Annotated in this window: 52 protein-coding genes and 1 tRNA gene (2 of these 53 cut by a window edge); 31 read left to right on the top strand and 22 right to left on the bottom strand. The window is 64.9% G+C overall.

Translation table 11 applies throughout. From position 1 onward, the window contains the following. The 4 genes from F4U94_RS11970 to F4U94_RS11955 form a co-directional block, all read left to right on the top strand. Positions 1-42 carry the 3' end of an SURF1 family cytochrome oxidase biogenesis protein gene (locus tag F4U94_RS11970; RefSeq protein ID WP_120251553.1) on the top strand. The gene continues 612 nt to the left of window position 1, outside the view, so only the last 42 of its 654 coding nucleotides appear in the window; its start codon lies off the left edge, out of view; it ends in the stop codon at positions 40-42. 44 nt (positions 43-86) lie between these two features. Continuing rightward, entirely contained in the window at positions 87-1487 is a 1401-nt protein-coding gene (gene thrC, locus F4U94_RS11965) for a threonine synthase (protein WP_120251554.1), read from the top strand. A gap of 81 nt (positions 1488-1568) precedes the next feature. Then, positions 1569-2438 carry an RsmD family RNA methyltransferase gene (locus F4U94_RS11960; RefSeq protein WP_120251555.1) on the top strand — a complete coding sequence of 290 codons (870 nt, stop codon included), beginning with the start codon at positions 1569-1571 and terminating at the stop codon, positions 2436-2438. Positions 2439-2496: 58 nt separating this feature from the next. After that, positions 2497-4323, top strand: coding sequence for a diguanylate cyclase (locus F4U94_RS11955; protein ID WP_172598806.1), 1827 nt, complete (start codon positions 2497-2499; stop codon positions 4321-4323). Between the two features lie 126 nt (positions 4324-4449). Here F4U94_RS11955 and F4U94_RS11950 read toward each other — a convergent pair whose 3' ends face one another. The 3 genes from F4U94_RS11950 to rnd all read right to left on the bottom strand — a co-directional run bounded on the left by F4U94_RS11950 (position 4450) and on the right by rnd (position 6427). Further along, on the bottom strand, positions 4450-4833 hold the full coding sequence (locus F4U94_RS11950; protein WP_120251556.1) for a nuclear transport factor 2 family protein: 384 nt from the start codon (positions 4831-4833) through the stop codon (positions 4450-4452). A gap of 116 nt (positions 4834-4949) precedes the next feature. After that, positions 4950-5249 carry an I78 family peptidase inhibitor gene (locus F4U94_RS11945; protein ID WP_120251557.1) on the bottom strand — a complete coding sequence of 100 codons (300 nt, stop codon included), beginning with the start codon at positions 5247-5249 and terminating at the stop codon, positions 4950-4952. Between the two features lie 11 nt (positions 5250-5260). Further along, entirely contained in the window at positions 5261-6427 is a 1167-nt protein-coding gene (rnd, locus tag F4U94_RS11940; protein WP_120251558.1) for a ribonuclease D, read from the bottom strand. A 126-nt stretch (positions 6428-6553) separates the two neighbouring features. Here rnd and aspS point away from each other — a divergent pair, with 126 nt between their 5' ends. The 4 genes from aspS (at position 6554) to F4U94_RS11920 (ending at position 11037) form a co-directional block, all read left to right on the top strand. Then, positions 6554-8338: an aspartate--tRNA ligase gene (aspS, locus tag F4U94_RS11935; RefSeq protein ID WP_120251559.1), complete on the top strand. Its 1785-nt coding sequence runs from the start codon at positions 6554-6556 to the stop codon at positions 8336-8338. A 229-nt stretch (positions 8339-8567) separates the two neighbouring features. After that, positions 8568-9353 carry a polyphosphate kinase 2 family protein gene (locus F4U94_RS11930; RefSeq protein ID WP_120251560.1) on the top strand — a complete coding sequence of 262 codons (786 nt, stop codon included), beginning with the start codon at positions 8568-8570 and terminating at the stop codon, positions 9351-9353. A 77-nt stretch (positions 9354-9430) separates the two neighbouring features. Further along, positions 9431-10774, top strand: a complete 1344-nt coding sequence (locus F4U94_RS11925) for a methyl-accepting chemotaxis protein (RefSeq protein WP_427771716.1) — start codon at positions 9431-9433, stop codon at positions 10772-10774. Positions 10775-10851: 77 nt separating this feature from the next. Further along, positions 10852-11037 (top strand): hypothetical protein, encoded by a 186-nt coding sequence (locus tag F4U94_RS11920; RefSeq protein WP_120251562.1) that lies wholly within the window; start codon positions 10852-10854, stop codon positions 11035-11037. Positions 11038-11111: 74 nt separating this feature from the next. Here the strand turns inward: F4U94_RS11920 and greB are convergent, their stop codons facing one another. Both greB and F4U94_RS11910 read right to left on the bottom strand, forming a co-directional pair. Beyond that, positions 11112-11597 carry a transcription elongation factor GreB gene (gene greB / locus F4U94_RS11915; protein ID WP_120251563.1) on the bottom strand — a complete coding sequence of 162 codons (486 nt, stop codon included), beginning with the start codon at positions 11595-11597 and terminating at the stop codon, positions 11112-11114. A gap of 129 nt (positions 11598-11726) precedes the next feature. Beyond that, the gene (locus F4U94_RS11910; RefSeq protein ID WP_150411918.1) at positions 11727-13817 is read right to left on the bottom strand and encodes a lytic transglycosylase domain-containing protein; all 2091 of its coding nucleotides are present in this window, start codon (positions 13815-13817) and stop codon (positions 11727-11729) included. 99 nt (positions 13818-13916) lie between these two features. On the opposite strand from F4U94_RS11910, the gene dapA reads away from it, so the two are divergent. The 7 genes from dapA (at position 13917) to F4U94_RS11875 (ending at position 21282) form a co-directional block, all read left to right on the top strand. After that, positions 13917-14795, top strand: coding sequence for a 4-hydroxy-tetrahydrodipicolinate synthase (gene dapA / locus F4U94_RS11905; protein ID WP_120251565.1), 879 nt, complete (start codon positions 13917-13919; stop codon positions 14793-14795). A 61-nt stretch (positions 14796-14856) separates the two neighbouring features. Then, positions 14857-15339 (top strand): SsrA-binding protein SmpB, encoded by a 483-nt coding sequence (gene smpB, locus F4U94_RS11900; RefSeq protein WP_056686679.1) that lies wholly within the window; start codon positions 14857-14859, stop codon positions 15337-15339. A gap of 3 nt (positions 15340-15342) precedes the next feature. Continuing rightward, complete coding sequence (locus tag F4U94_RS11895) at positions 15343-15936, top strand: DUF2062 domain-containing protein (RefSeq protein WP_120251566.1); 594 nt, start codon at positions 15343-15345, stop codon at positions 15934-15936. 37 nt (positions 15937-15973) lie between these two features. Further along, the gene (locus F4U94_RS11890; protein ID WP_428842947.1) at positions 15974-18382 is read left to right on the top strand and encodes a hybrid sensor histidine kinase/response regulator; all 2409 of its coding nucleotides are present in this window, start codon (positions 15974-15976) and stop codon (positions 18380-18382) included. Between the two features lie 85 nt (positions 18383-18467). Next, positions 18468-18824: a response regulator gene (locus tag F4U94_RS11885; protein ID WP_120251567.1), complete on the top strand. Its 357-nt coding sequence runs from the start codon at positions 18468-18470 to the stop codon at positions 18822-18824. Positions 18825-18947: 123 nt separating this feature from the next. Then, positions 18948-20021: a recombinase RecA gene (recA, locus tag F4U94_RS11880; RefSeq protein WP_120251568.1), complete on the top strand. Its 1074-nt coding sequence runs from the start codon at positions 18948-18950 to the stop codon at positions 20019-20021. Positions 20022-20493: 472 nt separating this feature from the next. Further along, the gene (locus F4U94_RS11875) at positions 20494-21282 is read left to right on the top strand and encodes a transglutaminase-like domain-containing protein (protein WP_120251569.1); all 789 of its coding nucleotides are present in this window, start codon (positions 20494-20496) and stop codon (positions 21280-21282) included. Between the two features lie 142 nt (positions 21283-21424). Here the strand turns inward: F4U94_RS11875 and F4U94_RS11870 are convergent, their stop codons facing one another. Continuing rightward, positions 21425-25645 (bottom strand): translocation/assembly module TamB domain-containing protein, encoded by a 4221-nt coding sequence (locus F4U94_RS11870; RefSeq protein ID WP_120251570.1) that lies wholly within the window; start codon positions 25643-25645, stop codon positions 21425-21427. Then, positions 25645-27789 (bottom strand): autotransporter assembly complex protein TamA, encoded by a 2145-nt coding sequence (locus F4U94_RS11865; protein WP_120252274.1) that lies wholly within the window; start codon positions 27787-27789, stop codon positions 25645-25647. Before F4U94_RS11865 ends, F4U94_RS11870 begins: the two co-directional genes overlap by 1 nt. Positions 27790-27928: 139 nt before the next feature. Here F4U94_RS11865 and recJ point away from each other — a divergent pair, with 139 nt between their 5' ends. The 3 genes from recJ (at position 27929) to F4U94_RS11850 (ending at position 30633) form a co-directional block, all read left to right on the top strand. Then, the gene (gene recJ, locus F4U94_RS11860) at positions 27929-29695 is read left to right on the top strand and encodes a single-stranded-DNA-specific exonuclease RecJ (RefSeq protein ID WP_120251571.1); all 1767 of its coding nucleotides are present in this window, start codon (positions 27929-27931) and stop codon (positions 29693-29695) included. A 100-nt stretch (positions 29696-29795) separates the two neighbouring features. After that, positions 29796-29870, top strand: a tRNA-Glu gene (locus F4U94_RS11855). Positions 29871-29964: 94 nt separating this feature from the next. Further along, positions 29965-30633, top strand: coding sequence for a peptidylprolyl isomerase (locus tag F4U94_RS11850; RefSeq protein ID WP_120251572.1), 669 nt, complete (start codon positions 29965-29967; stop codon positions 30631-30633). Positions 30634-30637: 4 nt separating this feature from the next. Here the strand turns inward: F4U94_RS11850 and F4U94_RS11845 are convergent, their stop codons facing one another. Continuing rightward, positions 30638-31348 carry an AcvB/VirJ family lysyl-phosphatidylglycerol hydrolase gene (locus F4U94_RS11845; protein ID WP_120252275.1) on the bottom strand — a complete coding sequence of 237 codons (711 nt, stop codon included), beginning with the start codon at positions 31346-31348 and terminating at the stop codon, positions 30638-30640. 196 nt (positions 31349-31544) lie between these two features. Here F4U94_RS11845 and F4U94_RS11840 point away from each other — a divergent pair, with 196 nt between their 5' ends. Both F4U94_RS11840 and F4U94_RS24355 read left to right on the top strand, forming a co-directional pair. Then, positions 31545-32285, top strand: a complete 741-nt coding sequence (locus tag F4U94_RS11840) for a DUF72 domain-containing protein (protein ID WP_120251573.1) — start codon at positions 31545-31547, stop codon at positions 32283-32285. A gap of 65 nt (positions 32286-32350) precedes the next feature. Further along, entirely contained in the window at positions 32351-32500 is a 150-nt protein-coding gene (locus F4U94_RS24355; protein ID WP_170271930.1) for a hypothetical protein, read from the top strand. Positions 32501-32625: 125 nt separating this feature from the next. Here F4U94_RS24355 and F4U94_RS11835 read toward each other — a convergent pair whose 3' ends face one another. After that, positions 32626-32811, bottom strand: a complete 186-nt coding sequence (locus tag F4U94_RS11835) for a PspC domain-containing protein (protein ID WP_120251574.1) — start codon at positions 32809-32811, stop codon at positions 32626-32628. A gap of 328 nt (positions 32812-33139) precedes the next feature. Between F4U94_RS11835 and F4U94_RS11830 the strand changes: the two genes are divergently transcribed. Then, complete coding sequence (locus tag F4U94_RS11830; RefSeq protein WP_120251575.1) at positions 33140-33532, top strand: gamma-glutamylcyclotransferase family protein; 393 nt, start codon at positions 33140-33142, stop codon at positions 33530-33532. A 48-nt stretch (positions 33533-33580) separates the two neighbouring features. On the opposite strand, the gene F4U94_RS11825 is transcribed toward F4U94_RS11830, so the two are convergent. After that, a complete protein-coding gene (locus F4U94_RS11825) occupies positions 33581-36196 on the bottom strand; it encodes an EAL domain-containing protein (protein ID WP_170271932.1) in 2616 nt (871 codons plus the stop codon). 114 nt (positions 36197-36310) lie between these two features. Continuing rightward, positions 36311-37423, bottom strand: a complete 1113-nt coding sequence (gene dnaN, locus F4U94_RS11820; RefSeq protein ID WP_120251577.1) for a DNA polymerase III subunit beta — start codon at positions 37421-37423, stop codon at positions 36311-36313. Positions 37424-37593: 170 nt separating this feature from the next. Between dnaN and F4U94_RS11815 the strand changes: the two genes are divergently transcribed. Together F4U94_RS11815 and rlmN are read left to right on the top strand one after the other, a co-directional pair. Continuing rightward, positions 37594-38106 (top strand): hypothetical protein, encoded by a 513-nt coding sequence (locus tag F4U94_RS11815; RefSeq protein WP_120252276.1) that lies wholly within the window; start codon positions 37594-37596, stop codon positions 38104-38106. Between the two features lie 47 nt (positions 38107-38153). Continuing rightward, a complete protein-coding gene (rlmN, locus tag F4U94_RS11810) occupies positions 38154-39416 on the top strand; it encodes a dual-specificity RNA methyltransferase RlmN (protein ID WP_120252277.1) in 1263 nt (420 codons plus the stop codon). A 272-nt stretch (positions 39417-39688) separates the two neighbouring features. On the opposite strand, the gene F4U94_RS11805 is transcribed toward rlmN, so the two are convergent. Next, positions 39689-40201, bottom strand: coding sequence for a porin family protein (locus tag F4U94_RS11805; protein WP_120251578.1), 513 nt, complete (start codon positions 40199-40201; stop codon positions 39689-39691). Between the two features lie 476 nt (positions 40202-40677). Here F4U94_RS11805 and F4U94_RS11800 point away from each other — a divergent pair, with 476 nt between their 5' ends. From F4U94_RS11800 to F4U94_RS11780, 5 genes are all read left to right on the top strand, one after another. Next, positions 40678-41919 (top strand): SAM-dependent methyltransferase, encoded by a 1242-nt coding sequence (locus F4U94_RS11800; protein WP_120251579.1) that lies wholly within the window; start codon positions 40678-40680, stop codon positions 41917-41919. A gap of 148 nt (positions 41920-42067) precedes the next feature. Further along, positions 42068-42370, top strand: coding sequence for a hypothetical protein (locus F4U94_RS11795; protein WP_120251580.1), 303 nt, complete (start codon positions 42068-42070; stop codon positions 42368-42370). 66 nt (positions 42371-42436) lie between these two features. Continuing rightward, the gene (locus F4U94_RS11790) at positions 42437-42859 is read left to right on the top strand and encodes a DUF350 domain-containing protein (protein WP_120251581.1); all 423 of its coding nucleotides are present in this window, start codon (positions 42437-42439) and stop codon (positions 42857-42859) included. 4 nt (positions 42860-42863) lie between these two features. Continuing rightward, complete coding sequence (locus F4U94_RS11785) at positions 42864-43700, top strand: S1 family peptidase (RefSeq protein WP_120251582.1); 837 nt, start codon at positions 42864-42866, stop codon at positions 43698-43700. A gap of 53 nt (positions 43701-43753) precedes the next feature. Beyond that, complete coding sequence (locus F4U94_RS11780) at positions 43754-44029, top strand: DUF3297 family protein (protein ID WP_120251583.1); 276 nt, start codon at positions 43754-43756, stop codon at positions 44027-44029. Between the two features lie 39 nt (positions 44030-44068). Here the strand turns inward: F4U94_RS11780 and F4U94_RS11775 are convergent, their stop codons facing one another. From F4U94_RS11775 to F4U94_RS11760, 4 genes are all read right to left on the bottom strand, one after another. Continuing rightward, positions 44069-44854: a CHAP domain-containing protein gene (locus F4U94_RS11775; RefSeq protein ID WP_120251584.1), complete on the bottom strand. Its 786-nt coding sequence runs from the start codon at positions 44852-44854 to the stop codon at positions 44069-44071. A gap of 190 nt (positions 44855-45044) precedes the next feature. Continuing rightward, complete coding sequence (locus tag F4U94_RS11770) at positions 45045-45575, bottom strand: CHAP domain-containing protein (RefSeq protein WP_150411917.1); 531 nt, start codon at positions 45573-45575, stop codon at positions 45045-45047. Positions 45576-45683: 108 nt separating this feature from the next. Next, entirely contained in the window at positions 45684-46754 is a 1071-nt protein-coding gene (gene recF / locus F4U94_RS11765; protein WP_120251586.1) for a DNA replication/repair protein RecF, read from the bottom strand. 599 nt (positions 46755-47353) lie between these two features. Next, on the bottom strand, positions 47354-47830 hold the full coding sequence (locus F4U94_RS11760; RefSeq protein ID WP_249042044.1) for a hypothetical protein: 477 nt from the start codon (positions 47828-47830) through the stop codon (positions 47354-47356). Between the two features lie 138 nt (positions 47831-47968). Between F4U94_RS11760 and F4U94_RS11755 the strand changes: the two genes are divergently transcribed. Further along, a complete protein-coding gene (locus tag F4U94_RS11755; RefSeq protein ID WP_120251588.1) occupies positions 47969-48379 on the top strand; it encodes a VOC family protein in 411 nt (136 codons plus the stop codon). After that, positions 48376-48906, top strand: a complete 531-nt coding sequence (locus F4U94_RS11750) for a peroxiredoxin (RefSeq protein ID WP_120251589.1) — start codon at positions 48376-48378, stop codon at positions 48904-48906. The genes F4U94_RS11755 and F4U94_RS11750 overlap by 4 nt, the downstream gene beginning before the upstream one ends. 1 nt (position 48907) lies before the next feature. Here F4U94_RS11750 and F4U94_RS11745 read toward each other — a convergent pair whose 3' ends face one another. From F4U94_RS11745 to F4U94_RS11730, 4 genes are all read right to left on the bottom strand, one after another. After that, entirely contained in the window at positions 48908-49801 is an 894-nt protein-coding gene (locus F4U94_RS11745; RefSeq protein WP_120251590.1) for a dienelactone hydrolase family protein, read from the bottom strand. A 124-nt stretch (positions 49802-49925) separates the two neighbouring features. Next, positions 49926-50351: a response regulator gene (locus F4U94_RS11740; protein ID WP_232015773.1), complete on the bottom strand. Its 426-nt coding sequence runs from the start codon at positions 50349-50351 to the stop codon at positions 49926-49928. A gap of 72 nt (positions 50352-50423) precedes the next feature. Then, entirely contained in the window at positions 50424-53222 is a 2799-nt protein-coding gene (locus F4U94_RS11735; protein ID WP_427771772.1) for a TonB-dependent receptor, read from the bottom strand. Positions 53223-53386: 164 nt separating this feature from the next. Further along, positions 53387-54055 (bottom strand): 2OG-Fe(II) oxygenase, encoded by a 669-nt coding sequence (locus F4U94_RS11730; protein ID WP_120252279.1) that lies wholly within the window; start codon positions 54053-54055, stop codon positions 53387-53389. A 92-nt stretch (positions 54056-54147) separates the two neighbouring features. Between F4U94_RS11730 and pip the strand changes: the two genes are divergently transcribed. Then, positions 54148-55089, top strand: coding sequence for a prolyl aminopeptidase (gene pip / locus F4U94_RS11725; protein ID WP_120251592.1), 942 nt, complete (start codon positions 54148-54150; stop codon positions 55087-55089). On the opposite strand, the gene F4U94_RS11720 is transcribed toward pip, so the two are convergent. Beyond that, a complete protein-coding gene (locus F4U94_RS11720) occupies positions 55086-55628 on the bottom strand; it encodes a SixA phosphatase family protein (protein WP_120251593.1) in 543 nt (180 codons plus the stop codon). The two genes, pip and F4U94_RS11720, sit on opposite strands and share 4 nt — an antisense overlap. Then, positions 55625-56620, bottom strand: the final stretch of a protein-coding gene (locus tag F4U94_RS11715; protein ID WP_150411915.1) for an ATP-dependent DNA helicase. The gene runs 1758 nt beyond the window's last position; 996 of the gene's 2754 nt are visible here — the last part of the coding sequence; the start codon falls outside the window, past its right edge; its stop codon occupies positions 55625-55627. The genes F4U94_RS11720 and F4U94_RS11715 overlap by 4 nt, the downstream gene beginning before the upstream one ends.

Raw genomic sequence — 56620 nt, 5'->3', positions numbered from 1 at the left:
ATCTACATCCTCGCCCTGCGCCGCCGGAACAAAAGCGCCTAATCGCTTGCTCCCGCGCGCGCGGGTCGCTACCGCGCATTCCCATTATGCAATATCAGAGCACCAGGGGGAGCGCGCCCGCGCTCGGTTTTGAGGATGTGACGCTGGCGGGGCTGGCGTCCGATGGCGGCCTGTATCTGCCGACCAGCTGGCCGGCCTTTACCGCCGACCAGATCAGCGCCCTTGCCGGCCTCTCCTATGTCGAAACCGCCGTCCGGGTGATGGCGCCGTTCGTCGCGGGATCGCTCACCGAAGACGAGTTACGTGAGCTTTGCACCGCCGCTTATGGCCGCTTCAGCCATCAGGCCGTGACCCCGCTAGTGCAGCTCGATCATCAGCACTGGCTGCTCGAACTGTTCCACGGCCCGACGCTGGCGTTCAAGGATGTCGCGCTCCAGCTGCTCGGCCAGTTGTTCGAACGCTTCCTCTCGCGCCGCGACGATCATCTGACCATCGTCGGCGCGACCTCGGGCGATACCGGTTCGGCCGCGATCGATGCGGTGGCCGGCCGTGAGAAGATCGACATCTTCATGCTCCATCCCGAAGGCCGGGTGTCGGACGTGCAGCGTCGCCAGATGACCACGGTGCTGGCCCCCAACGTCTATAATATCGCGATCGACGGTAGCTTCGACGATGCGCAGGCGCTGGTGAAGGCGATGTTCAACGACGCCGACTTCAAGAGCCGCTTCAACCTTTCCGCCGTGAACTCCATCAACTGGGCGCGGTTGATGGCGCAGGTCGTCTATTATTTCTACGCCGCCGTGCGCCTCGGCGCGCCGGGCCGGCAAGTGGCCTTCTCCGTCCCCACCGGCAATTTCGGCGACGTGTTCGCCGGCTATGTCGCAGCGCAGATGGGCTTGCCGGTCGCCAAGCTGATCGTTGCCACCAACGTCAACGACATCCTGCACCGCGCTCTGTCCGAAGGCGACTATAGCCAGGGTCAGGTGGTCGCCACCGCCACGCCCAGCATGGACATTCAGGTCAGCTCGAACTTCGAACGCCTTCTGTTCGACGCCGGCGGCCGTGACGGGATTGCGCTCGCCGACCAGATGCGCGGCTTCGAAGCCAGCAAGGCGATGCGCCTCACCAACGCCCAGCGCGAAGGTGCAGCGCACCTCTTCTCCTCCGCGCGCGTGGATGCCGACGGCATGACCATGGCGATGCGCTGGGCCTATGACGGCGCCGGCCAGATCGTCGATCCGCACAGCGCCATCGGCCTAGCTGCCGCGCGGGAAGCGGGCATCGACGCCTCCATTCCGGTGGTTACGCTGGCGACCGCGCATCCGGCCAAGTTCCGCGACGCCGTCGAGCGCGCGACCGGCACCCGCCCGCCGCTTCCTGCCCGGGTTGGCGACCTGTTCTCGCGTGAGGAAAGCTATGCCAAGCTGCCCGGCACGTTCGAGGCCGTGACCGCCTACGTCGCAGAACGCGCGACCCCGCGGACATAACCAGCCTCCGTTCGGTTCGAGCTTGTCGAGAACCGGATGCGTGATGGTTCTCGACAGGCTCGAACCGAACGGGACATTGCTATGAAACTCAAGACCCTCATCGGCGAACCCTGGTCGGATTACGGCCTGCTCGACTCGGGCGATGGCCGGAAGCTGGAGCGCTATGGCCGTTTCCGCTTCATCCGCCCCGAGCCGCAGGCGATGTGGAAGCCGGCAACGACCGACTGGCGCGCCGACGGCGAATTCATCCCCGGTTCGGACGAGGATGGCGGCGGCCGCTGGTATTATGAAAAGCCGGTCCCGGCCGAAGGCTGGCCGCTGCATTGGCGCGAAGTCACTTTCCAGTCCAGTTGCACCCCCTTCCGGCACCTCGGCTTCTTTCCCGACATGGCGCCGATCTGGGACGATCTGCGTGCCACCTATGCCGACAAGCCCGATGCGGAGGTGATGAACCTGTTCGGCTATACCGGCGTCGGCACGCTGGCCCTGTCGGCCGGCGGTGCGCGGATGGTGCATGTCGACGCGTCGAAGAAATCGGTAGCGCAGGCCCGCGCCAACGCCGCTTTGTCGGGTATGGACGACAAGCCCGTCCGCTGGATCGTGGAGGACGCCGCCAAGTTCGTCGCCCGCGAAGTGCGCCGCAATCGCCGCTATGACGGCATCCTGCTCGACCCGCCCAAATATGGCCGTGGTCCCGATGGCGAAGTCTGGCGGCTGGAAGAGGATCTTCCCGGCCTGATCGCCAATTGCCGGGCGTTGCTCGACGCCGACAGCCGTTTCCTGTTCCTGACCGTCTATGCCGTGCGCATGTCCGCGCTGGCGATCGGCGAATTGCTGCGCCAGGCCTTTGCCGACCTGCCCGGCACGGTGGAAGCGGGCGAGCTGGCCGTAAGGGAAGAAGCGCGCGGCATCGCTCTGCCGACCGCCATCTGGGCACGCTGGAAACGCTGACCGTTAAAATTTGTTAACGGCTCCCTGCTAGAGTCGCGGCCCAATAATAAGGTCGCGCATGTTCAATTCTCTCTCCGCCCGGATCGCTGCCTTTGGTGCGCTGGTCTTCGTCGCGCTGCTGGCGCTCATCTGGATGCTGGTCGATGCGTCGATCCAGACCCGCGACAGCTTTCGTTGGGTCACCCATTCGGCCGAAGTGATCGAGACGATGGACGATGCCCTGTCCGCCCTGCGAGAGGCGGAATCGGGCCAGCGCGGCTTCGTATTGACCCGCAACGCCAGCTTTGCCGATCCGGCCGATGCGCGGCTTGCCGTTTCGCGACAGACGATGGGGCATCTGGTCGAGCTGACCGCCGACAATCCGATGCAGAATATGCGCGCGCGCGAATTGCGCAGCCTGATGGAGCGGCGCATCGAGATGTTGCGCAGCACGTTGGTGGACGCGCGCAGCGGCAATTTCGACAAGGCGCGCACCATCATCGCCAGCGGCACGGGCCGCGATCTGATGGCTATGGTATCACTACGCGTCGACAGCTTTTTGGCCGAAGAACGCGCGCTGCGCCTCACCCGCATCGATGCGGCCGATCGCCGGCTCACCTGGGTGCGGCAACTGGCGCTGGTCGGCGGCCCGATCATCGCGATCGCCATCCTGTCCGTCTCGCTGCTGCTGATCTGGGGCATTCGTCGCCCCGCCGGCGTCATCCGCCGGGCGATGACGGCGCTGGGCGATGGCGACCGTTCCATGCGCGTCACCACCGCCATGGGATCGCATGAATTCGCGCAACTGGCGTCCGGCTATAATGAAATGGCCGGCCAGTTGCAGGCGGCGATCGCCGATCAGGGCCGCAGCGAGCAGGAATTGAAGGTCGCCCATGGCGAATTGATGCGCAACAGCAGCATCCTGCGCGAACGCGGCGAGGTGATCGAATTGCTGGGCGGCATGGCCCACCGCATGCAGGCCGCCCGCACGGACGAGGAACTGGCGCAGGTCATCCGTGTCTTCGTGCCGCGCGTGCTGCCGGGTATCGCCGGCGCGCTCTACGCCCATAATAACAGCCGCAACCTGCTGGTGCCCATCACCGGCTGGGGTGGTTTCGTACCCAGTCAGGATGGCTTCGCGCCCGACCAGTGCTGGGCGCTGCGGCGCGGGCAGAGCCATTTCGTGGCCGAGCCCGGCGGCGACATCGTCTGCGGCCATGTCGCTGCGGACGCCATCTATCATTGCGAGCCGCTGCTGGCCGGCGGCGAGGTGATCGGCACCCTCTATCTGGAGGGCGTGATCGGGGAGGAAAGCGGCTTCCGCCTGACCGTGATGGCGGAAAATATCAGCTCCGCGTTGGTCAACCATCGCCTGCAACGGGGGCTGCGCGAACAGACGATCCGCGATCCGCTGACCGGCCTGTTCAACCGCCGCTATATGGAAGAGGCGCTGACGATCGAGATCGCCCGCGCCCGCCGCTCCGGCGTGCCTCTGAGCGCCGTCATGTGCGACGTCGATCATTTCAAGCGGTTCAACGACGAATTCGGCCATGATGCCGGCGACGTCGTGTTGCAGGCGGTCGCCAATGAAATGCGCGGCCGCTTCCGCGATGGCGACATCGTCTGCCGCTATGGCGGGGAGGAATTTGCCGTCATCGCGCCGGGCACGACCGCGCAGGCGCTCGCCGGCCGGGTTGAGGATGTGCGCAAGGGCATCACCGAAATCGTCCTGCGCCATGGTGGCCGGGCGCTGGGGTCCACCAGCATGTCCTTCGGCATCGCGACCTGGGACGACAGCATGGCGGGCGACGGGGCCGCGCTGCTGCAACTGGCCGACGCAGCCCTCTACCGGGCCAAGCGCGAAGGCCGCAACCGCACCGTCATCGACATGCAGCAGGCGGCCTGATGGCATCGAATAATAGGCGATGAGTGAAATTTCCCCGGCGCAGGCCGGGGTCCAGATCCACGGTCTGAACTGGGCCCCGGCCTGCGCCGGGGACCATGGGTGTCGGCTTCGTTCTTGGTGCTGGTATCAGGCGAGCGTCAGGTAGATTTCCGCCTCGATCAGCCAGTCGCCGCTGACGTTGCGCCATTTGGCACTATATTGGCCCGACGCGACGGTCGTGCCGCCGACCATGCCGGTCCAATGGCCATGTTCCATCGCGATCGGTTCGACCGGCGATGCGATGATGTTGTTCGGCGTGCGGGTGTAGACCATCCGCTCCTTCGCCGCGAATTCGCGCTTCCACGCCAGCAACTGCGCCTCGCGCCCGGCGATGATGCCGCTGTCGGTACCGGTCATCATCACGACATTCATCGTCAGCAACGGCCCGATGGCGCTCAGGTCCGCCTCCGCCAGCGCACGATTGAAGGCGGCGCGCGCCATGCGGATGGCGAGGTCAGCGGTGGCGGTCATGTCCAGCTATTATCCTGAAACCCGTTCGCTCTGAGCTTGTCGAAGGGCCGTTTTTCTTGAAGCAAAGGGCAAGGCTTCGACAGGCTCAGCCCGAACGGGAAACCATAATGGTAGGATCACCCGCAGCGCGCCGACGTGATCACCATCGCATCATCATAGCTGACGGTCAGCCGATCGGGCCGGAAATCCATCGTCATCGCCATGCCGGGGCCGCCCCAGCGCAGCGTCTTCGCGCCCGACGCTTTAAGCAGTGCCGCACCGACTTCAGCGCTGGCCTTCTGCCCGGTGAAGCCATCCAGCCCGTCATTCCTGCACGGCCCCTCGGCAGTCGCCGGCGGGGTCGCCGGCCCTTCGCTCCCCGCGCCGGCACATGCGGACAGGCCCAGCATCATCAGACCCACAATCGCCATCCGCATCACCGCTCTCCTTATTCCGTGCGCGTCATCTTCAGCCGGCCGTTGCGGACGGCAAAAGCCATGCGGCCTTCCACCAGGTCAACCGCGTCCCGGCCGAATTGTTCATAGCGCCAGCCTTCCAGGATCGAGAGGCCTTCGCGCACGCCCGCCGCCAGCGCGTCGATATCGTCGGTCCGCGCGATCAGCCGCGCCGCGACATTGATATCGCGCGACCGGATCTTGAGCAGCAGCTTGAGCAGATCGGCGACCAGCGCGCCATCCTTGCCTAGCCCCGGCCGGCGCGGCTCGCGATCGGGCATTTCGTCGCGCCCCAGCGGCTGATGCTTGGCCAGCGCGTTCATCAGCCGCGCGCCGATATCATTGGTGCGCCAAGTGGCGGACAGGCCGCGTACCTTGCCCAGTTCTTCCTGATTGCGCGGTGGATGGCTGGCGATGTCGGCCAGCGTCTCGTCCTTGACGATGCGGCCGCGCGGCAGATTCTTGTCCTGTGCCTCGATCTCGCGCCATGCGGCCAGCGCCTTCAAGCGGCCCAGCACGTCCGGCTTCTTGCTGGCGATGCGCACGCGCTGCCAGGCCTGCTGCGGGTCGTTTTCATAATGGGACGGATCGCTGATCCGCTCCATTTCCTGGTCCAGCCAGTCGCCACGCCCGGTCTTGCGCAATTCTTCCAGCATCTTGGGGAAAATCTGGATGAGGTAGGTGACGTCGCCGATCGCATAATCGATCTGGCGCTTGTCCAGCGGGCGCCGCGCCCAGTCGGTGAAGCGCGCGCCCTTGTCCAGCACCACGCCCATCCACGCATCGACCAGATTGCCGTAACCAATCTGTTCGCCAAGGCCGAGCGCCATCGCTGCAATCTGCGTATCGAACATCGGGTGCGGCGTCTTGCCGGTCAGATTGTGGACGATCTCGATATCCTGCCCACCGGCATGGAAGACCTTGAGCACATCCTCATTGTTGACCATCAGGTCGAGCAGAGGCGTCATGTCCAGCCCCGGCGCCTTGGGGTCGATCGCGGCCGCCTCATGCGGGTCGGCGACCTGCACCAGGCACAGTTCGGGCCAATAGCTGTTTTCCCGCATGAATTCGGTATCGACGGCGATGTACGGGGATTTTGCGATGCGGGCGCAGAAATCGGAAAGAGTCTTGCTGTCGGTAATCAGCGGATGAATTTGCATATGGTCTTCGATCTTATTATGGGCTGGCCCGCGTCCGCGGGCTGGTCAATGTTTGACAATGTCGGCCATAGCTGGACTGCAACAGTTTGTCATTTCCGTAAAACGAATCTGAAAGATGTAAACGCCATGCACGCCTATCGCACTCATACCTGCGGCGCCCTGACCACAGCGGAAGTCGGCAATGTGGTCCGCGTGTCCGGCTGGGTGCATCGCAAGCGCGATCATGGCGGCGTGCTGTTCGTCGATCTGCGCGACCATTATGGCATTACCCAGATCGTGGCGAAGGCCGACAGCGATCCGCTCCGCGCGCTGGAATCGCTCCGCCTCGAATCCGTCGTGACGATCGAGGGGAAAGTCGTCGCCCGCGCCGCCGAAGCCATCAACCCCAAGATGGCGACCGGTGAGATCGAAGTCGTGGCCGATAGCGTGACCATCCTGTCCGCCGCCGCCGAACTGCCGTTGCCGGTCGCGGGTGAGCAGGATTATCCCGAAGATATCCGCCTGCGCTATCGCTTCCTCGACCTGCGCCGCGAAACGCTGCACGCCAACATCGTGAAGCGCACCAAGGTCATTTCCGACATGCGCCGCCGTATGGAAGGCGTGGGTTTCACCGAATATTCGACGCCGATCCTGACGGCGTCTTCGCCCGAAGGCGCACGCGACTTTCTGGTGCCGTCGCGTATCCATCCCGGCAAATTCTACGCCCTGCCGCAGGCGCCCCAGCAATATAAGCAGCTGCTGATGGTCGCGGGTTTCGACCGCTATTTCCAGATCGCACCCTGCTTCCGCGACGAAGACCCGCGCGCCGACCGTCTGCCGGGCGAATTCTACCAGCTTGACCTCGAAATGAGCTTCGTCACGCAGGAAGACGTCTGGAACACGATGGAGCCGGTCATCGCTTCGGTGTTCGAGGAATTTGCCGAGGGCAAGCCAGTTACCCCCGCAGGCAGCTTCCCGCGCATCCCCCATGCCGAAGCGCTGCTCAAGTACGGCAGCGACAAGCCCGATCTGCGCAACCCGATCATCATTCAGGACGTGACCGACCATTTCGTGGGGTCAGGCTTCGGCATCTTCGCCAGCCTGGTCGATGGTGGCGCGCGCATCCGCGCCATCCCGGCGCCCGGCGCAGGCGCCGGCAGCCGCAAATTCTTCGACGACATGAATGTCTGGGCGCGGGGCGAAGGCTATTCGGGCCTTGGCTATATCAACATCAAGGATGGCGTGCCGGGTGGTCCCATCGCCAAGAATCATGGTGAAGAAGCCACCGCCAAGCTGATCGCGGCGCTCGGCCTCGGCCCGAACGACGGCGTGTTCTTTGCCGCTGGCAAGGAAACGCAGGCCGCCAAGCTCGCCGGCCTCGCCCGCATTCGCGTGGGCGAACAGCTGGACCTGATCGACAAGGATCGGTTCGACCTGTGCTGGATCGTGGACTTCCCCTTCTACGAATATGATGAGGATTCCAAGTCGATCGACTTCGCCCACAACCCCTTCTCCATGCCGCAGGGCGGGTTGGACGCGCTGAACAATCAGGATCCGCTGACCATCAACGCCTATCAATATGACATGGTCTGCAACGGCTTCGAAATCGCATCGGGGTCTATCCGTAACCAGTCGCCCGAACTGATGGTCAAGGCGTTCGAACTGGTCGGGCTGTCCCAGCAGGATGTGGAGGAGCGCTTCGGCGGCCTCTACCGGGCCTTCCAGTACGGCGCTCCGCCGCATGGTGGCATGGCCGCTGGCGTCGATCGCATCGTGATGCTGCTGTGCGGCGCGCAGAATCTGCGCGAAATCACGCTCTTCCCGATGAACCAGCGCGCCGAAGACCTGCTGATGGGCGCGCCCAGCGCGGCCGAGTTCAAGCAGCTGCGCGAACTGCACGTCCGCGTCGTGGAGCCGCAGGCGAAGGCATAACGCTTCACCCAGTGGCGGAAGACTTTTTCGCGCAGTGACGCAGAGATCGCAGAGCAAAACTCGGCGTCCTCTGCGCCACTGCGCGATTATTTTTCCGGTTCACGCGGAGACGCGGAGACATTGCGCAACGCCTCCGCGTGAATCATTCCTGTCTCCCGCCCGGCGCCCGATTTGACTTTTCCGTTTCTCCAGCGTTGCCTGCTATTCCAACAGCACAGGAGACGCGCTCATGACCATCGACCTTGCCGATTACGAACAGGGCGCGAAATATAAGGGCGACTATGAAGCCGACCTCGCTTCGCTCCAGCAACGGTTGGCGAAGATTCAGGTCGCCCATATCCTGCACGGCAAGCGCAGCGTCATCCTTCTGGAAGGGTGGGACGCAGCGGGCAAGGGCGGCATCATCAAGCGGATGAGCGCCGACTGGGATCCGCGCTATTATCAGGTCCATCCGATATCCGCGCCGACGCAGATCGAACAGGACCATCATTTCCTCTGGCGTTTCTGGACGCGCCTGCCCGCCAGCCACAATATCGGCATCTTCGACCGCAGCTGGTACGGCCGCGTGCTGGTCGAGCGGGTAGAGGGCTTTTGCAGCAAGGCCGACTGGAAGCGCGGCTATGACGAAATCAACGCCTTCGAAAAGCAGCTGGCGCAGGCCGGGACCAATTTCGTGAAGCTGTTCGTCCACATCACGCAGGAAACGCAGGACGAACAGCTGGCCCAGCGGCTCGACACGCCATGGAAGCGGTGGAAGACCGGTGCCGACGATTATCGCAACCGGGGCAAGCGGGCGGACTATCTCGACGCGATGCAGGCGATGTTCAAGAAAACCGACACCAAGCATGCGCCCTGGCAGGTGATCGACAACAACAACCGCAAGGCCGGGCGGATCGCCGCGCTGACCTATGTCGCCGATCGGCTGGAGGCACTGGTGCCGATGGACTTTCCGGACGCCGATCCGGCGATCGTGAAACTGGCGCGCGATGCCTTTGGATATAAAGTAAAAGCATAATAAAAACAGCACTTTGTCACAAATCTGTCATCAAAATCTAACGCCGCATTTACCATTTTGGGTCTAATCGGGCGATCATGTTGGTCGCCCCCATAATATCGGACGCTATGCCGTCCTTGCCAGATCCGCCCCGATCCGGTCTGCCGGCCTCTGGCCTGCCCCTGGCCGAGCGCAGCCCGGTCATTCGACTGGGCCGACCGCTCAGCGAAGCGGTGGACTGGTTCCAGCGCGATTCGGGGTTGCGCCTGCTGCCGGTGCTGGACATGGCCGATCGCCCGGTCGGCGCCATCTATGAGCGCGACATGCGCCGCATCCTGTTCAACCCTTTCGGCCATGCGCTGCTGCGCAATCCCAGTTTCGGCGGCCGTCTGGACGATCATGTCCGCCCTTGCGCCTGTGTCGATCGGGCCGAGAGTGTCGAGGGTCTGGTAGATTTGTTCGCGGCGCAGGGCACCGGCTGCGAAGGGCTGATCGTCACCGACGGCGGCCGTTATGCCGGTGTGCTGGGTGGCCAGCTATTGCTGCGGCTTGCGGCCGAGCGCGATGCGCGCGTGGCGCTGGAGCGGGCCGTGCGGGTCGAACAGATCACCCATGAAAGCGCGTCCTTCCGCCATGATATCGCGACGATGATCGCCGACATGGCGGCCATGGCGGAGCGCTTGTCGGCGCTGGCGGGGCAAGCCGCCGAGCGGGCGGCCGGCGACGGCGCGGATTCGGCCGCGATGGCGGTCGCGGCGGCGCAGACGGCCGAGCGGCTGGGCGAACTGGCGGCCGGCGGCATCGAACTGGGTCAGCTGTTCCGCGCGATGGAGGCCGAAGCGGAGGCCGCCGGCGCCGCCATTGCGGAGGCCGCGGCGCGCAGCCGATCCGGCGTCGAGCGCAGCGCCGCGCTGCGGACGGAGGCCGACGGCATCGGCGAAGTCATCGCCCTGATCGACAGCATCGCCAAAGCCACGACCATGCTGGCGCTCAATGCCGGGATAGAGGCGGCCCGCGCCGGGGAAGCGGGGCAGGGCTTTGCCGTGGTCGCGCGCGAAGTGAAGTCGCTCGCCCAACAGACGCGCGACGCTGCGGCGGGCATATCCGGGCGTATCGACCATATTCGCGCCGCGATCGGCGAAGTGGCGGCCAGCCACGCGCATATGGATGCCACCATGGCCCGTGCCGACCGACTGTCGGCGGCGGTGTTCGAAGCGGTCGCGCGTCAGAGCGCCTTCAGCCGCACCATGGGGCAAAGCGTGGCGGAAGCCGGTGCCTCCAGCGCCCATATCCGCACCGGCGCACGCCAGATCAGCGACAATGCGCAGGCTACGGCGCTGGCGGCGCGGGGCATGCGCGACGTGGCGGACACATTGGCGCGTGAGGCGCATCGGCTGGAGCAGCGCGCCGGCGGCTTCATCGCGGCGATTCGCGCGGCCTGAGCACCCTTGGCTAATATCGCGCTGGCATCGCCGCGAGAAAGCGTTAGGCTGTCCTTCCATAAAAAGGAGAGGACGCCATGCTCGTGATGTTCGTCGGCACCGATCGCACCCAGACCGCGATCAACCCCGCGCAGGTCACCTTCGTCACCCAGGTCAGCGACGGCACCCGCATCCGCTTCGGCGAGGGGCGCAGCGTGACCGTCACCGAACCGATCGACGCCGTGCTCGACAGCCTCAACCAGGCGCTACGCCCGCACGAATGAAGGATGGCCGTGTTCCTGTAGTCGCAGGAACACGCGCTTTCCCCGATTGTCATGGCTGGTCGATGGGGTGTGTTTCACGCCGGATAGGCGATCGTCATCACTTCATATTCCTTTTCCCCCGCCGGCAATCGCACCCGGCGCAGGTCGCCCACGGCCGCGCCGCGCAAGGCCCGCGCGATCGGCGATCCCCATCCGATCCGCCCGGCATCCACATCCGTCTCGTCATTGCCCACGATCGTCACGGTGCGGTGATTATCATCCTCATCGGCGATGGTGATGGTTGCGCCGAAATAGACCCGGTCCTTGTCCGGCTGCTGCCGCGCATCGACGACCTTGGCGTCCTTCATCTTCTTCGACAGGCGCTTCAACTGAAAGTCGATCTCCCGCATCCGCTTGCGGCCGTAGAGATAATCGCCATTCTCGCTGCGATCGCCATTGCCCGCCGCCCAACTCACCACCTCGACGATCGCCGGCCGCTCGACGCCCAGCAGATGGTCATATTCGGCCCGCAGCTTCGCGAAACCTTCGGGGGAGATATAATTGGGATAGGGGGTGGTCATTCCGCTGCCTTAATGGCCATTCCCATCTACGTCATCCCGGGCCTGACCCGGGATCCCGCTTTCTTTCTTCAACACGAGCAAGAGAAGCGGGATCCCGGATCAAGTCCGGGATGACGATGTGCGTATGAATCAGCCCGGCGTCTGCTTGCCCAGATAGCGGCTCAGCACGGCGCTCGTCCCCCGGAACTTCGCCCGCTCCGGGTTCATCGCTTCATAGACCACCGCATTTTCGAGCACGCGCTGCACATAGTTGCGCGTCTCGAAAATCGGAATCTGCTCGATCCAGCGCAGCATGTCGGCGCCGGGCATGCGCGGGTCGCCATTGGCGCGGACCCATTTGTTCACATTGCCCGGCCCGGCATTATAGGCCGCCACCGCCAAGGGGTAACTCCCGCCATAATAGTCCAGCATCCGCTGAAAATAGCCCGATCCCAGCATGATATTATAGCTGGGTTCGTTCAGCGATCCGGGATTGTAGCTCATGCCGAGCTTCCCCGCCTGTTCGCGCGCCGTGCCGGGCATCAGCTGCATCAGACCGCGGGCGCCGGCATGGGATACGATCTGCCGGTCGAACTGGCTTTCCTGCCGGGCGATGGCATGGACCATGGTCCAATTATATTGCGCTTCCGACGGCACCGGCACGCGCGGAAAAGCCGCCTCGCCATAGCCGGTCAGGCCGCTCGACACGGCGCGGCGGCCCACCATCACGCCCATGTCGGGGCGGCCGATCTTCTGCGCCAGCTCGGCGGCCAGATAATGGTCGACGTCGCTGTCGGCATTGTTGGCGATCGCGCGGGCGAATTTGCTCTGGTCTTCCCAATAGCCCATCTGGCCCAGCGCCCGGACGGCGCGCACGACCGTGCGATTGTCGAAGGCGGCGCGTTCGGCCGCCGATATCGGCACCGGCCGCTCGACCGTGGCGGGGGCGGGGATCGGCCGGCCCAGCCGTTCCAGCGCCAGCTGCCCGTAAAACTGGTCGGGATAGACGCCCGCCTGGGCGAAATAATTGTTGGCGTTGGCCTGATCGCCGGCCTGCAACGCGGCACGACCGGCCCAATAATAGCCCTTCGACCGGGTCTGGGGCGATTTGGCGGCGTCGGCATAGCGGCGGAACATGATGACCGCATCGGTCGGCCGGTTGAGATTGTAGAAGGCGGTGCTGCCCGCCAGCCAGGCCAGGCTGGTATAATCGTCGCGCACGCCGATCGGCTGGATGCTGACATCGGTGCCGGGCGGGATCGCATCGTCGATCTTGCTGGCGATGCCATAGGCAAAGCTCCACTGGCTGTCATTGGCGGCGGCGCGCGCCTGCCCCAGCAGAAGCTCGTAGAATTTCTCGGCATTGGACGGGCGGTAGGTGACGCTGCCCCGGTTCGCCAGATATTGCCGCGCCGCGACCCAGTTACCGGTATCGCGCAGCCATGCCGCCTTGTCGGCGATATAGCCCGCATCGCTGGCGCCGATCCCCTCGGCCGCCTGCATCAGCGATGCGGCATCGGGCGACTGGCGGCGGAAGGCGATCCGCGCCTGGAACGCGGCCCGTCGCGCCGGGCTGACATAGGCGATCATCCGCGCCGCGCCATTGCTGTCATTGGCCCATAGCAGCGCATCGGCGCGCTGGTCATGATCGGCCGGCGTCAGGCTGGACCCGAACAGCGACAACAGCCGCGCCTCGTCCGTCACGCTCAGCGATCCGCCGATCCAGGCGTTCCGCGCGGCGACCCGCGCCTCGTCCATGCGCCCCAGCTGCATCAGCGCCACTGCGTTGCGGGCATGGCCGGTCGCGGTGCGCGCCGGGAAGCGGGCGAAGAAGCCGGCCACCTGATTGGGATCGAAACTGTCGGGATTGATGCCCGTTTCCGCCAGCCGCCGCATCCGGTCCTCGCCCGGCCAGCCGGGATTGGCGACGATGAAGCTGGCATAGGTGGAAAAGCCCAGGCCATCGCTCTGCTGAAGCGCGCGCCATGTGTTGATCGTGCCGGTGACGCTGCTGTCCTGCGCCACGCCGATTCGGCTCTGCGCCTGCTGCCAGGGGCTGGGCTGGCTGTCTTGGGCGGGCAACTGCTGCACCATGGGGCCGCTGGTCGCGGGATATTCCGGTGGAATGCGCTGAACCGTTTCGGTTTGCGCGCCGGCACCGGCGGTCATCAGCAATAAGGCGATAATAGGCATGCGGATCAGGTAACTTTCGACAATCGGGGGCGTGCGCATGCTGGACATAATCGCAATTGCATCCTTATCAGGCCCTGAATGACGCGCTATAGCGCGCGGCTCGACCGATCATGCCCCGGCTGCCCGGAGATTTGAAGGAGTTTAATCATGTTTTCGGGCTCGATTCCGGCTCTGGTGACCCCGTTTCGCGACGGACGGGTGGATGAGGCGGCGTTTCGCGCGCTGGTCGACTGGCAGATAGAGGAAGGATCGAGCGCGCTCGTTCCCTGCGGCACGACCGGTGAAAGCGCCACCATGACGGTCGAGGAGCATAACCGGGTCATCGCCATCTGCGTCGATCAGGCCGCCGGCCGCGTTCCCGTGATCGCCGGCTGCGGCTCCAACGATACGCGGATCGCGCTCGAACATATGTATGCGGCGCAGGGCGCGGGCGCGAACGCCGCGCTGGTCGTCGCGCCTTATTATAACAAGCCCAATCAGGACGGCGTGTACCAGCATTTCGCTTATCTGGCCGAACGCTGCGACCTGCCCATCGTCCTCTATAATGTGCCCGGCCGCACCATCACCGATATCGGCGTGCCGGTCATGTATCGTCTGGCGGAAGAATATCAGTCGATCGTCGGGATCAAGGATGCGACCGGCAATCTGGGCCGCGTCACGGCCCAGCGTCTGGCCTGCGGTCCCGACTTCTGCCAGCTGTCGGGCAATGACGAAACGGCGCTGGGCTTCAACGCCATGGGCGGACGCGGCTGCATCAGCGTCACCGCCAATGTCGCGCCGCGCCTGTGCGCCGAATTTCAGGCAGCCTGCGCCGCGCATGATTGGGATGGCGCATTGGCGTTGCAGGATCGTCTCTATCCCCTGCACGATGCGCTGTTCAGCGATTCGTCACCCGGCCCGGTCAAATATGCGCTCACCCGCGTCCGCGCCGACATGCCCAGCGACGTGCGCCTGCCGATCACCTGGCCGTCCGAATCGAGCCGTTCGGCGGTCGATCGCGCACTGGAAATCGCCGGCCTCGTGTAAAGTCGGGGCCGATGGCCCATATGATGTGGCCCCATAGAGTGAAATGAGTAGTTAGACAGTCATGGCCCGCCCCCGTCCCGCAACCTTCGACAAGAAGAAGATCGTCGCCGAAAACCGGCGCGCGCGTTTCGATTATTTCATCGAGGACGTGTTCGAAGCAGGCATCGCCCTGCAGGGCACGGAGGTGAAGGCCCTGCGCGGTGGTGAGGGCAATATCGCCGAAAGCTATGCCGAGGTGAAGGGTAACCAGGTGTTTCTGGTGAACAGCAACATCCCCGAATATAGCCACGGCAACCGCGAAAATCACGAACCCAAGCGCCCCCGCAAGCTGTTGCTGCACGAGCGGGAGATCGAGAAGATGCACAGCGCCGTCTCGCGCAAGGGCATGACGTTGGTGCCGCTGATGATCTATTTCAACAGCACCGGCCGGGCCAAGATCGAGCTGGCGCTGGCCAAGGGCAAGCAGACCCACGACAAGCGCGAGACGATCAAGGATCGCGACTGGAAACGGGATCAGCAGCGCATCATGCGGGACAAGGGCTGATCCATGGATAATCGGCTCACCCGCTGGTGGCATGCCAATGCCCCGACCCGCGAATCGCTGGAAAAGAGCCGTATCCTTGCCCCCGTCGCCCATCGCGTCCTCGAACCCTCGCTCTGGCGCTTCACCCGCCGTTCGGTGCCGCGCGGCGTGGCGCTGGGCCTGTTCGTCGGCATCTTCCTGCTGATCCCCGGCATCCAGATCGCCGGTGCCGCGCTGCTCGCGCTGCCCGTCCGCGCCAATATCCCGGTCGCCGCCGCGATGACCTTCCTTTCCAACCCGGCGACCACCCCGCTCATCCTGATGGCGTCGGTGTGGCTGGGCAACTGGATGCTCGGCCGCAGCGCCGATGCGTCGGGCTTCATGGCGCTGGTCGATGGCCATGCCTCGGTCAGCCAATGGACCACATGGCTGCTCTCCGAAGCCGCGCCGGCCATGCTGATCGGCCTCTTCCTCATCTCGCTCGCCAGCGCCGCGATCGGCTATGTCATCGCCGACTGGTTCTGGCGCCGCCGCATGGGCCGGAAATGGCAGGCGCGCAAATTGAGGATTGGCAAGGTCCATAAAAGCGGCGCATTGGAGAAGGTGACGGGCGCCTGACGCCTGCATATTCCGGTATCAAAGCAGGACATTGGGTTTGAAAAGAGGTGAAGAGGCCTGGCTGAACCAGCCGCGCTCGCGCTTGGCGTTGCCGCTGTTGATCTTGGCCGCCCTGGCGTCTGCCGCCCTCATCCTCTACGCCGTGGGCAGCTGGCCGCTGGCCGCCGGTTTCGGCGCGACCATCCTGACCGCCGCTGCGCTGCTGACCTGGTACCAGCATCTCTATCCGCCCCAGATATCCGACCGCGAAGCCACGCCCGACTGGACCGTCGCCCGCGCCGCTGCCGACGCGTCCAGCATGGCGATCGCCGTCACCGACCGGGCCGGACGGCTGGTCTGCGCCAGCGACCTGTTCGGCGAATGGTTTCCCGGCTATCCGACCCCGCCGGCCATCACCACGGACGAAGCGCTGGCCGACACGCTGGCGAAAGCCGCCCGCGCCGCCTGGCGCGATGGGGAGGCCAGGCATGAGGGCATGGCGCAGGGTGCGCTGCGCCTCGACATCGACATCGCCCGCACCGGCCGGTCGGAAGATTATCTGCTCTGGCGCTTCACCCCGGTGCGTCAGCCCAGCGCCCTGGACGACGTCAATCGCTTCCTGACGGGGGAGGCTGGCCGCCAGCTGGGCGAAGCGGGCATCATGGCGGTGATGATCGGCGGGGAAGGGCGCATCCGCGCCGCCAATGGCGCCTTCCTGCTGCGCGCCGCAGGCCGCATCGACGCCAATATCAGCGGCCGTGATTTCGCCGCCCATATGCGCGTGGATGACAAGGGCCGCCTGTTTTTGGCGCGCGAAGAACAGGGCGGCCTGCCGCTGCGCCTGCTCCAGGTGCCGCTGAAGCGCGCCGCCCAGCCCAATGGCGCCCAAGCCTCCATGCAGGACGGCCCGATGCTCCTGCTGCTGATCGACGAGCCTTCGGGCGGTGGCGGCACGTCGGCGCTATCCTATATCGAAACCCTGCTGTCGCTGCTGCCGTTCGGCCTCGCCATGGCGGATCGCGACGGCCGCGTACTTTTCCTCAACAACGCCTTCGCCCGCGTCGCCGGCCTGCGCGATGGCGAGAAGCCGAGCTATCCCGGCGACCTCGTCGTGCGGGAGGATCAGGCGGCGGTGGCCGACGCGGTGCGTCGCTTTGCCGTCGGCCCGCAAATGTCGGGCGACATCGCGGTGCGTATGCGCGACAATCCCGACGATCCGATCGCGCTGTCCCTTGCCGGCGTGCGCGGCCTTGGCGAAGCGGCGGTCCTGCTCAGCCTCAAGGACAATAGCGAGGAGAGCAATCTCAAGCGCCAAGTCGCGCAGGCGACCAAGATGCAGGCGATCGGCCAGCTGGCCGGCGGCGTCGCGCATGACTTCAACAATATCCTGACCGCGATCATCGGCCATTGCGACCTGATGCTGATGCGCCACACGCCCGGCGACAGCGACTATGACGATATTCAGCAGGTCAAATCGAACAGCAATCGCGCCGCCGGCCTCACCCGCCAGCTGCTTGCCTTCTCGCGTCAGCAGACGTTGCGCCCGCAAATCCTGCAACTGCCCGACATCGTCGCCGACGTCTCCACGCTCCTGAAGCGCCTGCTGGGCGAAAATGTGAAGCTGGACGTCACCCATGGCCGCAATCTGGGCGCGATCCGCGCCGATCCGGGCCAGCTGGAGCAGGCGGTCGTCAATCTGGCGGTCAACGCCCGCGACGCGATGCCCGAAGGCGGCACCGTCAATATCCAGACCTATGCCGTCCCCGCCATCAAGGTGCGGGAAATGCGCCAGCAGATCCTGCCGGCCGCCGACTATACCGCGTTGCGCGTGTCCGACACCGGCCTTGGCATTCCGCCGGACATATTGGCGAAGATCTTCGAACCTTTCTTCACCACCAAGGAATTGGGCAAGGGCACCGGCCTTGGCCTCTCCACCGTCTATGGCATCGTGAAACAGTCGGGCGGCTATATCTTCGCCGAATCCGAACTGGGTCGCGGCGCCAGCTTCGTCATCTATCTGCCGGTCCATAGCGGCGCCGACCTAGAACAGGCCGTCGCGCCAAAGCCATCCGCGCCGCGCGCCGAAACCTGGGGCACCGGCACCGTGCTGCTGGTGGAGGATGAAGATATGGTCCGCGCCGTCGCCGAACGCGCGCTGACGCGGCAAGGCTATAAGGTGCTGACCGCCAATGACGGTGAGCAGGGGCTGGAGGTGTTGAACGGCGCGGAGAAAATCGACCTGCTGATTTCCGACGTCGTCATGCCCAATATGGACGGTCCCGCCATGGTGGCCCAGGCCCGCCGCGCCTATCCCGACCTGCCGGTGCTGTTCATGTCCGGCTATGCGGAGGAGCAACTGCGCAAGTCGATCGACATCGCCAATGTCGCCTTCCTGCCCAAGCCCTTCTCCGTCAACCAGCTGGCCGAAGCCGCCCGCGACGCATTGGCGACCCGGCCGGCCGAATAGCTCTGCGCTGGATCAAGGTGAATATGCTGGGCAATGCCGCCGCGATGCGGTAGCGATTCGGCTGCATCAATGTGGGATAAGCAGCATGTCGGACGCCAAGAGCATATTGATCGTCGAGGATGAGGCGATGATCGGCATGATGCTGGAGGATTATCTCGACGCGCTGGGCTATCGCCTGCATGGCCTTGCCGCCTCTGTCGATGAGGCCTGTGCGCTGGCGCGCGAAGGCGGCTTCGACGCGGCGCTGGTCGACTGCAATTTGCAGGGTGAAAAAAGCTGGCCCGTGGCCGATATATTGGCGCAAGCGAACATCCCCTTCATCTTCGCTACCGGTGGCATGGCCGACGATCTGCCTTCCACCCATGCCGACCGGCCGACATTGGCCAAGCCCTTCACCATCGGCGCCGTAGAACGCGCTTTGGGCAAGGTTCTGGGCGGCTAGAAACAGGATTACGGGAACAGGATAGGAAATTTTCGTTCCCCTCTTGTTCTTGTAGAACAAACAGGATACATCATCGTCCAGGCACACGGAACCTCTGCGTTCCGCTTGACAGAGGACTGGCCGATGACTGCACTGCTCTCACTCATCGATTCCAAGAAGACGGGAAACATGGACAGACAGAAAGCATTGGACGCGGCGCTCGCGCAGATCGACCGCGCCTTCGGCAAAGGCTCGGCGATGAAGCTTGGCAGCCGGGAGAAGCTGGAGATTGAAGCCATCTCCACCGGCTCCCTCGGCCTCGACATCGCGCTCGGCATCGGTGGCCTGCCCAAGGGGCGGATCATCGAAATCTACGGCCCGGAAAGCTCCGGCAAGACGACGCTGGCGCTGCATGCCATCGCCGAAGCGCAAAAGGGCGGCGGCACAGCTGCCTTTGTCGACGCGGAACATGCGCTCGACCCCGGCTATGCCAAGAAGCTGGGCGTGGACATCGACGAACTGATCGTGTCGCAGCCGGATACCGGCGAACAGGCGCTGGAAATCGTCGATACGCTGGTTCGCTCCAACGCCATCGACATCCTCGTGATCGATTCGGTCGCGGCCCTGGTGCCGCGCGCGGAAATCGAAGGCGAAATGGGCGACAGCCATGTCGGTCTTCAGGCCCGTCTGATGTCTCAGGCGCTGCGCAAGCTGACCGGCTCGATCTCGCGCTCCAAATGCATGGTGATCTTCATCAACCAGGTGCGCATGAAGATCGGCGTGATGTACGGTAACCCGGAAACCACGACCGGCGGCAACGCGCTCAAATTCTACGCGTCGGTGCGCCTCGACATCCGTCGCACCGGCCAGATCAAGGATCGCGACGATATCGTCGGCAACGCGACCCGCGTGAAGGTGGTGAAGAACAAGGTCGCTCCGCCCTTCAAGCAGGTCGAATTCGACATCATGTATGGCGAAGGCATTTCCAAGATCGGCGAAATGCTCGACCTTGGCGTCAAGGCCGGGATCGTCGAAAAGTCGGGCGCCTGGTTCTCCTATGACTCGGTCCGCATCGGACAGGGCCGGGAAAATGCGAAGACCTATCTCAAGGAACATCCCGAACTGGCGGACAAGCTGGAACAGGCGATCCGCGGCAAGACCGAGGAAGTCGCCGAAGGCATGATGACCGGACCCGATGCGGAGGATGATGGCGAATAAGCCCTGAGGGTGCGCCCGGCCGGATCAGCCGGATCGCCCCTCATGGCCCCCGCCCGCCTTGCGCATCACGCACCGAAAAGGCCCGCCGCGTCTCCCACGCAGCGGGCCTTTTACCGTCGGGAAATCGCCATGACGCTGCGCCCTTATGAAGCGTTCCCCGGCGCAGGCCGGGGTCCAGCTTTAGACATTTGTTGGTAGTCCTGTGGCTTCTGCCGGATGCGCCAGGCAGGCTGGATCCATAGCTTGGCTCGCATCGGATGATCGACTTTCCGATAGGATCGGCACGACGTAACAAAATGTCCCGATCTGCGGGACATGTGCGAAGTTAAGCCGCATCTATCCTATTCCCGGCCACTCCAGCGGAACTGTTCGGCACCCCCGTTGTAATCTGTTCTGGCAATCCTTTTGCGGCACCCCGATGCTGCTACTGGCGCGCTGATTCGGCCTGCCCCTCTCACATTGGAATCATCCCATGCGCGTCGCGATCGAAGCGATACTCGACTATCAATTTGCCGAACCTACCGACGTGCTTCTGGCCGTGGAGGCGGCGGCGGTGCCGGACCAACGGGTCATCACCCAATCGCACATCATCGACAATGCCGGCCCGCTAACCAACAAGGTCGGCGGTAGCGGCATCGGTCGTCGCACCTGGACCCGCACCGGCACGGGCCGCATGCTCAGCACCTACCGCGCCACGGTGGATATCGACCGTCCGCCGGTCGTCATCGCCAATCTTCCCAAAAGCTCGCTGCACAGCTTGCCGGAGGATGTCCTCCCCTTCATCTGGCCCAGCCGCTATTGCGAGGCCGACCGGTTCGGCAGCTTCGTCAGCGGCCATTTCGCCGATCTGGAGGGCGGGGCGCTGGTGCAGGCACTGGTCGACTGGGTCCATGACAATCTCGTCTATGTGCCGGGCAGCTCCAACATCACCACCACGGCCGCAGACACGTTCGTCGCGCAGCAGGGCGTGTGCCGCGACTATGCCCATCTGACCGCCGCGCTCATCCGGTCGCGCGACATTCCCGCCCGGCTGGTGTCGGTCTACGCGCTCGATCTCGATCCGCCGGACTTCCACGCCGTGGTCGAAGTCTGGCTCGACGGCGCCTGGCATCTGGTCGACGCCACTGGCCTCGCCCCGGTCGAAACCATGGTCCGCATCGCCGTCGGCCGCGACGCCACCGATATCGCCTTCATGACCATCTTCGGCGGCGCAACCATGAACGCCCAGTCGATCAGCGTCACACGCGTCGCCGATAGCTGATCGACCGTCGGCGCAGGCATGCTTCTATGGTTCCCCGGCGCAGGCCGGGGTCCAGTTCAGAGGACAGGACTGGACCCCGGCCTGCGCCGGGCACGCTTCATATGAAGCAGGCGCTTAGCGTCCAGCACCGATCCGCTTTCCCTCAATAATCCTTAGAATAGCGCAGGTTCGCCGACGACCCGGCATTGGTGCCGGTCTTCGACAAGAGGCTCAGCGTCTTGGACAGGGCGATCTCCAGCTGTGTGGCGGTAAAGCCCTTCGAGTCCGTGATCACCTCCACATAGATATTGTTGGAGATATGCTGCCCGACCGCCAGCGACGTGCCGCGCCCCGTCGTGTCATCGCCACCGACGATGCCGATCCGATCTAGGCCCGACGCGCCTTGCAACTTGCCCATCGGGTTCAAGCCGCCACTGCCACCGCGCAGGCCATTCAGCGCCGCCGCCAGCTGCACCGCCTGCATCGGCGAGAGGTTCGCGACATTGTCGCCGAACAATATGCGCGACAATATCTCGTCCTGCGGCAAAGTAGGCGTGGAGATGAAGGCGATATCGGGCTGCTGCGCCGATCCTGTCACCTGAATGCCCGCCGTCACAGTGTCGATCCGCGTCTGCGCCTTGATCTGCAGGATCGGGTTCATCATCGGCCCATTGAAGGTGATGACGCCTTGCTCCAGGTCAAACTGATGGCCCGAGAAGCTGTAGCGCCCCCGCAGCGATTCGATCTTGCCGACCACGCGCGGATTGGCGGTGGTGCCGGTGACGCGCATGTTGGTCTTCCATTCGCTATCCAGGCCCATGCCGGTCACATAAATCTCGTTGTCGGCCCGCACCCTGATATCCAGCTTCCAGTCGGCGGGCTTGGCCGCGGCCTTGCGTGCCGCCAGCCGCGCGTCGAGCGCATCGCCGCCTTCGCCCTTGCGCCGCACGCCGGTCAGCTGGCGGATCTCGGTACCACCCTGCCAGGCGACGCGATAGCGCGTCTCCGGCAGGTTCAGGTCGCCCTTGATCAACCCGCCATTGGCCGGACTGTTGCTGATGTTCAGCGTCCCGCTGACCACGCTGGTGATCGCCTCGCTGCGGGCCAGCCGCGCGCGATTGAGCTTCACCGCGATATCCATCGGGAAGCCGGCGTCCGCCGCCAGCCCGACATTGCCCGACGCCTGCACCGTGCCGTCGCCGGCCCGGCCGGAGAAATCGCGAATCTCCAGATGATCGTTGGTGAAGCGTCCATCCAGCTTCATCTGGGTGACACGCGTGCCGAACGTCTCATTCTCATAGGTCAGCGCATTGGCCCGCACCACGCCGTTCAGCCGCGGATCGGCCAGTCGCCCGCTGAAATCGGCCGCAACCGCCAGCCCACCGGTCAATTGCTGGTCGGCCATCCCCGCAAAGGAGAAGAGCACGTCGGCCGGTCCGGCATAGCGGATGCCACCGCCCAGCGGCGCATTCTGCAGCTGCTCGGCCCAGCTTGCGCCCGCCCCCGGCGGTGCCAGCGTGGCGGTGAAACGGCCGAGCGTAGCATTGCCCTCGCGGATCAGCCCGCGCAGGTCGCCACCGGCCGAGGACAGCTTGCCCTCGACGCTCATCGATACCGGATCGGACACGGCCGTCAGGCTGGACCGGCGGAAATCGTTGATCGCCAGCCGCGTCGTCGCGGTGGGGAAGGCGCTGCCCTTCTGTGCATAATCCAGCGTCCCGGTCATCCGGCCACCAATGCCCATGCCCGGCGCCATCATGTTGACGATGGCCAGATCGAAATCTTTGAACCGCGCCTGCGCGCTTGTCATGTCGCCAAAGCGGCCAGCCAGATCGACCTTGCCCTGCGGCAGCACCAGCGTCACCGGCTCCAGTCGATACCCGCCCGGCTCGGTGCGGATGATCGCCGGCTGCGCCAGCTTGAAATCGACATTGGCGGCCTTGCCCTGCAACACCACGGCGTAGAGGTCGGGACGCAGCGCGGCATTGACCGCGAGCGAGAAGGGTACGCCGCTCGATCCATCGGCGACCAGCTGCGCGCGTCCACGCCCGCCCTGATAATCGACCCGCGCCCGCGCCTTGCGCACGACATAGGCGCCATAGGCGGCGTTGGCGAACTGGGCGTCCGCCTTGATCTGCGGCTGGTCGGTCAGCAGGATGGAGGCGGTGACGATCGCCCGGCCGATCACGACATCGGCCTCGCCCGGCAATTTGGCATTGCTGGCGGTGGCGTTGACGTCCACGCCCTGCACCTTGCCCACCGCCGCCAGCTTGACCGCGCCATTGATGCCGGAGCCATTGAGCGCCAGCTGCCCGGTGAAGGGCCCGGCGGCGCTCTGCTGGATCCGGCCGTTCATATCGACCCCGGCAAAGCGCGCCTTGGTCACATCAATGGTCAGCGGCCCTTGCGCCGTGCGAATGAGGACATTGGCGAAGAAGGGGCCATAAGGCGACCCACCGGTCGCCTCCAGCCGATAACCGGCCGCCTCGCCATTCAGCTTGGCGACCACATCGGTCAGCTGCACGCCCACATTGGGCCGCGCCGCGCGCAACACCGCCTGCGGCCGTTCCATCGTCCCGCGCACCGTCAGCGCGAGCGGGCCATATTGTTTGGAGGAGGCCGTGGCGTCGAACGCGACCTGCCCGTCCGTGTCATAGCTGCCGGACCCCGAATGGATGGTGAAATTGGGCGCCGCACCCTTCAGGCCGGCCAGCGTGAATTTGCCCTCCGGCGTCATGCCGATCCGGCCGGACATGACTGCATTGCCGCCCAGGAAGTCGCGCACGGAGGCATTCTCCCAGCGCGCGGTCCGCACGCCGAACCGTCCGCCCAGCCCGAACCCACCCTTGGGTCCGGGGATCAGCTCGACATCGGTGTTCAGGTTGACGATGCCGACGCCGTCGATCTTGTAATCATTGACCCGGCCCTTGAGCGCGCCGCGATAGATGGCGTTGTCGAGGTCGGCTAGCACGATCGCGGTGGCATCCACCTTGTCGCTGTCGATCTTGAGATTGTCGCTGATCAGCTTGCCCGCCGCATAAGCGAAGTCGCCCTTCACCCGGAGGTTCTGGAGCAGCCCGCCGGCGGCGGCGTTCAGGCCCGTCACGCGGGTCGCGGTGGCATTGACCGGAATGCGGATACGGTCCGCGTCGATCACCGCCCGGCCGCTGGCCTTCAGATTGTCGATACCTGTGGCGTCGAAGGCCAGCGATTTGGCCGTAATGTCATAGTCGATGAAGGGCGTCGCCATCGGCCCGTCGAGGATGATGGACGCGCGGACATCACGCCCCTTCACCTTGTCCATGATCGCGCCGGGCGTCAGCAGCGCGGCATTGATCTTCAATGCACTGAACTGGCTCTTGCCCAGGTCGATCAGGCCCTGCGCGTCGGCGCTCATCGCCGGGGACCGCAGCGTGCCCTTGATATTCACCCGCCGCTCGTTCAGCCCGGCGAACAGATCGACGTCCAGCTGCGGCGCGGTCAGTCGATCGACGGTGCCCGCCAGGACCAGCCCCGGGCGCACCGGGCCTTTTGCCGTGAAATTGCCGTCGCGGGCCGCCAGCATGATATTCGCCAACTCACCCTTGGGCGATGTCGCAACGATCCTGCCGTCCCATGCCTGCCAGGTGCCCTTGCCATCCAGCGTCGCGGTCATGCCATCGGTGAGGCCCGACATGGCGGCGATCACGCCGCCCTTCGGCGCGGTCAGCGTGCCGCTCATGGACAGGCGATTCTGCTCCGGCACAGCGTCCAGCTTCGCCTGCAACCGGTCGCCACTGTCGACGATCGCATCGGCGGACAGGATGGCGCGACCGTCCGAAATATGGGTGACGCCATCGATCGCGATCTCGCGCTTCTGGCCGATCACCGGCTTGGCCAGCACGAACTTGCCGATCTTCATCCGATCGACGTCGATATCCAGGTCCGGCAGGATCGGCGCGTTGGGATCGCTCGCCACGACATTGAACTGCGGGCTGCGCGCCAGAACGACCAGCGGCGTTTCCAGCAGGCTGACCGAGATATGCTTGTTGATGTAGCGGAACGGACGCCAGATCACATGCACCTTGGGGCTGACCGCGAACACGCCCTTGGGGTCGCGCAGCACCAGATCATGGATCGTCATGTCGCTATAGATCGACCCGTCGATCCGGCCGACCTCGATCTTCATGCCGGATTCCATCTGGAGCGCGGCAATCTGCTGGATCAGGAATTTCTTGCCCGGCTGGGTATTGAGGCCGAGCAGCAGGCCCGCGACCAGAACCACTAGCGCCACGATCAGACCGACCGCACCGATCGCGATCTTCTGCCATAGCGGCCGCTTGGTCCGCACGATGACGGTTTCGGTCGCTTGCGCCGCCGGGCTGGGGGTGTCGTCCTGCGCCATCAGAAGGCTTGTCCGATACCGATATAGAGGGCGAATTTGGATTCGCCGGGCTGCCGATTGATCGGCATGGCGATGTCCGCGCGGAACGGACCGAAATTGGTGTAGAAGCGGCCGCCTATGCCGACGCCATAACGCATGTCGTTGAATTTGGGCATGGAGCTTTCATAGACCTGACCGGCATCGACAAAGGCGACGACGCCGTAATTGCCGAAGCGATAGCGGCCCTCGACCGCGAATTCGTTGACGGACCGGCCGCCGACCGGATCGTTGTTCGCGTCCTTCGGCCCCAATTCCTGATAGCCGAAACCACGCACCGACCCGCCGCCGCCGGCATAGATGCGCCGCGAGGGCGCGACATCGTCGCGGCTGACCCCGCTGATCGTGCCGACCTTCGCCCGGCCTGCGATGACCAGGCTGTCCGACACCGGATAATAGCCGGTCAGGTCGAAACTGGCGCGCAGATAGGGGGAGAAATTGCCCTGCAACGACCCTTCCGGTTCGGCGCGCACATTGGCACGGAACCCCTTGGTCGGGTTGAGCAGATCATTCGACCGGTCATAGCCGACCTGCACCGGCAGGCCGCCGATGAAATAGGTGCGCCGTGTCTTGTCCGCCGTCAGCAGGTTGGTCACCACCTGTTCGTTGGTCAGCAGGACTTCCGCGCCATAGCTGTAGGTCCAGCGCTTCTGGAAGATCGGCGTCGATTGCCGCGACCAGCCGACATTCAGGCCGGCGGTAAAGGCTTCATAGGCGTCGTAATTCTGGTGGTTCAATGTGATGCCGGTCTGGAACGTCTTGTCCCGCTTGCCGGCATTGGACCGGCGGAAGGTCGCCGACGCGCCCTGTTCCTGCGTCCCCGCGATCGCGCCCAGGATCAGCGCGCCTTCGGGCGGGAACATGTTGCGATGGGTCCATGTGCCCTCCGCACGGAACCCCTGGCCGGTGCCATAGCCCGCTTCGCCCGCCAGCGTGCGGGGCGGCCCGGCCTCCTGCTCGACCATCAGGTCGACATATTCGGTCCCGTCCGGTCCGGCCTCGCCGGTCTGCACCGGCTCGACCGATACGCTGGAGAAAAGCGCCGTCGCCACCAGTGCCTTGCGCAGGTCATCGACCTCGCGGCTGTCATAGATTTGGCCCGGCTTGTAGCGTTTGATGACCTCCATATGGTCGGCGCCGAACGCCTGCTTCTCGCCGGAGGTCACGATCTTGCGGAAGGTGCCGCGCGGACCGACTGCGACGGGCAGCGTATAATCGCCCGTCACCGTTGCGGGGTCGAGCAAGATGTCGCGTTCGCCCACCTTGGCGAAGGGATAGCCATTTTCCGGCAGCTTCAGCGCCACATTGGCTTCCGCGCTCTCCACCAGAGTCGCGACGATGAAATCGCCGCTCTTCAATGGCAGACTGTCACGGACCAGCCCCGGCGGCACGGTCTGGTCGGCGGTGATGACGATCGTGCCGATCTTGTACCGCTTGCCCGGCGTCACCGAAATGACGGCCTTCAGCGTCCCGTCACCCGCCTGATCCAGGCTGGCGAGCGCAGTCGCATCATAATAGCCCTCGGAATAGAGCAGGCGCGTCGCCAGCTTCTCATCCTCCTGCGCGCGGGCCTGCACCATGGCGGCGGTGTCCGCCTTGCCCTTGCCGTCGATCAGCGCGGATGCGCCGCGAAATTCGTCCTCCAATCCCGTCTTGCCGAACCCCTCTATGCTGGTGGCGTAGCGCACGTCGGGCAGCTTGGCATTGGGGTCTTGCTCGGCCGCGACATTGGCCGGCACGGTCACGCTGTCCAGCGACGGTAGCGGCTGGGCCAGTTCCTGCTCCTCGGCCGGATCGATCGCCGCCGGCAATTCGGCGGGCGTGGCCGATGATTGCGGCATCTGCTGGTCGATCCAGCTGTCGATGGAGGGCAGGGGCGCGTTGGCATCGGTCGCCTTGGGATCAGCGGGCACCTTGGCCGGTACTTTGGGCAGTCGCGCCTCGAACTGATCGTCGGGCAGGATCGGCTCTTCGGCGTCGCTCTGCGCGGCACCGGCCGGGGCGGGGGGCGGGGGCGTCGCGCTCTGCGCCATCAACGGCAGCGGCGATGCCGACATCAGCGCCACGGCCACTATACGCCGGACATGATAGGCCTGCCGTCTTGTCATGAAATCGCGATGCCCCTTTCGCGCCGGGCATTCCACATGCCCCGCAAAGAGGCAATACGCCCAAAGGGTTGCGACGGTTCCGTTCGCGACATGATTTGCCGTGCTTCCCTCATGACGTTGCGGGGTCTAGAGCCGATGCATGACATTTGCCCTCAATATTTCACGCTCCCTGTCCGGTCAGCCCTGGCGTTGGCGGGGCGGCAATGCCGATGCGCGCGACCCATCCTATCTGCCCGACGATCTGGTGACGCAATTGCTGCTGGCGCGCGGTTGCCCGCGCGACGCGCTGGACGCGCACCGTAACCCCACCATTCGCGCCTTCATGCCCGACCCCAGCCTGTTCCGTGACATGGACGCGGCGGCCGAGCGGATCGCCGACGCGGTTCAGGCGCAGGAGGATGTGCGCATCTTCGGCGATTATGACGTCGACGGCGCGACCAGCGCGGCGCTGCTCATCCGCCTGCTGCGCGACCTTGGCTTGCATGCCAAACCCTATATCCCCGACCGGCTGATGGAGGGCTATGGCCCCTCGGGCGAGGCGCTGGTGCGGCTGGCGGGGGAGGGCGCGAGCCTGATCGTCACCGTCGATTGCGGCGCACAGGCGTTCGAGGCGCTGTCGATGGCCAAGGCGACCGGCGTGGATGTCGTCGTGGTCGATCATCATAAATGCGCGACGCAGCTTCCCGAAGCCTTCGCGCTGGTGAACCCCAATCGTCTGGACGAGCATCCCGATGCCGCCGTCCACGGGCATCTGGCCGCGGTCGGTGTCGCCTTCCTGCTGGGCGCGCGGCTTTTGAAAGCGCTCGACGCGCGCGGCTGGTTCGCAAGCCGGGCCAAGCCCAATATCCTGGACCTGCTGGACATCGTCGCCTTGGGCACGGTGGCGGACGTGGCGCAGCTACGCGGCCTCAATCGCGCGTTCGTGGCGCAGGGGCTGAAAGTCATGGCGAAGCGGCACAATGTCGGCCTGGCCGCTCTGATCGACGCCAGCCGCCTGACCCGCGCGCCGCTCTGCCATGACCTCGGCTTCGCGCTCGGCCCGCGCATAAACGCCGGCGGCCGTGTGGGGCAAGCGGATCTGGGCGTGAGGCTGCTGACGACGGAAGATCCGGACGAGGCTGCGCGGATCGCCGCCCAGCTCGATCATTATAATGAAGAACGCCGCGCCATCGAATCGACGGTGCAGGAACAGGCGGAGGAACTTCTCGCCGCGCAGGGCAATCGCGCCGTCGCCGTCATATCGGGGCAGGGCTGGCATCCCGGCGTCATCGGCATCGTTGCAGGGCGCATCAAGGAAAAGGCCGGCCGCCCCGCCATCGTCATCGCCGTGGACGACGACGGCGTGGGCAAGGGTTCGGGCCGCTCCATATCCGGCGTGGACCTTGGCGCTGCGGTGCTGGCGGCCAAGGATAGCGGCCTGCTGGTCGCGGGCGGCGGCCATGCCATGGCGGCGGGCCTGACCGTCATGGCCGACCGGATCGACGCGCTCGCCGACTATCTGGACGAACGCCTGTCCGCCGCCGTCAGCAGGGCGCGGGACGATCGTGCGCTGCTGATCGACGCGGTGCTGGCGCCCGCGGGCGTCAACCCCGACTTCGTCGCCGCGATCGAGCAGGGCGGCCCCTATGGCGCCGGCTGGCCCGCACCGCTGATCGCCGCCGGCCCCATGCGGGTGGTGAAGGCCGACGTCGTGGGCAACGGCCATTTGCGCGCCGTCATGGCGGGCATGGACGGCCGGTCGATCAAGACCATCGCCTTTCGCAAGGCGGAAAGCGACATGGGGCAGGCGATCCTGGCCGCGCCCTACGACCGCAAATTATGGGTCGCGGGCAAGGCGAAGATCGACGATTGGGGCAGCCGTCCCGCCGCCGAACTGCATCTGGAGGATGCCGCCTGGGCCGATTGAAAAATATTGCATTTTTCTTGCGCAAAGGGGGTTGACCGTTTCGTCGTCCCCGCCTAATTGCGCCTTCGCTTCGCAGCACTGGCCACTCAGTTCTGCATGTGGTCCCATCGTCTAACGGTTAGGACACTGCCCTTTCACGGCAGCGATACGGGTTCGAATCCCGTTGGGATCACCACCCTTGCTTCGGCAAGGGGCTAGCGCCTTCACAGCCGATATTTGGTCATGCGCCTCGGTTGCGCAGCGGTTGCTCGCTCTGTAGGGCTGCGCCGATGTCGTTTCTTTTGCGTCTGCTCTGCCTGCTGGTCGGCCTTGCGCCTGCCATGGCCTTCGCCCTTCCCGCCAACCGGCCCACGCCCGGCTTCACCCGCGTCGCGATCGAAACCTCCGTCGGCACGATCGTCGTCGCGGTGGACCAGAAGCGCGCACCGCGCACCTCGGCCAACTTCCTCACCTATGTCGATGATGGCCGCTTCGACGGCGTGACCTTCTATCGCGCGGCGCGGCGCAAGAGCGATCCCGAATATGGCCTGATCCAGGGCGGCATCGACACCGACGCCCGCCGCTCGCTCCCGCCCATCCCGCATGAGCCGACGACGCAGACCGGGATCCTTCATCTCGACGCCACCCTCTCCATGGCGCGGCCCAATCGGCCCAATTCGGCCATGGGCAATTTCTTCATCACCATCGGCGCGACGCCCAATATGGACGCGCGCGGCGCCTATATCGGCTATGCCGCCTTCGGCCATGTGGTCGGCGGCATGGATGTGGTGCGCAAGATTCTGGCCGTGCCGACCTGTTGCGGGTCCGGGCCTATGCGCGGGCAAATGATCGTCAAGCCCATCACCATCTTGCGCGCAAAGCGGCTGGACGGCACGCCCAAACCCTCGCGCGGGGTCAAGCCCTGGCTGATCGGCCTCAAGCGCCAGCCCGCAAAATAGCCTGCTACCCGCGATCGGCGTCGTGATCGATCAGCGCGCGCAGCACGGTCGCTGCGACCAGCGGGGCATCATGGTTCAGCGAATGCGCGCCCGGCAGCGCCGCCACATGAACGTTCGGCGCGTGCCACAAGGGGCAGAGGCTGTGCTTCTCCTGCACGCCATAAACGCACAGGACGGGCGCCCAGTTCAGGCTGCGGGCGAACGGCATGGCCGGCCCGTCATTGCGGCCGAACGCCAGAATGCTGTCCGGGCTGGCTAGGTACAACATGGTGTCGGCGGGCACGATCATCGCGATTCCACTCAACTGCGCGCGCAGACCCGCAGGCAAATCGCGCAGCCCGGCCAGCGCCATGTTGCCGCCGAAGGAATGGCCGACCAGCATGACACGCTTTGCGCCGCGCAATGCCAGGGCCCGTCGGATGGCGGCGACCATGAAGGCCTGCGTATCGCCTTGCGTCTGTCGCCGTGAAAAGGCGCTCAGGGAATTGACGGCCAGCACGGATATGCCCTGCGCGGCCAGTTGTCGGGCGATCCTTGGCCCCATGCCGATGTTGAAGCCCATGTCGCCCGACAGCAGCAGGGCGACCGTACCGCGCGCACGCGCGTCGGGCGCGGCCGTCGCCGGGACGATCGTGAATGTCTGTCCACAGGGATAGCCCAGGCGCAGGCAATAGGCAGCGCCCGCCATCAGGCTCGCGATCAGGGCGAGCGCCATATATTTTCGCCATGCGGTCGGTCGAATCAGGATCATGGGTCCGGTCACGCAGCAAAATTCCGCAGGATGCTGGAATTGCAGGGCACGATGATTGGCCGACCCGCCCTTCCGCCAAGCTGGCCTGCGAATAACCATTTTGTAACCCGGCCCGCGCCGCGCCATAGATGAGAAGGCTGGCGCTGTAGGGAGAGCATAAATGGCAGGGCGGATCAGGGTGGGCATTGGCGGCTGGGTCTATGAGCCATGGCGCGGCAGCTTCTATCCGGCGGGGCTGCGACAGAAGGATGAGCTGGCCTATGTCGGCGAACATCTGACCGCGACGGAAATCAACGCGACCTATTATAGCAGTCAGAAGCCCGCGACTTTCGCCGGCTGGGCCAGGGCGGTGCCGGATGGCTTCCAGTTCGCGGTGAAGGCGTCGCGCTACTGCACCAATCGCAAGATCCTGGCCGAAGCCGGCGATTCGATCGCGAAATTCACGCAGCAAGGTATCGCCGAACTGGGTGACCGGCTCGGCCCGATCCTGTGGCAATTCATGCCCACAAAGAGGTTCGACGCCGACGATTTCGGCGCCTTCCTGCAATTGTTGCCGGCCAGCGTCGATGGCGTACCGCTCCGCCATGCGCTGGAGGTCCGGCATGAAAGCTTCGACGATCCTGCCTTCCTCGCCATGGCGCGCGATGCCGGTGCGGCGGTGGTCTGGGCCGATCATGACGATTATCCCGCCATCACCGGCCATGACGTCGGCTTTTCCTATATGCGGCTGATGCGCGCCCGGTCCGACGAAGCAACCGGCTATGCCCCCGCCGACATCGCCCGCTGGGCCGATCGCGCGCAACGGCAGGCGGCGCAGGGCGACATGTTCGGCTTCTTCATCGGTGGCGCGAAGGAGCGCAACCCGGCCGCGGCGCAGGCCATGATCGTGGCTTTGGGGTAACACCCCTGTTGCTCTGTTGCGTTTGATGCAATCGGCATGTCGCGCTTTGCGATTGTTACAAGAATATGACGGGCGTAGTGGCCCGCATCCCCAAAAACCGGGGATTGATTCTTGCAACTATGGAGCAAAATATGCGTCAGATGTTTCAGGGCACTGTGCTGGCCGTTGCGGTCGGCGTTCAGATGCTGACCTTCTATTCGGTGCTTTATGCCTGATCGCGTATCTATCGCGATCTTCATCCCGTGTGATCGGGATGCCAAAAGGCCGCTCCTGCGATAAGCAGGGCGGCCTTTTTACTTGATATCGACTTTGGTGGTCCCGATCGAACGGCTCTGCAGGCTCAACCCTCCGCCAGCCATCCGGCCAGCAGATAGGCCACGACGCCGATCGGCCCCAGCGCGCAGAGCGTCAGCAGTACGAGCGCGACGCGCAGGATCGTGACGTCCAGGCCGGTGCGGTTGGCGATCCCGGCGCACACGCCCATGATCTTGCCATTGCGACGGTCCAGGGTGAAACTGTTGTTCATGTCTCTGACTTTCCGTTGATAGGATGGATGGGGCGATCAGGCGATCGGCGCGACGGGAACGGCGGCGCTCACGAACAGGCCGGCGACGATGAAAGCGCTGGCAAGGGCGAAGGCGGCGTTCTGGATCTTGGCGATGGACATGGTGGATACTCCCTGTTGTACGTTGGCCGACCATCCGGCCTTGATGCCAACAGACTTTGCAGAGGCCGTGCCAAATCTGCATTTTCGGCAGAAATCCGCGTATTTTCGATGGTTGCAGGACAAGGGGCGACGATGAAATATCCCGTTATTGGGAAATTTCGCCGCAATATGGTGAAATGGACGCGCGGTGAGCGATAGCCTGTTATTCGTCTATGGCACGCTGCGCTTTGCCTTCGACGGGCCGATGGCGCGGCGCCTGCGGGCCAAGGCGCAGCTTGTGGGGTCGGCACGGGCGCAGGGCATGCTGTACCGCCTGGCAGGCTATCCGGGCTTCGTACCGGGCGCAGAGGGTGTGGTGACAGGCGACCTGTTCGCATTGAGCGACGCGGAGGTCACATTGGCCTGGCTCGACGATTATGAGGAATGTGCGGTGGATAGCCCGCAGCCGCACGAATATCGGCGGCTACGGCTGATGGTCGAGGGGGAACAAGGCCCGGTCGCGGCATGGACCTATGTCTATGCGCGCGACCCATCCGAATGGCCGATCATCGCCAGTGGCGACTTTCTGGCATCTGTTTAACGCCGTTTGAAGTCAGCATGATCCGATTCGATCGCATCGGATCATGCTTTAGGAGGCCATGGACCGCGGCGGATTGCGCAAGGTGCTGACATCCACGGCGCCGGCGAATTCCACGCCCATGCGATCGTCTCTCGACCATTTGCTGGTGGCGTTGACGAACTGGTTTTCGGCCAGCTCGATCGCGAACAGCGTGCCCACCGGCACGTTCCACAATCCTTCGATCAACGCCCCGGTGGCGGAGATATTGCGCACGCGGCCGATATAGACATGGCCGTCATGATGGACCGCGATGGTGCGCAGCATCGTCTTGCGTTCGGGGCGGCTGGACTGGAAGCCATTGGCGCTGGCCGCCGTGCCGGCGCGGTTCTGGCTGGCCATCACATCGGCCATCGGCATCGGCCGGCCGTAAATATAGCCCTGGATATGGCTGCAACCCAGCTGGCGGATCAGCGCCAGCTCATCCTGCGTTTCCGCGCCCTCGGCCGTGGTGTCCATGCCCAGCGCCTCGGCCAGGCTGACGATCGCCTTGATGATCGCGCTGTTGCGATTGCCCTTGATCGCGGCGCCGCGCACGAAGCTCTGGTCGATCTTGATCTTGTCGAACGGCGCCTTTTTCAGATAGCCGAGCGAGGAATAGCCGGTGCCGAAATCGTCCAGCGCCAGGCGGACGCCGATTGCCTTCAACCGGTTGAACATCGCGTCCGTGCCATCGTCGTCGTTCAGGAAGACGCTCTCGGTAATCTCCAGCTCCAACCGCTCAGGCGCCAGCTGCGCGGCGGCCAATGCACTCATGACGGTGGAGGGGAAGCCGGGATTGGCGAACTGGGTCGGCGACACGTTCACCGCGACGCGGATACCCTCCTGCCATTCCGCCGCGTCGCGACAGGCGGTGCGCATCACCCATTCGCCGATCTGGGCGATCAGGCCGCTATCTTCCGCAATGGGTATGAACAGCGCCGGTGAGATCGGCCCACGCACCGGATGGTTCCAGCGCAGCAGCGCTTCGTAACCGGTAATCTGCTCCGTCTTGGACGACACGACCGGCTGGTAGACCAGGTGCAGGCCGTCGTCGGTCAGCGCGCGACGCAGATCCTCCTCCAGCTGCCGGCGATTTTCCGCGTCGGCATGCATGTCCGACGAATAGAAGCGATGGACGCCGCGCCCGTCGCCCTTGGCGGCGTAGAGCGCCAGGTCGGCGTTGCGGATCAGCGCATCGGCGGTCACGCCATCCTGCGGACAGACCGACAGGCCGATCGACACGCCGATGACCACGGCATTGCCTTCGACCGTATAGGGTTGCGACACCGCGCTGATGACCGCCTGCGCGAGATGGGCGAGCACGGTCTGGTCGTGGCGGCCGGGCAGCAATATCTTGAACTCGTCGCCGCCTTGCCGTCCGACCAGCCCCTTTTCGCCGACCACGCGCTGCAACCGCTGGCTGACCTGACGCAGCAGGGCGTCGCCGGCGGGGTGGCCCAGCGTGTCGTTGACGATCTTGAACCGGTCGAGGTCCAGCATCATCAGCGTGCATTCGCCCGGCTTGCCATGGCGATCGGCCACCGCCTGCTCCAGCGACCGCAGCATCTGGATGCGGTTGGCCAGGCCCGTGAGCGAATCGAACTGGGCCAGGCGCGTGACCTCCGCCTGGTTGCGGCGCGTTTCGGTCAGGTCGGTGCCCGCCCCGCGAAAGCCGTGGAACTGGCCATATTCGTTGAACACCGGCTGGCCCGAAATCGACCACCAGCGCTCCTCTTCCTTCGCCATGGCGGCGCAGACGGGAATATCGGCAAAGCCGGTACGCGCGGACAAATGGAAGCCCAGCGTGCGTTCGCCATCGCCCTGCTTCTTGTCACCGGGCCGCACGATCTCGGTGATCGGCTTGCCGATCAGCGTCCCGACGGACACGGACAATGACTGGGCCAACGTGTCGCTGATATAGGTCAGGCAACCCTGGCGGTCGGTTTCCCAGAACCAGCCGCGCCCGGTACGCTCATGCTCCTGCAACAGCCGGTCGGAACGCTGGGCGCGCAGATCCTGCTGGTGCCGGGCGATCGCCTGGTCGCGGTCCGCCGTCGCCTGGCGCAATGTGGCGACCAGCATGACGATGACGCAGCTGAGCAACAGGCCGATCTGGGCCATGCCCGCCTTTTCCACCACCGACACCAGCAGCGCGCCGAGGAAATAGCTGATGCCGAGCAGGCGCCGGTCGCCGAAGATGCAGACGGCCAGCAGCGCCACCGACAGCTCGGGCACCGCCGCCAGGAACAGCGCATCGGTCGCGGCCTTGGTTTCATAACCCAGCCACAGGCTGAAGGTCAGGCCCGACAGGAACACCATCGGCAACATCATCCAATTCTGGATATGCGGCATGCGGTGGCGGAACCAGTTGCGGCGCGGCAGCAGCATCAGCGTACCGTCGATGATCAGCATGGCGACCATCAACGCGATCTGGAGCGGTTCGCCGGAATAGAAGGGCAGGTTGAGCAGGGCGACCACGCTGAACTTGGTCAGCAGGATCAAAGGCCAAAGTCGCGCGATATGGAAAAAATTGCCCGAAATCCAGGACGCCGATACTTCGGTCCCGCTCTCCGAAAGGCCGAGCGCGACCATCAATGTCATGGAACGGGACGGATTATCGTCGAGGGATGCGCGCAGTAAAGACATGCTCCACCGGTAGCGCAAACTCCTTGCCAGAGGATTACCTCCGGCCCGCTTTGGTGCAGGCTGAAACCTGCACCAAAGGGCATGTGCAGGCGAAAACCTGCGCTGCAATAACCGTCAGACGCGCATCGGCATCAGCACGTAGAGCGCCGGGCTGTCGTCGCTTTCACGGATCAGCGTCGGCGCGGCGGCATCCGCCAGATGCAGCTCGACCAAATCGCTGTCGATCTGGCCCAATATGTCGAGCAGATAGCGGGCATTGAAGCCGATATCGAAACCTTCGCCCTGGAACGCGCCGGGCACTTCTTCGGCCGCGGTGCCATTTTCGGGGCTGGTGACGGACAGGGTGATCTTGTCCTTGTCCAGGCTCATCTTGACCGCGCGGGTCTTTTCCGTGGCGATGGTGGCGACGCGGTCGACGCCATCCTCGAAGCTGCGCGGATCGATCTTGAGCAGCTTGTCGTTCGCGGTCGGGATGACGCGGCTATAATCGGGGAAGGTACCGTCGATCAGCTTGCTGGTCAGGATCGCGCTGCCCAGGCCAAAGCGGATCTTGCTGGCCGACAGGGCGATGCCCACCGACCCTTCGACCTCGTCCAGCAGCTTGCGCAGTTCGCCGATACATTTGCGCGGGATGATGATGCCGGGCATGCCTTCCGCGCCGTCCGGGCGGGTCACGGTGACGCGCGCCAGACGGTGGCCGTCGGTCGCAGCGGCCTTCAGCACCGGCTGATCGTCGTCTGTGACGTGGAAATAGATGCCGTTCAGATAATAGCGCGTCTCTTCGGTCGAAATGGCGAAGCGCGTCTTGTCGATGATCTGCTTCAACGTTTCGGCTGGCAGTTCGAACGTCGTGGGCAGGTCGCCCTCGGCGATCACCGGGAAATCGTCGCGCGGCAGGGTCGACAGGTTGAAGCGGGCGCGACCGGCCTGGATCAGCATCTTGCCCTCGGCCGCATGCAGCGACACCTGGCTGCCCTCGGGCAGCTTGCGGGCGATGTCGAACAATGTGTGCGCGGAAATGGTGGTGGCGCCGGCCTGTTCCACCTGCGCCGACACGCTTTCGACGATCTGCAGGTCAAGGTCGGTCGCCATCAGCTTGATCGCGCCGTCGGCCGATGCCTCGATCAGGACGTTGGACAGGATGGGAATGGTATTTCTGCGCTCGACCACCGATTGGACGTGGCTCAGGCTCTTGAGGAGCGTTGCGCGTTCGATGGTGGCCTTCATGTCCCTATTCTGTCCGTTCTTTTTAAGCCAATAGCCGGGGGTTCGGTCGAATCCCGGCGACAATGATGGATGCTCCTTCATAGCCGCTCGAACGCCTCCTGCAAGCGTCGCATGCATGCTTTGCACCGGTCGGGGTTGCAAAAGGGGACGGCTTGGGCTTTGCCAATGCCATGCGCCCCACAACCCCTAGCGCCTTGGCGTTGCTGCCCCTCCTGCTGCTTGTGGCATCGCCGGCCATGGCCCGCGATTCATTGGGCATTTTCGAAAACTGGGGCGCCTTTCGCGATTCCGGCGCCAGTCAAAGCGGGCCGCGCTGCTACGCCATTGCCCAGCCGGTCGCGCGACGTGGCCAGTCGCCCAGGGGCTTCGCCTCGGTCGGCAGCTGGCCACGCAACCATGTGCGCGGGCAACTGCATATCCGGCTCGGCCGGGCGCGGGCGAGTGCGGCGCCGGTCATCCTCACCGTAGGGGAGCGCCGCTTCACGCTGGTCGGCGGACAGATGGACGCCTGGGCCGCCGATGCGCGCGGCGACGCGCAGATTGTCGCCGCCATGCGCTCCGCCAGCAGCATGAGCGTGGCCAGCGTCGGCGCGGACGGGCGCGGCTTTGCCGACAGCTACGCCCTGCGCGGCGCGGCGACGGCGATCGACGCGGCGGCGCTGGGCTGCGCCAAATTGCGCTGATTCAACACATCTTTAAAAATCCGCGAAAATCGACTATGTGCGCGACCATGCAATCAGCCGCCAGCCCGCTCATGCCGATTCCCGGCCCCCTTGACCCTGTGCCCGTGCCGCGCGCGGTGACCCCGCGAGAGGATGGCCGCATCGACCTCATGGGCCTGTCCCGCCCTCAGATAAAGAGTGCGCTGGAGGAGGTCGGCCTTGACGTGAAGGCCGCCAAGCTGCGCTCCAAACAGCTGTTCCACTGGCTCTATCATCGCGGCGAAACCGATTTCGAGGCGATGACCGACCTTGCCAAGCCGATGCGCGGCTGGATGGCCGAACGCTTCGTGGTCGGCCGCCCGGAAGTGGTCGAGGCGCAGGTGTCGACCGACGGCACCCGCAAATGGCTGCTTCGCTCGGACGATGGCCAGGATTATGAAATGGTCTTCATCCCCGATGCGGATCGCGGCACGCTCTGCGTCTCCAGCCAGGTGGGCTGCACCTTGAACTGCAGCTTCTGCCACACCGGCACGATGCGACTGGTGCGCAACCTGACGCCGGGCGAAATCGTGGGGCAGGTCATGCTGGCGCGCGATGCGCTGGGCGAATGGCCCAAGGGCAATATGGGTGCGGCCAATGATGCGGACGAGGATGAGGACGCCTCGCAATATTCGCCCGACGGGCGGATGCTGACCAACATCGTCATGATGGGCATGGGCGAACCGCTCTATAATTTCGAGCACGTGCGCGACGCGCTCAAGGTCGTCATGGACGGCGATGGCCTCGCCCTCTCGCGCCGCCGCATCACCCTGTCCACCTCCGGCGTCATTCCGATGATGGCCCGCGCGAGCGAGGAAATCGGCGTCAACCTGGCCGTGTCGCTCCATGCCGTGACCAAGGAAGTGCGCGACGAACTGGTCCCGCTCAACCGCAAATATGGCATCGAGGAATTGCTTCAGGCCTGCGCCGACTATCCCAAGGCCAGCAACGCGCGCCGCATCACCTTCGAATATGTGATGATCCGCGACAAGAATGACAGCGATGAGGATGCGCGCGAACTGGTCCGCCTGATCCGCAAATATAAGCTGCCGGCCAAGGTGAATCTGATCCCGTTTAACCCCTGGCCCGGCACCGACTATGAATGTTCGACGCCCGAGCGCGTCCGCGCGTTCAGCAGCATCGTGTTCGAAGGCGGCATCAGCGCGCCGGTCCGCACCCCGCGCGGTCGCGACATCATGGCCGCCTGCGGCCAGTTGAAGTCGGCGAGCGAGAAGAAGAGCAAGGCCGAAATCAAGCGCCTGGCCGAAGAGAAACAAGCCGCACTCGGATAATCCGGGGACGCAGTCTTTTCCACAAGGCACGACATAAAGCCCCGCCCGCAACGGCGGGGCTTTTCATTTTGTGCTGGCCCGCCCCGGCCCATCCTGCACAATGACATCAAGAGATGATGCGGATTTATGGCGTTTCGTTCCCCGGCGCAGGCCGGGGTCCAGCTCAGATCGTGGAACTGGACCCCGGCCTGGGCCGGGGAACGATTTCTACGAAAAAAGGGCGGCCCCTTGCAGGACCGCCCTTCCTTGAAATCTGATCGTCTTGAGAGGGATCAGAAACGGAAGCCGACGCCAACCAGGCCAACGTCGCGACCGCCGATATTGGATTCATACTCGCTGCGCTGATATTCAGCCGAGATGTAGGTGGTCGGGGTCACCGAATATTCCAGACCGCCGCCGTAACGCACGCCTTCGAACGACGCACCGCCATTGCCCAGGTCGATGCGGGTGTTGGCATAGCCGACCTTGCCGAACGCCAGAACCTGCGGGGTCAGCGTGTAGCCGAGGCGCACCGAAGCGGCCAGATCGCGGCTGACTTCCGCACCGGCGCCGGCGCTGGTGGTGGTGTCGCTGAACGACACTTCAGGACCGAAGGTCACGCCCGGAGTGACGGCCAGGTCGTAGCCTGCGGTCACGCCATAGGTGAAGCCGTCACGGCCATCGAACTTGTCGTAGCCCGCGGTGATGCCCGCGCGCGGCCCGGTGAAGGGCGCAGCGTCCTGAGCAAAGGCAGGGGCCGAAACAGCGGTGGCAGCAGCAATGGCTGCGAAAATCACAGTCTTCATAAAGTCCTCGATATTTATCTTGTCGCCGCGACTTAGACATTCATCCGGCGTTCAGGTTCGATGCAAAGATATTACGAACTTATTCTCATAATAACTCCTGCGACTCTTCTCTCCATTATCGGGAGATCAAGAGCGCGATCTGCATCACGACCGCGCAACTGCCATCTAGGATCGCAAGTTTGAGTTGCAAAGGGGTTCAACCTTTATTTCAATCAATTTCAGGGCTTGTGTTGCAAAACTGTTACATCGGCCGATCCGGCCTGTGCGCACCCCGCGCGACCCATCCCGCCAGGCCCCGTCGGCCGCGCGTCGCCAAATGATCGGATCATAAACAAGCCAGATATCTCATGGGGATAGAGGCGGTGGACAGGCCGCGTCCAATCGGCGAGGGTAGGGGTGATTTTGGGAAGACCATGCCGATCGCGACTGATATGCCGGCATTTGACGCCCGCGTAACGACATGACAGGGTAGCGACATGAAACTGTTTGAACTGGTTCTCAAGCGGCTCGTCACGCGCGGCCGCGTGACCGTCCATTACGCCAACGGCAAGACGATCACGGTCGGTCAGGCCGATCCCGAATTTCCCGATCTGGCGCTGCGGTTCAAGGATGGCCGGGTGCCCTTCGACATCGTGAAAGACCCGCGTCTGGGCATGGCCGAAGCGTGGATCGACGGCCGTGTCGGCATAGAGGGCGGCGGCATCATGGAATTCATCTCCATGATTCGCGCCAACAATCCCTGGGAGCAGGGCAAGTCGATCGAATCGAAGAGCCTGCTCAAGCGCGGCATCGGCGAAGTGCGTCAGAAACTATGGCGCGCCAACCACCGCGCCCGGTCGAAGGCCAATGTCGCCCATCATTACGACCTGTCCGGCGCGCTCTACGCCCTCTTCCTCGACCGCGACCGCCAATATAGCTGCGCTTATTATCCCGATGTGGATAATGAGGCCGGCATCGGTCTGGAGCAGGCGCAGGAGGACAAGAAGGCGCATATCGCCGCCAAGCTGCACCTGAAACCGGGTATGAAGGTGCTGGATATCGGCTGCGGCTGGGGCGGCATGGCGCTTTATCTGCACCGCACCTGCGGCGTGGACGTGACCGGCATCACCCTGTCTGAAGAACAGTTGAAGGTCGCACGGCAACGCGCGATCGACGCCGGGGTCGCCGACCATGTCCGCTTCGAACTGATCGACTATCGCGACATGACCGGGCCGTTCGAGCGGATCGTGTCGGTCGGCATGTTCGAACATGTCGGCACACCCGATTATCGCACCTTCTTCGACAAATGCCGCCAGTTGCTGACGCCCGACGGCGTGATGCTGGTCCACACCATCGGACGCATGGGCGGGCCGGGCACCACCGACGCCTTCACCACCAAATATATCTTCCCGGGCGGTTACATCCCGGCCCTGTCGGAAATGGTGGCGGGCAGCGAGGGCACGCGCCTCATGGTGACGGACGTTGAGGTGCTGCGCGTCCATTACGGCCTGACGCTGCGGGAATGGTATAAGCGAACCATGGCGCACAAGGCCGATATCGTGGCGCTTTATGACGAGCGTTTCTTCCGCCTCTGGACCTTCTATCTGGCGGGCGCGGCGACCGTGTTCGAACATGGCGGCATGGTCAATTTCCAGGTCCAATATGCCCGCGACCGCCGCGCTTTGCCCATCACCCGCGACTATATGCAGGAAGCGGAAGCCGCATTGCGCGGCCGCTGAAAACGGCTGGGCGTAACAGAATATCATTCCGTCGTTCCAGGCTGAACCGTCGCTGACAGAGCCATTCGCTGACGGTTCAGTCGGACGAGTCCATTCTCGCCCTCATGCTCCCACCCCCTCATGGGCGGGAACTATGAGGAGATGAGAGATGAAATTATTCTGGAAGGGCGTGGCGGTGCTGGGCCTTGCCATGGCTGGGGTAGGCGCCACCGCCGTCCCGGCGCAGGCACAATATTATGGCGGGAATGGCTGGCGCGGCGATCGCGACCGCCATTGGGACCGTGGCGACCGCCGGCGCTGGGACAATGGACGCCGCTGGGACGACCGTCGCGACTGGCGCGGCCATCGCGGCGACTGGAGAGGCAATCGCGGTTACCGCACCCGCTGCTGGAACGAATGGCGCTACGACCGATATCGCGACCGCCGGGTGCGCGTACGCATCTGTCGCTGATATCTATATTTCGATCGCAGCTCGCCCCGATTGAACCTTGGGGCGGGTTGCGGCATTTCTGACGGCATGACCGATCCCATGCCCGTTATCCAAAGCCTCTTATCGGGCCTTCCCATCCTCCTGCTGCATCTGGGCAGCGCCACGCTCGTCTGGCTCGCCGCGCTCGCCCTCTATCTGTGGATCACCCCACATGACGAATTTGCGCTGATCCGTGGCGGCAACGAAGCCGCCGCCATCTCGCTCGGCGGCGCGGCGATTGGCCTGGCCGTACCGCTCGGCTTCTGCCTCGCCGGCTCGGTCAATGTCTGGGACATCGTGATCTGGGGCAGCGTCACTTTGGTGCTGCAACTCGTCGCCTTTCGTCTCGTCGATTTCCTGCTCGGCACGCTGTCGGCCCGGATCGAGGCGAATGAGCGGTCGGCCGCGATCTTCCTGGCCATGATGAAGGCGGCGATCGCCTGCCTCACCGCTGCGGCGGTGGCGGGCTGATCCGATGGCGGGTGGCAAGGGTTGCGGCTGCCTGCCCTTCGCGCTGGGCGCGTTGCTGCTGGTCGCCTGGTTCGGGCAGGATGTTCGCGTCCCCCCGCTGGAGGTCGAGCAATATGACCCCCGCTCCCCGCGTCGGCCCATGCCCGGCTGGGGCGACGAGCAGTTCGTGATCGAGGACAGTCCCGATGGCCCAGCCGATTCGATGGGCACCGCCTTCGCCGTCGATCGCGACGGCGCCTGGCTGACGGCGCAGCATGTCACCCATGACTGTACGCGCGTGGGGCTGGAGGATGGCCGCTTCGCCCGGCCGGTGTCGCGCGTGCTGGAAAGCCGGGAGGCGGACGCAGCGCTGGTCCGCGACGGCCTGCCCAGCAGCAGCGCGCTCCCGCTATCGAACCGCGCGCCGCAACCGGGCACGCCGGGCTATCATATGGGCTTTCCCGCCGGCAAACCCACGCTGGTCCTATCCGAACTGATCGGGGAGGCGAGCGCCCGGCGCGGCCGCAGCGACCTCACGCAACCGGTGCTGGCCTGGGCCGAAAAAGGACGCATTCCCTCCGGCGACGGCACCCTGTCGGGCATCAGCGGCGGCCCGGTCTTTGCCGAAGATGGCCGCGTCGTGGGCGTCAACAGCGCGTCGACCGACCGGCGCGGCCGCATCCTGACCACCGCGCCCGACGCCGTCGCCCGGCTGACGCGGGCCAGCGGCGCGGTGGACGACCGGCCGGTCGCCTATCCCTTCGCCGGCAGCGCCGACGCGGAAAGCCGCTTTGCCGCCTGGCTGGACGAAGGAGTAATCCGGCGCATCTATTGCGATGTGGACGAAAAGCGCGGCGGTTGACGCAATAGTGGCTCAGACGCTAGGCGCAGCACAGCTTTTCAAGGAATCTCATCATGAGCGACACGCCTCCCGACCACCTCTCCACCAATCCCAAAAGTCCCCATTTCGACATGGAAGTGCTTCAGCGCGGCATCGGCATCCGCTTCAAGGGCCGTGAGCGCAAGGATGTGGAGGAATATAATATTTCCGAAGGCTGGATCCGCGTCGCCGCCGGCAAGAGCCGCGACCGTTACGGCAATCCGCTGACGATCAAGCTGACCGGTGAGGTCGAAGCCTGGTTCGAAAACCCCGCCGAGGGCAGCGAAGACAAGCCCGCCGACGCGGAGTGACATAGAAAAGGGCGCCGGTGACGGCGCCCTTTTTGTTTGTCAATTCATCGCCGTTTCGCGCCGCACATCGGCGATGATGGCGCTCAGCGTCCGCTGCGACGGCGCGGCATCGGCATATTCGACGATGAAGGGATCGGCCTCCAGATGCGGCGTGCGCGCACGCGGCGCCTTTGCGGGCTTTGCCGCCTTGACAGGCATGGGCGTCGCTGCCGCCATCCGCGTGGGGCTGGTGAGCACGGCTCTGGCCGACGCCGGCACCGCCTGCGGCTGGCGCATCACAGCCGGCAATGCCCGCTCGTCCCACATATCCGAATCGACCTTGGCAAAGCGCACGCTGCTGCCCAACGTCGCGTCCGGCGTGAAGTCATGCAGCCTGGCCTTGGCCGGGTAAATGAAGCCATAGGTCGGGTTGGTCCGCGCGCCCATCTGGCCCGTCGGGCTGTGCCACACGCGCACCTGACTCCAATCGCCGTCGGCCGACACGTCGATCGCCAGCACATCTTCCTCGATGGCGCCGGGCACCGACCAGTTGGCATGGCGGATCAGCACGCGGCGATCATCCAATATCCTGCTGACGACCGCGACATGGCCCAGCGTCATCGGACCATTGGGCCGGAACGCCAGCACCGCACCCTTTTTGGGCTTGCTGCCGCGCTTATATTGTCCATCCGCCTGATCCCACCAGGTCAGCGCATCGCCCCTGATCGCTACGCCCGACACGATCCGGGCATAGGGTACACATTGCAGCACCGCAGAACCCCATGAGGGCGCAGTTGCCAGTCCGGACAGCAGCAGGGCTGCGGTCCAGCGCATCGCTCGAAACATCTATGCGATCCCGAAACTTTAGAATCGCCCCACCGGGATCGACCCTAGAACCCGCTTCCTTTGGAAAGGGTTAAGCCTAGAGCATTCTGAAGTCGGCTGGCACAGCCGACGTCTCGCAGAATGCGGAAAACGAAAAAGTCAGGGATGAGGGTCGAACAGCGTCCGACCCGAAATAATCTGGGGAGGAGTGTCAGAAAGCCGAGCGGACGGCGGCGCCGCCGGTCGTGTCGGCCGAAGCGATCTGCACCGGCTGGTCGATGCCCTTGGGCGCGCTGGCGTAGATGAAGCCGCGGGCGGCGTTGGAACGCAGGCCCAGATTGCCGATCGGGCCGTACCATACGCGCACGTCGGACCAGTCATTATTGGCCGATACGTCGATGGCGCGGACATTGCGCTCGATACCACCACGATAGGACCAGTTGGCGTGGGTCAGCAGCACTTCGCGGTCGTTGACGACCTTGCTGACCATGGCGACATGGCCGACCGGCATGGAGCGGCTGGCCGCAAAAGCCAGGACGGCACCGACGCGGGGTTCATGGCCACGGTCGTAGCGACCTTCGGCCTGACCCCACCAGGTGTTGGCATTGCCGTGGATGTCGATACCGGAAACCTGCCGGGCAAAGGGTGCGCATTGCAGCGTGCCGGCGGTGGCGGGAACAGCGAAGAGAGTCGAAAGCGCAAGAACAGATGCCGCGAAAACCGCGCGAAAACCAGCGAACATGCGATTGCGACCCCGACTTGTTTTTAAGGCTTGAACCCCGATGCCGGTCTTAGGCCAGACGCCCGACGAACCGACAAGCGTCGGGCGACGAGTCGTTTCGTCGATGCGTTATGCTGCGGAACGAAAAACATGGCCGGCCGTTACAGTCAGCCGGGTTGCATCAGGTAATTCACTGAAAAGACTGGATTCGGTGCCCGTCATCCACACCTGACCCCCACTTTCCTGCAAACGTTGGAAGAGTGCGGCGCGGCGCAGCGGGTCGAGATGCGCGGCCACTTCGTCGAGCAGCAGGACGGGCGGCTGGCCCCGGTCGGCCGCCACCAGCGCGGCATGGGCCAGCAGGATCGACAGCAGCAACGCCTTCTGCTCGCCGGTGGAACAGAGTGCGGCGGCCTGACCTTTGGCGATATGGGTAACCGACAGGTCGTGGCGATGCGGCCCGCTCAACGTCCGCCCCGCCGCCGCATCGCGCCGCCGCTCGCGCGCCAGCCGCTGCGCCAAGGGTTCGTCGCTCGCTTCCTCCCCCTCGATCGCGATCAGCGGCCGGGCGAAGGGTTCGTCGGGCTGGTCGGCCAGCGCGTCGTTCAACCGCGCCACCAGATCCGCCCGCGCCGCCGCCAGCGCCGTGCCATGCTCGCCCATCTGCGCTTCCAGCGCGCTGAGCCAGGCGGGATCGGCCCGGCGGATGTCCGCCAGCAGCCGGTTGCGCGCGCGCATCGCCGCGTCATAGCGGGCGCTATGCGCGGCATGGCCGGGGTGCAGCGCCAGCGTCAGCCGATCCAGAAACCGCCGTCGCCCGCCCGGACTGTCCAGAAACAACCGGTCCATCGCCGGCGTCAGCCACACGATCGACAGATGATCGGCCAGCGCATTGGCGGACGACGCCACGCCGCCGATCCGCACCTGCCGCCGGTCGGGACTGGCGGCGGTAACGCCGGTGCCCAGCATCGCCCCATCGACTTCCGCCGCAATGCCGAAACCGCCGCCGCCGTCCTGCCGCGCCATGGCCGACAGCGCCGCACCGCGCAGCCCGCGCCCCGGCGCCAGCATCGACACCGCTTCCAATATATTGGTCTTCCCCGCGCCATTGTCGCCGGTCAACAGGATGAAGGCATGATCGGGCAGGATCAGCGCATCCGCATGATTGCGGAAATCGCTCAAGGTCAAACGGCCGATCATCGCGCGGCTGTAGCCGGGGCGGGCGGGGGAGGGAAGGGCGGCGTTGGGGAAGGGGGCGGGGCTGGCGTGATGGCTGCCGAAACGCTGGCGGGAATGGGCGGGGAGCGGACGGTCCGGTTTCTTAGCCCTCTCCCGTTTTTCACGGGAGAGGGTTGGGTGAGGGTCTTTCTTCTTTCTGGCAGGAAGTCTTTGTTCAGGAAGAAGCAAGGCCCTCACCGACATCGACTAGGCAGCAAGCTGCCAAGTCTCCGTAGCCTCTCCCGTGAAAACGGGAGAGGGCAAGTGAAGCGTCCATTTCGGTCGCTACCAGCCACCTCTTACTACGCTTCCAATGTTGGATTTTCTCTGATCTATCCTCAGGAATGAAGCTCCGGCCCTCCATCTGCCCACCCGTCACGCGCAGGCCCGAAGCACTGCCGCGTCGGTGGCGCGCGCATGTGACCCTGACGGTCGGCACCCCTGTAGGACGTGACGCGTCGCGAAAGCCTTGGGCGCGCATGGCGAAAGCCTTGGGAGCGCATCGCGAAAGCCTCGCGAGCGCTTGCCGCGCAAAAGCCGTGCAACGGTGTGAACTTCGCCCTCACCTCGAACGGTTCACCTCAACAGCGCTTGCGCGTCACCGCCGTCCCGTCATTCACCACCGTCAGCGCCTTGCCATCCTTCGACAGGGTCAGCGCCAGCGTACGGGTCCAGCTCTGGCCCTCACCGGTGAAGGCGGCCTCCACCGCCGCGCGGCCATCTGCGTCTTGGGTTACCTGCTTCACCGTGCCGACGCTTTCATGGAACAGCAGCTGGTCGGGCATCACCGTCAGTTCCAGCGCCGCCGCCTTGTCGCCGCACCGTTCCGCCGCCCCCGCCCAGCGCCCCTGCATCGCGGCCGGGACCAGCCCATCGGCCGCAGCGGCGGGCGGCGGCGTTTCCACCCGCGGCACCGTTTCGACCGGCGTGATACCGTTGGCGGGCGCGGCCTCCATATTGGGCAGCGTCTGGTCCAATATATTGGTGACGACGCCCGGCTGGTCGTTCTGCTTGTCCGCCGCGCGGTTGCAGGCGGTGACGAGCAGCAGCGGCAGCATCAGCAAGTCAGAGGAAAAGTTTCGCATAACGGAAAAACCGGCCAGTCCTCCGCCAGTTCCCGGCGCCGCTTTCCGAAGCCCTTTCCTTGCCACGCCACCATGCTAGGCTCAGCCCCGACCATCAGGGGAGTTGATGCCATGCCGGTGCTGGGAATGGGCGGCCTGTTCTTTCGTGCGCGCGATCCCGATGCGCTGGCGGCCTGGTATCGCACGCATTTGAATGTCGGCGGCGGCTGCGTGGTCGATCCCGCCGACCCGCCCAATGAATGGATCTGGCAGCCGCAGGGCGGACCCATGGTCTTCGCCCCGTTCAAGGCGGACAGCGACTATTTCGCCGCCGACAAGGCCTTCATGCTGAATTTTCGCGTGTCCGATCTCGATTCCCTCTTGGCCCACTTGCGCGGCGCAGGCGTTGAGATCATCACCAAGCCCGAATGGGACGATCCCGTCCTCGGCCGCTTTGCCCGCATCCACGATCCGGAGGGCAATGCGATCGAATTATGGGAACAGCCCGACCATCGCCATCCGACCCAAGGAACCCCGTCATGAAGCGCCTGTCTCTTCTCCTCGCCGCTGCCGCCACGCTGATGTCCAGCAACGCCATGGCCGCCCTCGCCATCGGGACCAAGGCGCCCGATTTCACCACGCGCGGCGCGCAGGCGGGCAAGACCTTCACGCTGACCCTGTCGCATCAGCTCAAGCGCGGCCCTGTGGTCCTCTATTTCTTCCCCAAGGCGTTCACGCCGGGCTGCTCGGCCGAAGCGCGCGAATTTGCGGAGAATATCGACAAGTTCAAGGCGGCCGGCGCCACCGTCATCGGCATGTCGGCCGACCCGGTCGACGATCTCGTCGCTTTCTCGACCAAGGAATGTGCCGGCAAGTTCGCCGTCGCCTCGGCCGGGCCGGCGATCGTGACGGGCTATGACGTCGCCCTGAAGATGCGGCCGGGCATGACCGACCGCACCTCCTATGTCATCGCCCCCTCGGGCCGCGTCGCCTTCGTCCATAGCGAAATGAACTATGCCGAGCATGTGAAGAGCACGCTGGCCGCCGTTCAGGCGATGAAGGGGAAGTAAGCTACTTCTTCACATAGGTGCCGAACCAGCCAAGCGTCGCATCCCATGCGGCCTTGGCGGCGGCCTCGTTATAGCTGGGGCGATAATCGGCCATGAAGCCATGTTCGGCACCGGCATGGACGGTGATCGCGTCGGGCGGCGACTTGCCAGCCTTGGTCAGCGCCGCCCGCATCGCGTCCACGTCCGCGACCGGAATGCCCTTGTCCAGTGCGCCATATTGCCCCAGCACCGGCGCCTTGAGCTTGCCCACTTCCTCGATCGCGCTCAATGGCTGCAACGCCGTCTTGTCGCTCACCAGCCGGCCATAATAAGCCACCCCGGCATTCAGCTTGGCACTATGGGCGGCATAGAGCCACACGATCCGACCGCCCCAACAAAAGCCGGTGATGCCGCGCTTCTTGCCATCGCCGCCATGGCTACCGGCCCAGTCATAGACGGTGTCGATATCGGCCAATACCTGGGCATCGGGTGCCTTGGACACGATGGTGCCGACCAACTGCTTGAAGTCCGCAATCTTGGTCGCGTCGCCATGGCGCGCGAACAGGTCCGGCGCGATGGCATAATAGCCCGCCTTGGCGAACCGGCGGCAGATGTCGCGAATCCACTCATGCACGCCGAAAATCTCATGCACGACGACGATGACCGGCGCCGCTTTCCCACCAGCAGGCCGCGCAACGAAGGCGGGCAGGGCGAAGCCGTCATCGGCGGCAATGCTCACCATCTCTTCCGTCAGCCCGTCGCCCGGCGTCTGCACCGCGCTGCTGGCGACCGGGCGGCATGCGGCGGCAAAACCGGCCGCAAAAGCGCCACCGGCCAGCACATGGCGGCGTTGCAGGCCCGTGCTGCGTACCCAATTGCTGTCCTCGGACAGACGTTCATTGTCGTCGCTGGTCATCCGCTTGCTCCTCTTGCCTGGCTGATGGGCAGGCAGCTTAGGCAAGCGCGTGGCAAAGGAACAACAAAAAGGGGGAAGACGCAGATGCCCGCCTTCCCCCTTTTCGAAACAGGCCAAGCTTGGATCAGGCGGCGATCGCCACCGGTTCCGGTTCGGCCACGACCAGGCCACGACCCAGATCGCGGATCAGGCCGATGAAGCGGGTCGCTTCCCGCACGATCATCGCCTTGTTGAAACAGGCCGCCGCGCCCCGGTCCATCGCCTCGGCGACGATCGGCGCGCCGTCCCGCATCAGGCTGGACAGCATGATCACCGGGCACGGCTCCATGTCCATGATCTCGTCCAATATCATGAGGCCATCCTTGCCCGGCATGGCGATGTCCAGCGTCACGACATCGGGCTTTTCCAGCCGGATCATGTCGATCGCTTCCTCGCCATTGCGGGCGATGCCGACCACTTCGATGCGGCGGTCGCGTTCCAGCAACGTCTCGATCATCGCTCGGATGGTCAGCGAATCATCGACCACCACTATTCTGACAGGCTTCATCATCTCGGTTCCCCAACCATTATGGACATCATAACGGCCGAGGAACGAGAAGCTTTAGCCGTGCCTAACGGACATTTAACTACGCGGGCGATTGGCCGCGAAATTGGGGAAGAAGAGTTTGCGGAAACTGATCGATACGGTGCGGCCCAGCGGGTCCAGATAGCCCGGCTGATATCGCAATGGGGTCGCTCCGGTCGCGTCGGTGACTTCGCGCCGCTGGTTGAAGATATTGTCGATGTTGAAGGATATGCGCGCGCCCCGCATGAAGGGGATCTTGCGCTCCAACCCCTGTACCTGACCCAGATTGGCGAAGATGCGCAGGTTCGCAGTGGCCAGGCTGCCGAAGTTCAGCCGCGACGACCCGCCCGCCGTACCGGTCAGCGCGCCGTCCACATGGGTGCCGCTTTCCCAGTCGATGCCCAGCCGCGCGCCGATGCCGTTGTTCATATAGCCGATCCGCGCCTCCACCTCATGCCGGGGCTGGCCGCCCGACGATCCGGTGGCGTCGCCGTCCAGCAGGTTGAGTTGCGGTAAGCCCGGCGCGATCTGGATGCTCTCGGTCAGATGCCAGGTGTGATAGAGGCTGAAGGTCATCCGACCGCCGCCCTGACCATTGCCGCCCGGTCCACGGAAGCCGCCGGGGCCTCCAAAGCCGCCGCCGCGCGGGCCGTTGCCGCCGCCCGGCCCGGCCCCTGGCCCCGAATTGCCGCCCTCGCCACGCGGCCGATCGCCACCGCCTTCGCCCGGCGGCGGACCGCCTTCTGCTCGGGACTGGCGGTTGCCGAACAGCGCCTGCAATTCGGGCGGACGGTCTTCCGGCTTGCCGCCTGACGCGCGCCAGGCTTCCACCAGCTTCTGGATATGCGACTTTATCGGGACCGACAGGTCCACGCCCCAGCGCAGTTGCTCGCTCTGCGACGACAGGAAATTGATCGGCCGGGCATCGACCTGCAACAAATTGCCATCGGCATCGCGCAGGAAGCGTTGCGGATAGGCCGCCTCCAGCGCCGGCGTTGGCGTCGGGAAGGCGGCGATCGGGTTGCGCGTGCGGCTGTTGAGGTAAGTGGCCGTCATCGTCAGGTTCGGCTTTTCGAACGGCTTGATCCGCGCGCTCAGGCGGAACTGGTCGCGCACGCTTTCCTTCAGTGCCGCATTGCCGCCCGACAATTGGGTGACGAACACCGTCTGACCGGTCGCATAGTCGAACACCGACACGTTGGGCGTGGAAATCATCGGATCGGTGATGTTCGCCCCCGTCGGCGCAGCACGATCCTGATTGGCGGACGCCAATATCTGCACCGCATCCACCGGCTTCCAGCGCAGGCCGTAGCCCAGCGTCGAAAGCGTGCCGAAATCCGAATAATGTTGCGTGGCGGCATTGAGGTTGACCGCGACATCGCCCACCGCGCCCAGCACGCCGCGCGACCGGCTGGTGATCGGCAGGTCCAGGCTGATCTGCCCGCTGCCGATTTCCCGGCTGTAATCATTGCCGCTTTCCACGCCGGACCGGACCGACCGGCTGGTAAAGCCGTTGGCCGACGCACCGATGCTGATCGACGTGGTCACGCCGCCGGCCGGCAGGTCGAACAAGGTGCCGCTGATCAGCAGGTCGCCCTGCACCGCCTGGCTCTTGGCGCGGGCGCGGTCGGTCAGGCGCGTGGCGATCAGGTCCGGCGCGAAGCTGCCATAGGGATTGACGCTGGCGTCGCCGGCATCCAGCGCGGCCTGAATCGCGCCGGTGGACAGGCCGCGATCGGTGCGCGTCCGCGTGATCGACAGGTCGCCATTGCCGGTGAAAGACCATTGCCAGCCGCCGCCCAGCTGCCCGTTCAGGGTCAGCCCGATATGGCCGGTCGTGCCCTTGATCTGCTGTTGCAAGGCGCCGCCCTGCGCCAGATAGCGATAGAGGGTGACGTCGTTTGAGAAGGGCGAAAAGGCGCTGCCCGTCGGCAGGTCGAGCGCGGCGGACGACAGGCCCTGCAGCGTATCATTGTCCGACAGTTCCAGCCGCCCGTTCAACGTCGCCGATATGCCGCCCAGCGCGCGGGCGAGGGTGGCGTTGGCCGAGAAACTCTCCGTCTCCGGGCTGAGCGTGCGGTATCGGGTCAGGTCGCTGACGCTGGTGACGTTGGCGCCCGCGACGAAATCGCTGAGCGAGGGCGCGCCCGACGCCGCGCTGCCCGATACGCTGGCCACCGTGACGGTCTGGCCGGCCAGTGCCGACAGCGCCGGGTCGATTTCGCCGTTGGTGCCGGTGCCCACGATATTGCCGTTCAGCGCATAGGGGCGGCCCGGCGCGGTCGCGGTGATGCCGCGCTCGCTCTCCAGCAATTGCGCGGCGCGGCTATATTGCAGGTTCAGCGTGAAGCGATTGTCGCCCTGGATGCGCAGCAGGCCCGCTTCCACCTTGCCATTTTCGCGCCCGCCCCGCGTCGTCGTGCCGACGCGCCCCTCGGCGGTTTCCGCGCGGAAACGCTGGCGCAGGACGATGTTCACCACCTTCTGCGTCGGTGCATAGCCGTAGGACAGCGCGACCTGTTCGGGCAATATGTCGACCCGCGCCACCGCTTCGGACGGGATATCCTGAATCTCGGAAAAGCTGGAAATGCGCTTGCCGTTCAGCAGGATGACCGGTGTGCCATTGGTCTGCGGCGCCAATTCGGTGATGAGTTCGGAAATGGAGGTGACGCCCAGCGCCCGCACGTCCGCGCCGGATAATTGCTGTTCGGGTTGTACATTGCCGATCACCGATCCGCGCTGCGGCTGGCCGGTGACCACGATCTCTTCGCCATCGTCCACCGGCGCGGTTTGCGCGGCTTGAACTGCCTTAGCTTCCTCTTGCGCCATCAGCGCGCCGGGCGCGACCCCGGACATGAGCGCAACACTGATGATGGACGCGGAAAGACGCACGAAAACCCCCACAACATTCTTTGATCTGACCGCTGGACTAGCAGGCGCTTGTCGCAAAATTCTGGCAACAACCAGCGATATTTGTCGCAAGATGTAATCATGCCGGCTGAACGGGGGCTGGCCGGGCGTCAGGGGGCGTCGTGGAAAATGATGCCCAATGCGTGGCGCACGCCTGACAGAAGGCGGCTGACGCCATGGCGCATCTGCACGCGATACACGCCGCGCGCGCCCATGACCGGCCGGTCGCGCACCGGAAAGATGACGGCATCGCCCTGCATCAGCGGCACCACTTCTGCGCGCGACTGCATGCGCGGCCGCTGCTCGGTCAGTACGAAGGCGCCGCCGGAAAAATCCTGCTCCGGCCGGGACAGCAGGATCGCGACCTGCAACGGGAAGATATGCGGGCCATAGACATCCTGATGCAGCGCATTCCAGTCGCCTGCCTCGTAACGCAGCATCAGCGGCGTCGCCTTGTCCTGCCCCGCCAGTGCGCAGCGCGTCAGATAATCGGCGTGGCGCGCCGGATAGATGTCGCCCGTACCCAGCCTCTCCGCCCAGCCATTGGCGTGGCGTGCCAGCGCGGGATAGAGCCGGTCCCGCAGCATCGCGACCGGATCGGGTAGGGGATAAGTGAAATAGCGATAGCGCCCGCTGCCAAAGCCATGCCGCGCCATCACCACCTCCTTGCGGAAGACGGCGGGGTCTTCCCATAGCGCGATAAGGGCAGCGCATTGGTCGGGCGACAGCAAGGCGGGCAGGCGCACGGCGCCATGGCGGTCGAGATCGGTCAGGTCCATCGGGCCAGCATGGCGGCAACGCGCGTCCGGGGCATCCCGTGCCTTGCGTTCAAACACTTCCCTTCGCCGCCGCCGGTTTATAGGATGGTGGCATGCGCACGCTTTATCCCCCGATCGAACCCCATGCCTCCGGTCATCTCGATGTCGGGGACGGCCATCATATCTATTGGGAACGGGCCGGCACGCCCGGCGCCAAGCCGGCGGTCTTCCTGCATGGCGGGCCGGGCGGCGGCATTTCGCCCGACCATCGCCGCCTGTTCGATCCCGCGCGCTACGATGTGCTGCTGTTCGACCAGCGTGGTTGCGGCCGATCGACCCCGCACGCCCATCTTGAAGCGAACACCACCTGGGATCTGGTCGCCGATATCGAGCGGCTGCGCGCGATGATGGGTGTGGAGCAATGGTTGGTTTTCGGCGGCAGCTGGGGCTCGACGCTGGCGCTCGCCTATGCGCAGACGCATGTGGATCGGGTGACGGAACTGGTGTTGCGTGGCATCTTCACGATTCGGCAAAGCGAGATTGACTGGTATTATCAGGAAGGCGCCAGCCGCATCTATCCCGACAAATGGGAACGGTTCGTCGCCCCGATCCCGCAGAGCGAACGGGGCGATCTGGTCAATGCCTATCGCCGCCGCCTGACCGGTGACGATCGCGCCGCGCAAATCGCCGCCGCCCGCGCCTGGAGCGTGTGGGAAGGCGAGACGATCCGCCTGCTGCCCGACCCGGCGCTATCGGCGACCCATGATGCGGATGATTTCGCGCTCGCCTTCGCGCGGATCGAAAATCATTATTTCGTCCATGGCGGCTGGCTGGAGGACGGTCAGTTGATCCGCGACGCGGGCAAGCTGGCGGCCATTCCCGGCGTCATCGTGCAGGGTCGCTACGACATGGCCTGCCCGGCCGAAACCGCCTGGGCGCTGCACCGCGCCTGGCCGCAGGCGCGCTTCGACATGATCGAGGGCGCGGGCCACGCCTATAATGAGCCGGGCATCATGGACGCCCTGATCCGCGCGACGGACGGGTTTGCGGGTTAGCGGCTACCCGGCCCCAATGCCGGGTCCAGGTCGCGTGGGCGGGTGAAGCTGGCGAGGGTCGCGATATTTTCCCGCGCATTTGCCCACCGGTCGATGGGAAGGTCCAGCACCGCGATGCTGGCGGTCGGGAATTTGATTTCCACATCCTCGCGCAACGGATTGACGCCGTCGTCGGGGACCAGGTCCAGGATCAACTCCTCCAGCCCCGGATTATGGCCCGCCAGCAGCGCACCGTCGGCACTGTCGGGCAGGTCGCGGATCACGTCGAACAAGGTAGGCGCGGAGGCGAGGTAGATACGCCGGTCCCACCGCGCGTCCAGCGTCTCGCCATAGCCGGCGAAGAAGGTTTCCAACGTCTGCACCACCCGCACCGCCGGCGAAGCGACCAGCATGTCGAAGCGCATGGCGCGCTGCGCGGCAAACTGGCCCATCAGCATGGCGGCCTTCTCGCCCCGCCGGTTCAAGGGCCGGTCGAAGTCGCGCGCGACCGGATCGTCCCAATCCGATTTGGCGTGGCGCAACAGGGTCAGCCTCTTCATTGTGTCTCCTGTTGGGGTAGGCCGGATTCGCGCCCCTGATGCCCTAACAGGACCGTTTCGCCAAGGCTTTGCTCTCTGGCCTGTACGCTGACGGCGATGATCGCTTCGTCCAGCGTCAGCCGGCGGATCGGCGTACCGGGCGGAAAGGCGCTCAGCAATCGGCTCGGCATCGCGGCGGACAGGATGACGAAACTGCCCTTGTCCTCGGCCCGGCGAATGAGGCGCCCGAACGCCTGCGCCAGCCGCGCCCGGATCAGCCGGTCGTCATAGGCGCTGCCTCCGCCCGCCAGCCGCCGCGCGGCGTGCAGCACCGTGGGCTTTGACCATGGCACGCCCTCCATCACCACCAGCCGCAGCGAATGGCCCGGCACGTCCACGCCATCGCGTAGCGCATCGGTGCCCAGCAGCGACGCGCGCGGATCGTCGCGGAAGATATCGACCAGCGTGCCCGTATCCATGGGGTCCACATGCTGGGCGTAAAGCGGCAGGCCCGCCCGTGCCAGTCGGTCGGCGATGCGCGCATGCACGGCCCGCAGCCGCCGGATCGCGGTGAACAGCCCCAGCGTGTCGCCGCCCGCCGCCTCGATCAACCGGCCATAGGCACCCGACAGCGCCGCAATATCGCCGCGCTTGATGTCAGTGACGATCAGCACTTCGGCCCGTCCCGGATAATCGAACGGGCTGCTCGCCTCGAACCGCTCCGCGCCATGGGGCAGGTGGACTGCGCCGCTGCGCGCCTCCGCATTGGACCAGTCGCCCCCGCCCTTCAGCGTCGCGGACGTCAGCAGCACGCCCTGCGCGGGCTTCAGCACCGTTTCGGCCAGCGGCCGCGTCGGGTCCAGCCAGTGGCGGTGGATGCCGATATCGAACTCGCGCCCCTCGATCCGGTCGACCGTCATCCAGTCGACATAGTCCGGGTCGGCCGGCCCCCCGATCCGCGCCAGCAGCGCCAGCCAGGCCGCGATCAGGTCGCGCCGCCATCCGAGCGAAGC

Source organism: Sphingobium limneticum (assembly GCF_008710155.1).
GTDB lineage: Bacteria > Pseudomonadota > Alphaproteobacteria > Sphingomonadales > Sphingomonadaceae > Sphingobium > Sphingobium limneticum.
The sequence above is the reverse complement of the archived record's forward strand: the minus strand, read 5'-3'. Positions and strand labels throughout refer to the sequence as shown.

What these genes read in the sequence shown, in the direction of transcription:
- thrC (WP_120251554.1), top strand. Translation starts at nt 87, where the DNA reads ATGCAATATCAGAGCACCAGGGGGAGCGCGCCCGCGCTCGGTTTTGAG.
- F4U94_RS11960 (WP_120251555.1), top strand. Translation starts at nt 1,569, where the DNA reads ATGAAACTCAAGACCCTCATCGGCGAACCCTGGTCGGATTACGGCCTG.
- F4U94_RS11955 (WP_172598806.1), top strand. Translation starts at nt 2,497, where the DNA reads ATGTTCAATTCTCTCTCCGCCCGGATCGCTGCCTTTGGTGCGCTGGTC.
- F4U94_RS11950 (WP_120251556.1), bottom strand. Translation starts at nt 4,833, where the DNA reads ATGACCGCCACCGCTGACCTCGCCATCCGCATGGCGCGCGCCGCCTTC.
- F4U94_RS11945 (WP_120251557.1), bottom strand. Translation starts at nt 5,249, where the DNA reads ATGCGGATGGCGATTGTGGGTCTGATGATGCTGGGCCTGTCCGCATGT.
- rnd (WP_120251558.1), bottom strand. Translation starts at nt 6,427, where the DNA reads ATGCAAATTCATCCGCTGATTACCGACAGCAAGACTCTTTCCGATTTC.
- aspS (WP_120251559.1), top strand. Translation starts at nt 6,554, where the DNA reads ATGCACGCCTATCGCACTCATACCTGCGGCGCCCTGACCACAGCGGAA.
- F4U94_RS11930 (WP_120251560.1), top strand. Translation starts at nt 8,568, where the DNA reads ATGACCATCGACCTTGCCGATTACGAACAGGGCGCGAAATATAAGGGC.
- F4U94_RS11925 (WP_427771716.1), top strand. Translation starts at nt 9,431, where the DNA reads ATGTTGGTCGCCCCCATAATATCGGACGCTATGCCGTCCTTGCCAGAT.
- F4U94_RS11920 (WP_120251562.1), top strand. Translation starts at nt 10,852, where the DNA reads ATGCTCGTGATGTTCGTCGGCACCGATCGCACCCAGACCGCGATCAAC.
- greB (WP_120251563.1), bottom strand. Translation starts at nt 11,597, where the DNA reads ATGACCACCCCCTATCCCAATTATATCTCCCCCGAAGGTTTCGCGAAG.
- F4U94_RS11910 (WP_150411918.1), bottom strand. Translation starts at nt 13,817, where the DNA reads ATGTCCAGCATGCGCACGCCCCCGATTGTCGAAAGTTACCTGATCCGC.
- dapA (WP_120251565.1), top strand. Translation starts at nt 13,917, where the DNA reads ATGTTTTCGGGCTCGATTCCGGCTCTGGTGACCCCGTTTCGCGACGGA.
- smpB (WP_056686679.1), top strand. Translation starts at nt 14,857, where the DNA reads ATGGCCCGCCCCCGTCCCGCAACCTTCGACAAGAAGAAGATCGTCGCC.
- F4U94_RS11895 (WP_120251566.1), top strand. Translation starts at nt 15,343, where the DNA reads ATGGATAATCGGCTCACCCGCTGGTGGCATGCCAATGCCCCGACCCGC.
- F4U94_RS11885 (WP_120251567.1), top strand. Translation starts at nt 18,468, where the DNA reads ATGTCGGACGCCAAGAGCATATTGATCGTCGAGGATGAGGCGATGATC.
- recA (WP_120251568.1), top strand. Translation starts at nt 18,948, where the DNA reads ATGACTGCACTGCTCTCACTCATCGATTCCAAGAAGACGGGAAACATG.
- F4U94_RS11875 (WP_120251569.1), top strand. Translation starts at nt 20,494, where the DNA reads ATGCGCGTCGCGATCGAAGCGATACTCGACTATCAATTTGCCGAACCT.
- F4U94_RS11870 (WP_120251570.1), bottom strand. Translation starts at nt 25,645, where the DNA reads ATGGCGCAGGACGACACCCCCAGCCCGGCGGCGCAAGCGACCGAAACC.
- F4U94_RS11865 (WP_120252274.1), bottom strand. Translation starts at nt 27,789, where the DNA reads ATGACAAGACGGCAGGCCTATCATGTCCGGCGTATAGTGGCCGTGGCG.
- recJ (WP_120251571.1), top strand. Translation starts at nt 27,929, where the DNA reads ATGACATTTGCCCTCAATATTTCACGCTCCCTGTCCGGTCAGCCCTGG.
- F4U94_RS11850 (WP_120251572.1), top strand. Translation starts at nt 29,965, where the DNA reads ATGTCGTTTCTTTTGCGTCTGCTCTGCCTGCTGGTCGGCCTTGCGCCT.
- F4U94_RS11845 (WP_120252275.1), bottom strand. Translation starts at nt 31,348, where the DNA reads ATGGCGCTCGCCCTGATCGCGAGCCTGATGGCGGGCGCTGCCTATTGC.
- F4U94_RS11840 (WP_120251573.1), top strand. Translation starts at nt 31,545, where the DNA reads ATGGCAGGGCGGATCAGGGTGGGCATTGGCGGCTGGGTCTATGAGCCA.
- F4U94_RS24355 (WP_170271930.1), top strand. Translation starts at nt 32,351, where the DNA reads ATGACGGGCGTAGTGGCCCGCATCCCCAAAAACCGGGGATTGATTCTT.
- F4U94_RS11835 (WP_120251574.1), bottom strand. Translation starts at nt 32,811, where the DNA reads ATGAACAACAGTTTCACCCTGGACCGTCGCAATGGCAAGATCATGGGC.
- F4U94_RS11825 (WP_170271932.1), bottom strand. Translation starts at nt 36,196, where the DNA reads ATGTCTTTACTGCGCGCATCCCTCGACGATAATCCGTCCCGTTCCATG.
- dnaN (WP_120251577.1), bottom strand. Translation starts at nt 37,423, where the DNA reads ATGAAGGCCACCATCGAACGCGCAACGCTCCTCAAGAGCCTGAGCCAC.
- F4U94_RS11815 (WP_120252276.1), top strand. Translation starts at nt 37,594, where the DNA reads ATGCGCCCCACAACCCCTAGCGCCTTGGCGTTGCTGCCCCTCCTGCTG.
- rlmN (WP_120252277.1), top strand. Translation starts at nt 38,154, where the DNA reads ATGCAATCAGCCGCCAGCCCGCTCATGCCGATTCCCGGCCCCCTTGAC.
- F4U94_RS11805 (WP_120251578.1), bottom strand. Translation starts at nt 40,201, where the DNA reads ATGAAGACTGTGATTTTCGCAGCCATTGCTGCTGCCACCGCTGTTTCG.
- F4U94_RS11800 (WP_120251579.1), top strand. Translation starts at nt 40,678, where the DNA reads ATGAAACTGTTTGAACTGGTTCTCAAGCGGCTCGTCACGCGCGGCCGC.
- F4U94_RS11795 (WP_120251580.1), top strand. Translation starts at nt 42,068, where the DNA reads ATGAAATTATTCTGGAAGGGCGTGGCGGTGCTGGGCCTTGCCATGGCT.
- F4U94_RS11790 (WP_120251581.1), top strand. Translation starts at nt 42,437, where the DNA reads ATGACCGATCCCATGCCCGTTATCCAAAGCCTCTTATCGGGCCTTCCC.
- F4U94_RS11785 (WP_120251582.1), top strand. Translation starts at nt 42,864, where the DNA reads ATGGCGGGTGGCAAGGGTTGCGGCTGCCTGCCCTTCGCGCTGGGCGCG.
- F4U94_RS11780 (WP_120251583.1), top strand. Translation starts at nt 43,754, where the DNA reads ATGAGCGACACGCCTCCCGACCACCTCTCCACCAATCCCAAAAGTCCC.
- F4U94_RS11775 (WP_120251584.1), bottom strand. Translation starts at nt 44,854, where the DNA reads ATGTTTCGAGCGATGCGCTGGACCGCAGCCCTGCTGCTGTCCGGACTG.
- F4U94_RS11770 (WP_150411917.1), bottom strand. Translation starts at nt 45,575, where the DNA reads ATGTTCGCTGGTTTTCGCGCGGTTTTCGCGGCATCTGTTCTTGCGCTT.
- recF (WP_120251586.1), bottom strand. Translation starts at nt 46,754, where the DNA reads ATGATCGGCCGTTTGACCTTGAGCGATTTCCGCAATCATGCGGATGCG.
- F4U94_RS11760 (WP_249042044.1), bottom strand. Translation starts at nt 47,830, where the DNA reads ATGCTGCCGCTGCTGCTCGTCACCGCCTGCAACCGCGCGGCGGACAAG.
- F4U94_RS11755 (WP_120251588.1), top strand. Translation starts at nt 47,969, where the DNA reads ATGCCGGTGCTGGGAATGGGCGGCCTGTTCTTTCGTGCGCGCGATCCC.
- F4U94_RS11750 (WP_120251589.1), top strand. Translation starts at nt 48,376, where the DNA reads ATGAAGCGCCTGTCTCTTCTCCTCGCCGCTGCCGCCACGCTGATGTCC.
- F4U94_RS11745 (WP_120251590.1), bottom strand. Translation starts at nt 49,801, where the DNA reads ATGACCAGCGACGACAATGAACGTCTGTCCGAGGACAGCAATTGGGTA.
- F4U94_RS11740 (WP_232015773.1), bottom strand. Translation starts at nt 50,351, where the DNA reads ATGATGAAGCCTGTCAGAATAGTGGTGGTCGATGATTCGCTGACCATC.
- F4U94_RS11735 (WP_427771772.1), bottom strand. Translation starts at nt 53,222, where the DNA reads ATGTCCGGGGTCGCGCCCGGCGCGCTGATGGCGCAAGAGGAAGCTAAG.
- F4U94_RS11730 (WP_120252279.1), bottom strand. Translation starts at nt 54,055, where the DNA reads ATGGACCTGACCGATCTCGACCGCCATGGCGCCGTGCGCCTGCCCGCC.
- pip (WP_120251592.1), top strand. Translation starts at nt 54,148, where the DNA reads ATGCGCACGCTTTATCCCCCGATCGAACCCCATGCCTCCGGTCATCTC.
- F4U94_RS11720 (WP_120251593.1), bottom strand. Translation starts at nt 55,628, where the DNA reads ATGAAGAGGCTGACCCTGTTGCGCCACGCCAAATCGGATTGGGACGAT.